This is a genomic window from Affinirhizobium straminoryzae (assembly GCF_007004135.1).
Classification (GTDB): domain Bacteria; phylum Pseudomonadota; class Alphaproteobacteria; order Rhizobiales; family Rhizobiaceae; genus Neorhizobium; species Neorhizobium straminoryzae.
In genome coordinates this window covers 1-56655 of the sequence record NZ_VJMG01000001.1, presented here as the reverse complement: position 1 = coordinate 56655, position 56655 = coordinate 1, and the positions used below count along the sequence as shown (strand labels likewise).

Below are 56655 nucleotides of genomic sequence, written 5' to 3'. Positions count from 1 at the left end.
GTTGGAGGAGCCCATGGCAAACTCGTCCATGTTGAGCTTGCCCAGCATCACGGCGCCTTCGGCCCAGAGCTTGTCCGTGACCGTCGATTCGTAGTTCGGCTTGAAGCCGTCGAGAATGTGGCTGCAGGCCTGCGTGTGCACGCCCTCGGTGGCAAACAAGTCCTTCACGCCGAGCGGAATGCCTTCCAGCGCACCGCCCTTGCCCTCGGCAAGACGGGCATCGGAGGCCTTGGCCATGGCAAGCGCCTTTTCAGGCGTGACGGCCACATAGGCGTTCAGGGCACCGTTGGCGGCCTCGATGGCCTTGAGATAGCTTTCGGTCAGGTCGAGCGCGGAAATCTCGCGGGACTTCAGTTTGTCACGGGCGGCGGCAATGGTGAGGCTTGTCAGGTCGGTCATGATCATCTCGTTCGGGTGCAGCGGAAACAGGTCGGAGCGGCAGCGGAAGCCCGCTTACTCGACGACCTTCGGCACGAGGAAGAAATTCTGGTCGGTCGCCGGGGCATTGGCCACCACAGCGGCGGCCTTGTCGCCATCGGTCACGGCATCCGCACGACGGCGCATGGTGATCGGCGTGACCGAGGTCATAGGCTCGACACCGGAGACGTTCACTTCCGACAGTTGTTCGACAAAGCCGAGGATGCCGTTCAGTTCACCCATCATCCGCCCGGCCTCCTCATCGGTAACGGCAATACGGGACAGGCGCGCGACGCGCTTCACGGTGGCAAGGTCGACGGACATGATCTCTCTCCGGCTTTGGGATTTCCCTCCCGCTATAATGGCCGCGTCCCGGCTTCGCAACGGGTTTGGCAGGCACATGGCGCCTTATCGGAACGACGCCGCTCCCTGCAACGCCGCCCATGCTGGCCGCAGCATGCGACCTTTACGTCTTATTCGTCCTGGCAATGCTGACGATGGCGCCCTGATCGGCCACGATGGCGCGGAAGATCGCCTCCACCGCACCATAGCCTGCGGCCGGAACTACCCACTGCTTCAGCACCAGCGTCCGGGTGATGGTGAGGCTGCCGCCGGCATTTTCGTAATGCGCGTCATAGCTTCCGGTTTCATTCGTGACATGCACGTCGGCCGGCACCGTCGTGAAGTTTTGGCCTGCCGGCGCTGTCAGCGTCAGGCGCCAGTTCAGCGTCTTCGGACCGAAAAAGGCGCCAAAACGCCTCGGCTTGCTGCTGCCAAGATAGCTCTGCGGCGAGGGATTGGGCGAGAAATCCGGCATGGCGGGCAGAACGAAACCGGCAGGCTTCACCGCCTGCGGCGCGCGCCAGGTCATTGAAAAACTGAAGGGAGTTTCGAGATCATCCGGCTTCGTCACCTGAAGATTGCCAGTCGCCGGCTGGGGCAGATGGGCGGCCGCGTTCCTCATCACAGTAATCTGCTGCTTGTCCGTCGACAGCTCGCGACGCAGGTAAACACCGAGCATGGGCGTCATCGACACGCGCGCCGTGCCAGACAGTGACCCGTCCTCGGCAATGGCAATCGTCCCGGTGGTGGAGAACTGTGCGTCCTGCGGCTTCAACGACGGTATTCGTCGCATCACCGGTGTTGCCGTCGCATGCAGGGCCGGCTTGCCAACCAGGCCATAATCCAGCACGCCGAAGGGCGTGAACGTGTCGGTCGGGTTGGCGTAGAGATCGAACTCCGGCAGGTAGATGATCATGTGGTTGAAGGCACCGGTTTCCGGCGCCGGCCAGTCCAGCTGGGCTTCCGACCACTTGACGATTACCGGTTCGGACGCAATGCCCTTCGCCTTCAGCAGCGCCTGCAGCAGAACCACCTGATCCTTGCAGTCGCCGTATCCGGCTGCCAGCACGGCGGATGCCGGATGCGGGATATAGCCGGCCTCGTCGCTGAGATCGACAGCGAGATAGCGGATATGGCCTCCGACCCAGTTGTAAAGCGCACGCGCGGCCGCGAGTCCGGTCTGGCTGCCCGCCACCTGATCCGCCAGCGCCTGGATTTCCGGCGTCACCGCATCCTTGCCATCGGCGAGGGCGTGATAACGCCGGCCGAGATCCGCATAGTCCTTGAGCGTCGACAGCGTGAACAGCGGCACGATGTCGTCGAGCGGCGGCATGTGCACCTCCTGGTCTTCCGGCGAGACATTGCGCAGATGCGCCTCCGCCTCGATGAAGCGGCGGTCCTCCAGGCTCTCGTCGCGAACCACCGTAAAGCCGTTGCGCGCGCCGATTGACAGCGGCTTGTCCTTCGACACGTGCACAGCCACGTAAAAATCGCCGGTGCGGACCGGCGACAGATAGAAGCTGGTGTTGAAGCCGGTGGCCTCAAAAGCCCGGACCGTCTTTCGCTCTACCCGCAGATGCACCTTGGCACCAACGGTGATCTGCGGCAGCACGATGGTCGCCGTCATCGTCGAGACAAAACCCGGTGCCGAACTGGCAGCGTGGCTGGGGCGCACCATCACGCTCTCTGGCGCCACGTTCAGGCGCACGCCATCCGTCGTGTCGACCCATCCCTGCAAAAGCTTGAAGGTCTGATGCTCGGGATCAAAGACATAGGACACCTGCCCGGCACCGGCGATGTCCCCGGTGCGCTGTATGGTCCGGTCAAGGGTTTCAGTGAAGGTACCGGTGTCGTCGTCGTTGACCTCCACCTCGTCGTGAAAAACGATCTCGGCATCGGAGGCAAACGGATCAAGAGGAGACTCCGCCGCGACGGCGGCATGCGTCGATACGATCACGCTCAGCAAGATAAGGGAGGCATAGCGGCGCACATCAACAATCCTTCGACCATCTGGAGGTCCCGTGGATTGATGGCAGTCAACCGTACTTTTTTGTGGCGGGGAACCGGCGAAGATTGCCTAGATCCGAAGCTGCCGGCATCGCCCGCGCGGCAGGGCTGCGGCTCGCGAGCGAGCCGCAGCCGTAAGGCGAACGATCAGAAGCTGAGCACCGTTCCGACCTTGGGCGTCTCGACCCGCGTCTTCAGGCCGTCCATTCCCTTCACGAAGGTCTCGGGGGTCTGGTCGATGATCGGGAAGGTGCCATAGTGGCAGGGGATGGCATGCTTGAAATCGAAGAAGCGCTGGCAGGCCAAGGCCGCCACGGCACCGCCCATGGTGAAGCGGTCGCCGATCGGCACCAGCCCGATATCCGGCTGGTGCAATTCGTTGATCAGGCCCATATCGGTAAAAATGTCGGTATCGCCCATATGCAGCAGCGAGGGCTCATCATCGAAATGCAGCATCAGGCCGTTGGCACTGCCGAGCGAATGGGACACACCGTCCTCGGTGATCTGCGCGGAGGAATGCAGCGCCTGGGTGAAGGTGGCGGTAAAGCCGCCGAGGTTTACCGTGCCGCCGGTATTGCCCATCTCGATCTTCTTGACGCCCTTGGCAGCCAGCCAGGCGGCAAGATCGGCATTGGCAAGCACCACGGCGCCGGTCTCGTTGGCCAGCGCGACGGTGTCGCCCACATGATCGCCATGGCCGTGGGTCAGGAGAATATGGGTGATGCCTTCGGCCACCGCCTTGCGATCCTGATCCGCAAAAGACGGATTGTAGCTCAGGAAGGGGTCGATCAGGATTTTGGCGCCGGCAGTTTCAATCCGGAAGGCCGCGTGGCCAAGCCAGGTGATCTTCATGGAAAATCTCCTTGTTTCCTCGATAAATTGATGTGATGGCTCGGCTGGACCGAGCGGTGACGGTTTGCTCTGACATTGCGGCTCTACGCCGAACCGCTGGCTGCGGATCTCAGCCTGCTGCATGGGTTAGCATATCGGCGGCAGGCCGATACATCGAAGTTATCGTGAAGACGAAGAGTGGCAAGAGGAAGCGTGCATGGCATCGTTGACGATCGAGGAACTGGCGGCCACGCTTCAACCGGGCCAGGCCATTGCGGGCCTCGACCTCGGCACCAAGACGATCGGCATTGCGATGTCGGATCTCGGTCGTCGCTTCGCCTCGCCACGCCCGGTGCTCAAGCGGGTAAAATTCACCCAGGATGCCGAACAGTTGCTGGCCTTTGCCGACAGAGAAAAGGTCGCGGCCTTCGTCATCGGGCTGCCGATGAATATGGATGGTTCCGCCGGCCCCCGTGTTCAGGCCACGCGCGCCTTTGTGCGCAGCATGGGGGAAAAGACGCAGATCCCTTTCGTCTTCTGGGATGAGCGGCTGTCGACGGTGGCCGCCGAACGGGCATTGCTGGAAATGGACGTATCGCGGGCCAAGCGCAAGGAGCGCATCGATTCGGCCGCCGCGAGCTTCATCCTTCAGGGCGCGCTGGACAGGCTCTCGTCGCTGGCTGCCAGCCGCGGCACAGAGGCCTGACGCGCCCGCCACCAGCCGGCAATGGCGCGCCGCTTGCGAAACAGCACGATGGAAAGAACGATCAGGCTGTCGAAGGCGATCGCGCGTGCCACCATCGGCGGCAGGTCCTGCGGCGGAATGCCGAGGATATTGCCGTAGATCTGGAACACCAGATCATGCGTCTTGCGCGTCAGCATGAAGAAGCCGAAGCTCATGTCGTAGTAGGATAGGCCGTACCACAGACCGAGCAGCGCCACGGGACCGGCCCACAGAATCAGAAACCATTTCATGCGGGCGCTCCTTGCGGCAGCCGGCGGTCGAGGAGCAGAAGCAGCCATCGCAGCAACGCCATGCCGGACAGCACCAGCGCCGGCACGGCAATGTTCAGCGCCAGCACCGAAAAGAACGCAAGTGCCGCGACGAGCAACGCAAAACTATTGGGGCTATATCCCGACACCGGCGCCTCATGCGTGGTTAAGAAATCGTTAACGCACATTAGGGGTCACGACCGCACGCGCAACGAAAACCCCGCGATATGGTTAATCGCGGGGTGAAAAGGCCGGGATAACAGGGCTTGGCGATGTCTGGCTCAGGTCGCTGCCGGATAGAGCAGATCGACGATATAGGAGGCATCGAAGCGCGAATCGAGCATGCCATAGGTGGTGCGCCATCCGCCGGCGAGACGCGTCTCGAGGAAGGCATCGGCAATCTTGCCGGCCCCAAGCCGGAACAGTTCGGCGGCACCGGCCGCCAGCGCAAGCTGCTCGACCAGCAGGCGCGACGCGCCCTCGTCGCGTTCCGCCAGTGCCATGGCGGCGCGCAGCACGTCGGTGGTCTTGCGTCCGCTCGGCCCGAGATCCCGCTCGATGCCGCCCAGCACCAGATCGAACAGATCGCGGCCGCGATCCATCACGCGCAGCACGTCGAGCGCCATCACGTTGCCGGAGCCTTCCCAGATCGCATTGACCGGCGCTTCGCGATAATGGCGCGCCAGCGGCCGTTCCTCGACATAGCCATTGCCGCCCAGGCATTCCATCGCCTCGTAGATCAAAGAGGGCGCGATCTTGCAGACCCAGTATTTGATGACCGGCGTCATGACGCGGGCATAGGCCGCATCGGTCGGGTTGCTGCCCGCCTTGTCGAAGGCTTCCGCCAGGCGGTAGGCGAGCGCGGTGGCGGCCGCGACATCGAGCGCCATGTCGGCCAGCACGCGCGTCATCAGCGGCTGGTCGATGAGGTTCTTGCCGAACACGCTGCGGCCGCGGCAATGATGCACGGCCTCCGCCAGCGAGGCGCGCATGATGCCGGCAGAGGCCAGCGCGCAGTCAAGCCTGGTCAGCGTCACCATGTCGAGAATGGTGCGGATGCCGCCGCCCGCTTCGCCAAGCAGGTAACCGAAGGCATCGGTGAACTCCACCTCGGCGGAGGCATTGGAGCGGTTGCCGAGCTTGTCCTTGAGCCGCTGGAACTGCAGACCGTTGGCGGTGCCATCCTCCAGCAGGCGCGGGACGAGGAAGCAGCCGATCCCCTCATTGGTGCGCGCCAGCATGACGAAGGCATCGCTCATCGGCGCCGACATGAACCATTTGTGGCCGGACAGCCGATAGACCCCCTCGCCCACCCGTTCGGCAGTGGAGCGGTTGGCCCGCACATCCGTGCCGCCCTGCTTCTCCGTCATGCCCATGCCGATGGTGATCGCACTCTTCTGCATCGCCGGACGGTTAGACGAATCATATTTGCGCGACAGAACGCGCGGCGCCCATTCCTTGTGAACGCGCGGTGATGCCATCATCGCCGCCACCGAGGCGCTGGTCATAGTCAGCGGGCAGAGATGCCCGCACTCCAGCTGGGCACTGAGATAGAAGCGGGCGGCGCGCGCCCGGTGCTGGGCGTTGCGCGATTCGGCAGCATTTTCCCAGATCGAGGAATTGAGGCCGGTCGACATGGAGCGGCGCATCAGCGCATGCCAGGCGGGATGGTATTCCACCAGATCCTGCCGCTCGCCGCGCGGGCCATGCGTCTTCAGCTTCGGCGGATTTTCGTTCGCCATCCGCGCCAGTTCCTGCGCCTCCGGCGAGGTGACGTAACGGCCGAGCGCGTCGAATTCCTCGCGCACAGCTCGGTGCAGCCCCGCCGTCAGATCCACCATCAGCGGATCGGTGCGGTAGGCGTTGATACCGGACCAGAGGCTTGGCTGGTTCAGCTCGGTAAGGGTGTCTTCGGTCCGGGTCATCTGATTCATAGGGTGCTTCTAAACGAATTCTCGGGAAATTGCATGCGCAACGGATCGTCTGGTCCTCTGCTCCGCTTGCCCCTCCCGCGCTCAGTCTCTATAGACCGCGGAAAACCAGCGGAGGACAATTTCGTGGTCTTCTTTCCCCACCGCCATCTCCTCGGAATCAAGGGCCTGACCGAGCAGGACATAACCTTCCTTCTCGACAAGGCAGACGAGGCGGTCAAGATCAGCCGGCAAAGAGAAAAGAAAACCTCGACGCTGCGCGGACTGACCCAGATCAATCTCTTTTTCGAAGCCTCGACCCGAACGCAATCCTCTTTCGAACTCGCGGGCAAGCGTCTTGGCGCCGATGTGATGAACATGTCGGTCGGAAACTCTTCGGTCAAGAAGGGCGAGACGCTGATCGACACCGCCATGACGCTGAATGCCATGCGGCCGGACGTTCTGGTGGTGCGCCACTCATCGGCCGGTGCGGCAGCGCTTCTCGCGCAAAAGGTCGGCTGCTCGGTCGTCAATGCCGGCGATGGCCAGCACGAGCATCCCACACAGGCGCTCCTCGATGCGCTGACGATCCGCCGCGCCAAGGGCAAGCTGGCGCGCATCATCGTCGCGATCTGCGGTGACGTGCTGCATTCGCGCGTCGCCCGCTCCAACATCCTGCTTCTGAACGCCATGGGTGCCAGGGTGCGTGTTGTCGCGCCCTCCACGCTTCTGCCGTCGGGTATCGCCCAGATGGGCGTGGAAGTCTTCCACTCGATGGAAGAGGGTCTGAAGGACGCCGATGTGGTGATGATGCTGCGCCTGCAGCGCGAGCGCATGGCCGGCTCCTTCGTGCCCTCTGTGCGCGAATACTTCCACTTCTACGGCCTCGACGCCGAAAAGCTGAAGGCGGCCAAAGAGGATGCGCTCGTCATGCATCCCGGTCCGATGAACCGCGGCGTGGAAATCGCCTCGGAAGTGGCCGACGGCCCGCAGAGCGTGATCGAAAGCCAGGTGGAAATGGGGGTTGCCGTGCGTATGGCGGTGATGGAAGCCCTGCTCGTCTCGCAGAACCAGGGACCGAGAAGCGAAGGAATGGGAGCATGAGGAAGCCGCTTGTCCTGACCGATGTCCGCATCATCGACCCGTCCCGCCGTCTTGATGAAACCGGCACGATCATCGTCGGCGCCGATGGCATGATCCTCGCGGCCGGCGCGGCGGCCCGCAACCAGGGTGTGCCTGAGGGTGCAGAGGTGAGGGATTGCCGCGGCCTTGTGGCCACCCCCGGCCTCGTCGATGCGCATGTCTTCATCGGCGAACCGGGCGCGGAACACCGCGAGACCATCGAATCGGCCAGCCGCGCCGCGGCCGCCGGCGGCGTCACCAGCGTTATCATGATGCCGGACACCGATCCTGTATTGGACGACATCGCACTGATCGAATTCGTCAAGAAGACGGCGCGCGACAAGGCCCTGGTCAACGTCCATCCGGCAGCGGCGCTGACGCGGGGCCTGAAGGGCGAGGAAATGACCGAGATCGGCATGCTGAAGGCGGCCGGTGCGGTGGCCTTCACGCAAGGCCGCCACACGCTTGCCGACACGCAGGTGCTGCGCCGCGCCATGACCTATGCCCGCGAATTCGGTGCGGTCGTATCGCTGGAAGCCCGCGATCCCTACCTTGCCGTCAACGGCGTGATGAACGAGGGCCTGTTTGCCAGCTGGCTCGGCCTCTCCGGCGCGCCGCGCGAGGCGGAACTGATCCCGCTTGAGCGCGACCTGCGCATCGCAGGCCTGACCGGCGCGCGCTACCATGCGGCAAAAATTTCCGTGCCGGAATCGGCGGAGGCGATCCGCACGGCGCGCGCCCGCGGCGCGAAGGCCACAGCGGCGATCTCGATCAATCACCTGTCGCTCAACGAGAACGACATCGGCGAATACCGTACCTTCTTCAAGCTGTCGCCCCCCCTCAGAACCGAAGACGACCGCCAGGCCATGGTCGATGCGCTGGCCGATGGCACGATCGATATCATCGTCTCCTCGCATGACCCGCAGGATGTCGATACCAAGCGCCTGCCCTTCGCCGATGCGGCCGATGGGGCGATCGGGCTCGAGACCATGCTGTCGGCGGCCCTTCGCCTCCACCATGCCGACCGCGTGCCGCTGATGCGCCTGATCGATGCCCTCTCGACCCGCCCGGCCCAAATCTTCGGCCTGGACGCCGGCACGTTGAAGCCCGGCGCACGCGCCGATATCGCGCTGATCGATCTCGACGAGCCCTGGCTGGTGTCGAAGGAGAAGATCGTCTCGCGCTCGAAGAACACCCCCTTTGACGAGGCCCGTTTCAGCGGCCGCGCCGTTGCGACCTATGTCGGCGGCCGTCTCGTCCATTCGCTCTGAGGAGAATTGCGCATGACCGACCTCTTCACCTGGGAGATCTCGCTCTCGACAGCACTGTTGGCGCTCGCCCTCGGCTACCTGCTCGGCTCGATTCCCTTCGGCCTGCTGCTGACCAAGGCAGCCGGCCTCGGCGATATCCGCTCGATCGGCTCCGGCAATATCGGCGCCACCAACGTGCTGCGCACCGGCAACAAGAAACTCGCCGCCGCAACCCTGCTGCTCGATGCCTTCAAGGCCACCGCCGGCGCCCTGCTGGCCGGCGCGCTGTGGGGGCCGGAAGCGGCGATCCTCGGCGGCTTTGCGGCCTTCATCGGCCACCTCTTTCCTGTCTGGCTCGGTTTCAAGGGTGGCAAGGGTGTGGCAACCTATATCGGCACGCTGCTCGGCGTGGCGCCGGCCATGGTGCTGGTCTTTGCCTTCGTCTGGCTGACAGTCGCCAAGCTCAGCCGCTACTCGTCGCTGTCCGCTCTGGTTGCAACGCTTGTCATTCCGGTTGCATTGTGGATAGTAGGCGAACAGAAGATCGCCCTCGTCATGGCGGTGATGACCGTGATCTCCTACTGGAAGCACAAGGCAAACATCGAGCGGCTGATCAACGGTACCGAAAGCAGGATCGGCCAGAAGGGCTAATAGGCATGGCATCCGACGGCGCAAGACGACCTGGAATTGCGCTGACGGACAAACAGAGGATCGCCTGGCTGCGGCTGATCCGCAGCGACAATGTCGGCCCCTCGACCTTTCGCGATCTCATAAACCATTTCGGCTCGGCAGAGGCCGCCCTGCAGGCCCTGCCGGAGCTTTCGCGCCGCGGCGGCGCATCCCGCAGCATCCGCATCGCCTCCGTGGACGAGGCCGAGCGGGAACTGGAGCGCGCTCGTCGCTTCGGCGCCCGCCTCGTCGGGATCGGCGAGCCGGACTATCCGCCGGCCCTTCGCCAGATCGATGGCGCCCCGCCGCTCCTCGCCATGAAGGGCGATGCTTCCGTGGCAGCCTCACCCTCCGTCGGCATCGTCGGCTCGCGCAATGCCTCGATCAGCGGCGCCAAATTTGCGGCGATGCTGGCCCGCGATTGCGGCCGCGCTGGCTATAGCATCACCTCGGGCCTTGCGCGCGGCATCGATACCGCCGCCCACCGGGCAAGCCTGGAAACCGGGACGATCGCCGTGCTGGCGGGCGGGCTCGACCAGCCCTATCCGCCAGAGAACGTGCCGCTGCTGGACGAGATCACCGGTGGTCATGGCCTGTCAGTCAGCGAAATGCCGTTTGGCTGGGAACCGCGAGCCCGCGACTTTCCCCGCCGCAACCGGCTGATTGCCGGCATCTCGCTTGGCGTGGTCGTGGTGGAGGCAGCGGCACGCTCCGGTTCACTGATCACAGCCCGCCTCGCCGGTGATTTCGGCCGACTGGTCTTTGCCGTACCCGGCTCCCCGCTCGATCCGCGCTGCGAGGGCACCAACGGGTTGCTGAAGCAGGGCGCGACCGTAACGACCAGCGCCGGCGACGTGCTGGAAGCGCTGGCGCCGCTCAGCCAGCTCGAACTCCTGGCGAACCGGGTGATCGACGAACCCGGCGCCGAACGATCGACAGACCAGATGATGCCGCCCGACGACAGCGACCGGCAGCGCATCGCCGGCGCGCTGGGGCCGACGCCCGTCGAAATCGACGACATCATACGCCACACCGGGCTGCCTGCCTCCACGGTCTACCTGGTGCTGCTAGAGCTCGATCTGGCCGGCCGCCTACACCGGCATGTCGGGGGACTTGTCTCCCTGTCGATGGTCGATTGAGCGGCGCCGACGACCGGACTGCAGGTCGTTGGCTTCCACATAGGCCATCTCGATCAGATAGCAGAGCATCTCCGCTCCCTGCCGATCGGCCACAACCCGCAACTCGGCCAGCATCTGGCAGATGTAGGCGATGGTTTCGTCACTGTCATTCCGTCCTGTTCTGCCGCGACTGTTAGTCATTGTTCCACTCACGATGCGCCAAAAATTCTCTCTATGCGTGCAATATATGCGACATGCTCGCAAATCTACACACACCATTAAAAATTGCAACCAATCATTAATCTTCCTTTGGTTGCAATCATCGGTCGAGAAAATGCGGCCACCCTCTTGACCGCAGGCAAAAGGCCCTCCATGTCGGGAGGTCAGTTTCCCGGCACGGGTTTCCCGGCGAACACCCACCATACGCCGTTTCAGAGAACAGAGATGAATGTTGTAGTTGTAGAATCTCCTGCCAAGGCCAAGACGATCAACAAATATCTTGGCTCCGGCTACAAGGTTCTCGCTTCCTTTGGCCACGTGCGCGACCTGCCGGCCAAGGACGGCTCGGTGCTGCCCGACCAGGACTTCGAAATGTCCTGGGAGGTCGACAGCGCCTCGGCCAAGCGCATGAAAGACATTGCCGATGCCGTCAAGGGCTCGGACGGCCTCTTTCTCGCAACCGACCCGGATCGCGAGGGGGAAGCCATTTCCTGGCACGTGCTGGATCTTTTGAAGAAGAAGCGGGTGATCGGCGACAAGCCGGTGAAGCGCGTGGTCTTCAATGCGATCACCAAGAAGGCGGTGCTGGATGCCATGGCCAACCCGCGCGACATCGATATCGCGCTGGTCGACGCCTATCTTGCCCGTCGCGCGCTGGATTATCTCGTCGGCTTCAACCTGTCACCTGTGCTGTGGCGCAAGCTGCCGGGCGCCCGCTCGGCCGGCCGCGTGCAGTCCGTCGCGCTCCGCCTGGTCTGCGATCGCGAGAGCGAAATCGAACGCTTCGTTCCGGAAGAATACTGGAACATCTCGGCGCTCCTCAAGACGCCGCGTGGCGACCAGTTCGAAGCAAAGCTGGTCTCGGCCGACGGAAAGCGCCTGCCGCCGCGCGGGGTCAAGAACGGCGAGGATGCCGGCCGCCTGAAGGCGCTTCTCGAAGGTGCCGCCTATACGGTCGAGTCCGTCGAGGCAAAGCCCGTCAAGCGCAATCCGGGCCCGCCCTTTACAACCTCGACCCTGCAGCAGGCCGCCTCTTCCAATCTCGGCTTTTCGGCATCGCGCACCATGCAGGTGGCGCAGAAGCTCTATGAAGGTGTCGATATCGGCGGCGAAACCGTCGGTCTCATCACCTATATGCGTACCGATGGCGTGCAGATGGCACCGGAAGCAATCGACGCAGCCCGCCGTGCCATCGGTGACCAGTTCGGCGAACGCTACCTGCCGGAAAAGGCACGCTTCTATTCCACCAAGGCCAAGAACGCCCAGGAAGCCCACGAAGCCATCCGCCCGACCGATTTCAGTCGTTCGCCGGACAAGGTGCGCCGTTTCCTCGACAGCGATCAGCTGCGCCTCTATGAACTGGTCTGGAAGCGCGGCATTGCCAGCCAGATGGCCTCCGCCGAGATGGAACGGACGACGGTGGAGATCGCCGCCGCCCATGGTTCGGATCGCGCAGGCCTGCGCGCCGTCGGTTCCGTGATCCGCTTCGACGGCTTCCTGGCAGCCTACATGGACCACCGCGAGGAGGGCGAAGGCGGAGAGGACGACGAGGACGGCCGCCTGCCGGAAATCAATGCGCGCGAAAAGCTGGACAAGGACAAGGTGAATGCGAGCCAGCATTTCACCGAGCCGCCGCCGCGCTATTCCGAAGCCTCTCTCATCAAGAAGATGGAAGAACTCGGCATCGGCCGCCCCTCCACCTATGCCGCGACGCTGAAGACGCTGAGCGACCGCGAATACATCGTCGTCGAGAAGCGCAAGCTGATCCCGCATTCGAAGGGACGCCTTGTCACGGCCTTCCTCGAGAACTTCTTCACGAAGTATGTGGAATATGATTTCACGGCCGATCTCGAGGAGAAGCTCGACCGCATTTCAGCCGGCGAACTCAACTGGAAGCAGGTTCTGCGCGATTTCTGGCAGGATTTCTTCGCCCAGATCGAAGACACCAAGGAACTGCGCGTCACCAACGTGCTGGATGCGCTGAACGAGGCGCTCGCGCCACTCGTTTTCCCCAAGCGGGAGGATGGCAGCGATCCACGCATCTGTCAGGTGTGCGGCACCGGCAACCTGTCGCTGAAGCTCGGCAAATACGGCGCATTTGTCGGCTGTTCCAACTATCCGGAATGCAACTACACGCGTCAGCTGTCGTCCGACGGTGCGGAAGCGGAAGCCGCAACGCTCAACGAACCGAAGGCGCTCGGCAGCGATCCGATGACCGGCGAGGAACTGACGCTGCGCTCCGGCCGCTTCGGCCCCTATATCCAGCGCGGGGATGGCAAGGAGTCCAAGCGCGCCTCGCTGCCGCGCGGCTGGAAGCCCGAGGATATCGACCACGAGAAGGCGCTGGCGCTGATCAACCTGCCGCGCGATGTGGGCCAGCATCCGGAGACGGCCAAGATGATTTCCGCCGGCATCGGCCGCTACGGACCCTTCCTGCTGCATGACGGCACCTATGCCAATCTGGAAAGTGTCGAGGACGTGTTCTCGATCGGCCTCAACCGTGCCGTCACCGTTCTCGCGGAAAAGCAGAGCAAGGGTGGCGGGCGCGCCCGCACGGGCACCGCAGCGCTCAAGGAGCTCGGCAACCATCCGGATGGCGGCGCCATCACCGTGCGGGAAGGTCGCTATGGCCCTTACGTCAACTGGGGCAAGGTGAATGCCACCCTGCCGAAAGGCAAGGATCCGCAGAGCGTGACGGTGGAGGAGGCGCTTGCGCTTCTCACCGAAAGAGCCGGCAAGACGCCTGCCGCCAAGGGCAAGGCGGCCAAGGCCGCCCCGAAGACCAAGGCAGCCGCCTCCGATGAGGAGACGGCAAAGCCGAAGAAAAAGGCCCCCGCCAAGGCAAAGGCCCCGGTCAAGCCGAAGGCCGCGACCAAGACGAAGAAGACGGACACGTGAGCAAGACACCGCGCGAAGCCAAGCCCTCTCAACCCTTGAGCCGCAAGGCTGCCCTTCGCGCGGAACTGGCCGCATCCGGTGACAGGTCGATCATCGTGCAGGGCGTGGTTCCCCCGCGCGAGGTACTGCTGGAATTCATTGCCGACAATCCCGACCGCGCCACCAAGCGGGAAATCGCCAAGGCCTTCGGCCTGAAGGGCGACACACGCGTGGAGTTGAAGGATGTTCTGCGCGACCTTGAAGACGAGGGCCTTCTGCAGAAGAGCCGCAAGGCGCTGACGCGGCCGGGTGCGCTACCGCCGATGACGGTGCTCGACATCACCAGCCGCGGCAAGGACGGCGAACTCATCGCACGGCCGGCCGAATGGCTGGACGACCAGGGCGTGGCGCCGGCGGTGCTGATCCGCCAGTCCTCCGACAACCGCAGCAAGGCGAAAACGCCCACCGCAGGCCTTGGCGACCGGGTGCTTGCCAAGATCTTCCCCAACAAGGATCGCAAAGGCCCGGCCTATACGGCGCGTGTCGTGAAAATCATCGACAAGCACCGCAATGCTGCGCTTGGCGTCATCCGCATGATGCCGGAAGGCGGTGCACGCCTGTTGCCGATCGACCGGCGCGGCGAGGAAATGCAGATCGCGCTCAGCGATCTCGGCGAGGCAAAGGATGGCGATCTGATCGAGGCCGATGTGCTGCGCGGCAACCGTTTTGGCCTCACGCGGGCGAAGGTTCTGACGGTAGTCGGCTCGGTTGCCTCGGAAAAGGCGATCTCGATGATCGCCATCTATTCGCATGGCATCCCGCATATCTTCCCGAAACCGGTGATGGACGAGGCGGAAGAAGCGCGCCCCGCCAGTATGGCGAAACGCGAGGACTGGCGCCACGTGCCGCTCGTGACCATCGATCCCGCAGACGCCAAGGACCATGACGACGCGGTCTATGCCGAACCGGACCCCTCCCCGGACAATCCGGACGGCGTGATCGTCACGGTCGCCATTGCCGATGTGTCCTGGTATGTGCGCACCGGCGCGCCGCTCGACCGAGAGGCGCTGAAGCGCGGCAATTCCGTCTATTTCCCCGACCGCGTCGTTCCCATGTTGCCGGAACGGATCTCCAACAATCTCTGCTCGCTGCGCGAAGGCGAGGACCGGCCGGCGCTTGCCGTGCGCATGGTGTTTTCCAAGGACGGCCGCAAGGCGAGCCACACCTTCCACCGCATCATGATGAAGAGCGCGGCAAAACTCTCCTACCAGCAGGCGCAGGCTGCGATCGACGGCAAGCCGGACGACAAGACCGGCCCGCTGCTGGAGCCGATCCTGAAGCCGCTGTGGCACGCCTATGCGGTGATGAAGCGCGGTCGCGACCGTCGCCAGCCGCTCGAACTCGACATGCCCGAGCGCAAGATTCTGCTGAAGTCCGACGGCACGGTCGACAAGGTCATCATTCCTGAACGCCTCGATGCCCACAAGCTGATCGAGGAAATGATGATCCAGGCCAATGTCTGCGCGGCAGAAACGCTGGAAAAGAAGCGCCAGCCGCTGATCTACCGCGTCCATGATGCGCCCTCGCTCGCCAAGCAGGAGGTGCTGCGGGAGTTCCTGGCGACACTCGGCATCTCCATGGCCAAGGGCGGCCAGATGCGTGCCAATTCCTTCAACGGGATTCTGGCGCGCGCCGAGGACACGCCGCACCAGGTGATGGTCAACGAAATGGTGCTGCGCAGCCAGAGCCAGGCCGTCTACAGCCCGGAAAACATCGGCCATTTCGGCCTCAACCTGATGAAATACGCGCATTTCACCTCGCCGATCCGCCGCTATGCCGACCTCATCGTGCATCGCGCGCTGGTAGGCTCGCTCGGCCTTGGCGAAGGCGGCATCACGCCGGAGGAAGAGGCACAACTCGACGACATCGCGGCGGAAATCTCCACCTTCGAACGTCGCGCGATGGCGGCCGAGCGTGATACGATCAACCGCCTGATCGCCCATCATCTGGCTGAACGGGTGGGCCAGGAATTCGAGGGGCGCGTTTCCGGCGTCACCAAGGCGGGACTTTTTGTCACGCTTCCAACCTATGGCGCCGACGGTTTCGTGCCCATATCTACCATTGGTAATGATTACTTCCACTATGACGAAAGCCGGCAGGCGCTGATCGGCGACAAGACCGGCCTCGGTTATCAGCTTGGTGACGCAGTGGATGTTAGACTGGCAGAAGCTATCCCTCTTGCCGGCGCTCTCCGTTTCGAGATGCTGAGCGAGGGCCAGAAGATGGGCGCGGCGACCCGTTCCTTCCACAAGTCGGGACGGCGTGCAGCGCGCAAACCCGGAACCCGCCCGCCACGGCGCGGCCGCTAGGAGAAAAGCGATGACAGTGTCGAGCGATCACGCCCATGCCCCGGCTCACCCCATCCGGTATGGCGGCGCCGATCGCCCGGAGCGCCCGCTCGGCCAGTCCATCCTGCGCGGTCTGAAATGCACCTGCCCGAACTGCGGCAGCGGCCGCCTGTTCAAGAGCTTCCTGAAGCCGGTCGACCGCTGTGCGGCCTGTGGCGAGGAAATGTTTCACCACCGCGCCGATGACCTTCCGCCCTATCTGGTCATCTTCGTGATCGGTCACGTCACGGTCGGCGGCTTCATGATGACCGACATGGTGTGGCACCTGTCGATGTGGACGCATCTCGCCATCTGGACCCCCATCACCATCCTGACGGCGCTCGCCTCCATGCAGCCCATCAAGGGCGGCGTGATCGGCCTGCAATGGGCGCTGAGAATGCATGGCTTCGGCAATGAGGACGAGAGCATCGATCCCGGCCGCGGCGGCCACGGCGCATGATCGGACCGACGGCATGACCCGCACGTCCCGCGCATCGGCGCAGGCTGCCATGTCCACCGTGGCCGCCCCGGCTGCCGCGAGACTGCGTCCGCGTGCCTCCGCCTCGCTGATCCTGATCGACCGCAGCGGCGCAAGCCATCGCATCCTTGTCGGCCGGCGCGGCAGCGCCCACGTCTTCATGCCGGATCTCTATGTGGTGCCCGGCGGCCGGCGCGATCCACGCGACCATGCCCTGCCCTTCGCCCAGGACCTGCATCCTCTGGTGCTCGACCGGCTCAAGCAGAACGGTCGCCGCCCCCTTTCCGAGGCAAGCGCCCGCGCACTGGCCCTTGCAGCCGCCCGCGAGCTTTGCGAGGAAACGGGTCTGCACCTTTCCACCATGCCGGATATGGCACCGGACCTCTCCTGCCTGCGCTATATCGCGCGCGCGGTGACGCCGCCCGGTGCGTCGCGCCGCTTCGACAATCGCTTTTTCGCCGCCTTTACCGATGAAGCCGGCATCGAGGCGCAGCACCCGACGGAAAGTGCCGAGCTGTCCGACCTGCACTGGCTGTCTCTCGACGCGCTGGAGGCGGTCAAAATGCCGGAGATCGTCCTCGCCGTGCTCGATGACTTAAAAAAATCACTTGAGTCGAACCGTTCTTTGCCGTTTGGAAGCGATGTATGGGTGTACACCAATCGTAACGGCATGTTTCTGCGTCATCGGCTGTAAAGAAAAATGGATTCCTACACGAAGGATCGTAAGATGTCCCAATCGACGGGCGGCAATATGGGCCACCCCGAAGAAATCCATTGGCCGTCGCTGGTCGCTGCCATTTCTGCCATCAGTGCAGTCGGCATTGCCATCGGCCTCGGCCTGCCTCTGCTCAGCATCATTCTGGAAAAGCGCGGCATCTCGTCGACCCTGATCGGCCTCAACTCAGCCATGGCCGGCGTTGCCGCCATGATCGCGGCGCCGATCAGCACCCGGCTTGCCCATGATTTCGGCGTGGCCCGCACCATGCTGTGGGCGGTCCTGATCTCCGCTGTGAGCGCGCTCGGCTTTTATTATGCGGAAGCCTTCTGGATGTGGTTTCCGCTTCGCCTGACCTTCCACGGCGCCACCACGACGCTGTTCATTCTCTCGGAGTTCTGGATCAATGCCGCAGCCCCTCCGCGCCGCCGCGGGCTGGTGCTCGGCATCTATGCCACTGTGCTGGCCGTCGGCTTTGCCATCGGCCCCCTGATCTTCTCGGCGATCGGCAGCGAGGGCATCCTGCCCTTCATCATCGGCGCCTGCGCCATTCTCGTTGCCTTCGTGCCGATCTACATTGCCCGTGGCGAAAGCCCGGTGCTGGAAGAAAAGCCGCAGAAGCACTTCATGCGCTATGTCTTCCTGGTGCCCACCGCGACGGCTGCCGTCTTCGTCTTCGGCGCCGTGGAAGCCGGCGGCCTGTCGCTCTTTCCGGTCTATGCCAATCGCTCAGGCCTGCCGGAAGCGAATGCCGCGCTGCTGCTGACGGTGATGGGTATCGGCAACATGGTGTTCCAGATCCCGTTCGGCATGATTTCCGACCGGTTGAAGGACCGTCGCCCGATGCTGTTCCTGATGGCGATTGCCGGCCTGATGGGGGCGCTGGCTCTGCCCTTCCTCATCCATCACTGGTGGCTGATGGCCGGTCTGCTGCTCGTCTGGGGCGGCTGCGTCTCCGGTCTTTACACGGTTGGCCTTGCCCATCTCGGTTCGCGACTCACCGGATCGGACCTTGTTGCCGCCAACGCAGCCTTCGTCTTCTGTTATGCCGTTGGCACCGTGACCGGTCCGCAGGCGATCGGTGCGGCCATCGACATCAGTGGAAACAACGGCTTTGCCTGGGCTCTGGCAGGCTTCTTCGGGCTTTATGTGCTGATATCCATCTGCCGACTGCTTTTCGGCAGAGAACGGGCTTGACTTTTCGGGCGCGATTTGTAGTTTCGCGCCAGATTTCGCCGTGGACCGCTCAGGCGTCCGCGGCTTGATTTTTATTCAGAGGCAGGAAGACCATGGCGAAAGCTACGACCATCAAAATCAAGCTGCTGTCGACGGCCGATACCGGTTTCTTCTACGTCACGACGAAGAACAGCCGTACGATGACGGACAAGATGACCAAGACCAAGTATGACCCGGTCGTCAAGAAGCACGTTGAGTTCAAGGAAACCAAGATCAAGTAAGCTTGATCAGTTTCTTCTCTTCAAAAAGGCGCGGCGCTCCGGCTCCGCGCCTTTTTCATTGTCGGCATCCAGCGGCAGGACCTGCCGTGATATGGCGGCGTCCGTTGCCCCCGCGACCAGCACGACGGCATGATATCGCCGGCCCCTTTCCGCCGCACCTGAATGAATAGAACAGACACGGGCACCTTCGCCGCGAGATCACGGGTCTTCGCGTAAGGCCCAAGCACGATGCACTGTCAGACGATGGCTATGATCAGTATTGGCGGGGAAATAGCTTAAGGGGGCCGGTCGGCGCGCAAGCGGCACGAGGAACCGCGTGATATGCGAACCGACCGACCGACCCCACGACCCAGGAGATGCGGCGGACCTGAGCATCATGGGGTATCTGAGTTCCCGAAGGGAACAAGCTGCCTTGGTGCTAAACTTGCGTAATTTAGAACGAAAATCAACCTATTCTTAACCTGCACACATTTTTCCCCAGGACATGGTTAAAAACAGGGCGCCGATTGCTATATCCACTGGGAATTAAGGCAAGTAATATTGCACACCAACTTTGCGACGAGTCAATCCGGCAAAAGCTGAGTGTTTTTTGGACAATGTGCCGCAAAGCAAGACGCTTTGTGAATCAGGCTTTTGTCAAAGCCATACGAAATTTCGGATAGTGCAGTGTAATTTCCAGGCTTCGTCTAACTTTTGGCAAAGCTTGCCGGCCGCCGAACGGGGGCAGGCGTGAGAGCAGTTCTATCGGTTTTTTCAATAAAAGCGCGAATCATCATGCTGCAGAGGCGACGACTCGGTTTCGTCCTGCGAGCTTTGCGGCGTAGAGCGCGCGATCGGCCTGCTTGAGCAAATGTTCGGGCGTATCGATACCGCTGGCGTTGCTGGCAATTCCAATGGAGGCGGTGATCGACAGCCGCTGCGTCCCCTGATTCAGGACGAAGGGCTCCCCTTCGATGATGGCGCGCAGTCGCTCGGCGATGGCGGCAGCCGCCGCCGCATCGGTATCCGGCATGACCACGACGAATTCCTCGCCACCGTAACGGCAGGCAAGATCCGCCCCCCGCACGGTGGAGCGGATGCGGCGGGCAAATTCGCGCAACACCTCATCACCTGCATCGTGACCATAGGTATCGTTGACCTGCTTGAAGCGGTCGATATCGGTCATGCAGACGGAGAGCGGCCGCATGCGGCTGGCTGCACGGTTGAACAGCGTCTTCAGGTGACTGTCGAGAGAGCGACGGTTGCTGAGGCCTGTCAGCCCGTCTGTCACGGCAAGCTCGATGGTCTGGCTGAGGCTCGCCCGCAGGCGATCGTTGTAGCGCTTGCGCTTGATCTGGGTCAGCGTTCGGGCGACCAGTTCATTCGGATCGACCGGACGCATGATGTAGTCGTTGACGCCGAGGTCCAGCGCGCGGATCACCATGTCCTCGTCACCCGTATCGGTCACCAGCAGCAGCGGCAGGAAGCGGGTGCGCTCCAGCAGCCGAAGCTGCGCACACAGCCGCAGAGGATCGTATTCGTCGCCCGCCGCATTGACGATCACGAGATCGACCGGGCTCTCCGCCGCCTGAAACAGTGCAGCCTGGGGGTCCGACAGGGCATCCACCTCCGCAACCGGCTTCAGCGTCCGGACAATGCGCTCCTGCGAGGCGGCACGGTTGTCGACCAGAAGCACCCTCCCCGGCCCGTCCATCAGATCCAGGCGGAAGGCATCGTCGACACCGATCTTGCGGGCGGTCTCGGCACGGATACGCAATTCGTCGCTCAGCGTCTTCAGCCGCACGAGGCTTTTCACGCGCGAGACGAGCTGCAGATCATTCACGGGCTTGGTCAGAAAATCGTCGGCACCGGCCTTGAGCCCCTGTACGCGGTCGGCCGGCTGATCGAGCGCGGTCACCATGACGACGGGGATATGGGCCGACTGCGGATCGGCCTTCAGCCGCGCACAGACCTCGAATCCATCCATGCCGGGCATCATGACGTCGAGAAGGATGATATCGACGGGGGTGCTGGCGACGATGTCGAGCGCTTGGGGACCGCTTGAGGCGGACAGCACCTCGAAATATTCGGCAATCAGCCTGGCTTCCAGCAACGTCACATTGGCCGGAACATCGTCAACAACCAGGATCCGTGCCGTCATTACCCTTGTCCCGCGTCAGGCATCACCAAGATAGGTCTTGATGGTCTCGATAAACTTCGGCACGGAAATCGGCTTGGAAACGTAGGCCTCGCAACCGCCCTGGCGAATGCGCTCCTCATCTCCCTTCATCGCAAAGGCGGTAACGGCGATGACCGGGATGACGTGCAACTCGTCATCTTCCTTCAGCCATTTCGTCACCTCCAGCCCAGAAACCTCCGGCAGCTGGATGTCCATCAGGATGAGGTCCGGCTTGTGCTTGCGGGCAAGATCTAGCGCTTCCATGCCATTGCGCGTCTGGATCGTTGCATAACCCGAGGCCTCGATCAGGTCGCGGAAGAGCTTCATGTTGAGCTCGTTGTCTTCGACAATCATGACCCTCTTGGGCATAACATCATCCCCAAATCCTGCCTTGCAAGCGTATCCTTTGAAGATAAGCTCGCCTGCGGCCGATTCCATTCATTCGGTTCAAACAGTCTAAAGCCATAAGGTTGAAGAAAAGGTAATTTGTTGCAGCATGTCGCGCGGGATCGGAAAAACATCATCGCTTGCCTCGGCGGAAGAAACGGCAACCGCGATTCTGCAATGGCTTGCGGAGGAACCGGACATGCTCGGTCGTTTTCTGTCCCTGTCGGGCGTGCAGGTGGAACAGCTGCGCGGTGCGATCGGCGATCCCGGCTTTCTCGCCGGCATGATCGACTTCGTGATGGGGCATGAGCCGACCCTGATGGCATTTTGTGCCGCGCGGGACTGGAAGCCGGAGGCCGTGGTGGCCGCCTGGCACCACTATTCGGGGCCGGGCCTCGATTCGGGAGACCACGGATGAGCGAGATCGTTGACCTCGCGCATGTCCGCCTCGGCGACCGGCCGCTCGCCGTCTGCGATGTCGATGACGTCGTGCTCGAATTCCTGCACCCCTTCGAGCGGTTTCTCGACAGTCTCGGCCACCGGCTCCTTCCCCGCTCCTACCGGCTGCATGGCAATATCGTCTCCGCGCGCGACGAGGTGCCGGTGGACGACGCGCTGGTCAGCCAGCTGGTGCTCGACTTCTTCGAGGCGCAGGAGGACTGGCAGACACCGTTTGGCGATGCGGTTTCCACCCTGAAACGGATTGGCGAAAGCGCCGACGTGGTGTTCCTTACCGCCATGCCACCGCGCTACACGCTGATGCGCCGCCGCCTGCTCGACCGGCTGGACCTCACCTTCCCGCTGCTCGCCACCGAAAGCCCGAAGGGGCCGGTGGTGCGTCAGATGCATGGGGCACGCCCGCTGCCGCTCGCCTTCATCGACGACATGGCGCACAATCACGTCTCGGTGGCCGAAAGCGTGCCGCAGTGCCTTCTCGTCCATCTGATGCCGGAAAGCGAGATGCATCGCCATGCGCCGAAGCCCGGCCCGCATGTGGTACAGGCCCGCGACTGGCGCGATGCCGAAGCGCATCTGCTGAAGCATTTTTCCAACCACTGACGTCTGGGACTTTTTGTCTGCGTCACGACGTCCACAGTTGCGCAGGCCGTCGCCACGCGCACCCCTTGTGCAGCATTGGCAAGGGGATTAAGGTCGCCATGTTCAACCTTTGTTCCGGACATGACGCAGCCTTTTGCCCTCGATCCCGGCTTTTGTCGCGACTGCCTGACCGGGCAACCGGACGGAAGGCGGCGGTGCCGTGCCTGCGGCAGCCCGCGCCTCGTCTACCACCCGGAACTCTATGATCTCACCATCGCCCATATCGATTGCGATGCCTTCTACGCCTCCGTCGAGAAGCGCGACAATCCGGAACTGGCCGACAAGCCGGTGATCATCGGCGGCGGCAAGCGCGGCGTCGTCTCGACGGCCTGCTACATCGCACGCATCAGCGGGGTGCGCTCGGCCATGCCGATGTTCAAGGCGCTGGAGGCCTGTCCCGATGCCGTGGTCATTCCCCCGAACATGGAGAAATATGCGACAGTCGGCCGGCAGGTGCGCACGCTCTTCCAGGAACTGACGCCGCTCGTCCAGCCGCTGTCCATCGACGAGGCCTTCCTCGATCTCTCCGGCACCGAACGGCTGCACCACGATCCGCCGGCGCGTATCCTGGCAAGGCTGGTGCGGCGCGTGGAAAGCGAAATCGGCATCACGCTCTCGGTCGGCCTGTCCTACTGCAAGTTCCTCGCCAAGGTGGCGTCCGACCTGCAGAAGCCGCGCGGCTTTTCGGTGATTGGCCGGGAGGAAGCGGTGGCATTCCTCGCGCCGCGCCCGGTCACCACCATCTGGGGCGTCGGAAAGGCGTTTGCGGCGACGCTGGAAGCGGATGGCATCCGCACCATCGGCCAGCTGCAGACCATGGCGGAAAGCGATCTGATGCGCCGATATGGCACCATGGGGCAGCGCCTGTTCCGGCTGGCGCGCGGCATCGATGACCGTACGGTGCATCCCAACGAACCGGCGAAAAGTGTTTCCGCCGAAACCACCTTCTTCGAGGATATCGCGCGCTACGAGGATCTGGTGCCGGTGCTGCGGCGCCTTTCCGAAAAGGTCTCCAGCCGCCTCAAGAAGCAGCAGGTCGCCGGTGAGACGGTGGTGCTGAAGCTGAAGACCGCCGATTTCCGCAGCCGTACCCGCAACCGGCGGCTGGAGGATCCGACCCAGCTCGCCGACCGCATTTTCCGCACCGGCCTGTCGCTGCTGGAACGGGAAACCGACGGCACGAAATTCCGCCTGATCGGCATCGGCGTGACCGATCTCACCGACCCGGATCGGGCCGACCCGCCCGATCTCGTCGACCGGCAGGCCGGTCGCCGGGCGGCCGCCGAGGCGGCCATGGACAAGCTGCGCGACAAGTTCGGCAAGGCCTCCGTGGAAACCGGCTACACATTTGGCGCACGCAAGCCGTAGCGGGTAACTTCCGGCTCGCGGCGGGCCGGACGGAAGCGGCCCGGCGATGGTCGAGCACGAGCGATCGCACTCTCCCTCCGCTTCGCTGTCGGCGTCGGGACGCGGGCTGCAATGCGCGGCCTTTGCCTTTCGTGAAACACGGAACGGGATGAGGCGGGCGCAGGAAACCCTTCCTTAAACATGATCCTTTATCATGGTTCTTTCCCGAAATGTGTCTGCCGTGCCATGCCCCCTCTCCTCCTTGCCCGCCTGCTGCTTCTTGCCACTGTCGCCCTGCCCTCGGTGGCGGGCGCCGCTGATGCGCGAACGCTGCAGATCGTCGTATCCCGCCAGACCCAGTCGCTGGCCGTCTATGAGGATGGCGCGGTGGTGGCAACCTCGCGTGTTTCCACCGGCAAGGCCGGCCATGAGACGCCGACCGGCATCTTTTCGGTGCTGCAGAAGGCGCGGCACCACAAGTCGAACATCTATTCCGACGCACCGATGCCCTGGATGCAGCGCCTCACCTGGTCCGGCATTGCGCTGCACGAATCGAGCAGCGTCCCCGACTATCCGGCCTCGCATGGCTGCGTGCGGCTGCCGGCGGCGTTTGCCCGGACGCTGTACGGCATGACGGGGCTCGGCATGCATGTGGTGATCTCCGATGCGCCGGTCGCCCCGCAACCGATCCAGCATGCCACCCTGTTCCAGCCGCCGCGCAGCGCGCCGCCGCAGCCGCTGCTGTCCGATGCCCCGGAGCGTCATGCCGCGGTGACGCCGGACGGCGTTGCGGTGGACGTGGCGCTGAATGCGCCGCAGGCCTCCATCCCGGCCACAGCCCCGGGCACTGTCCCCGCCTCGGCCACCGTGACGCTGGGTGGACCGCCGATCCGCATCCTCATCACGCGGCGCACCGACCGCGACCGGATGGCCGATCTGCAGGCCATGCTGACGGATCTCGGTTTCGATGCCGGTGCCGCCGATGGCATCCTTGGTCCCGCAACGCGTCAGGCGATCGCCGGCTACAAACGCTGGAAAGGCCTGCCGCAGAAGGGGCCCCTGGTCACTCCGGCACTCATTTCAGCGCTCTATGACTCGGCCGGACGCGACATGCCGCCGGCCGGCCAGCTCCTTGTCCGGCAGAATTTTGAGGACGTGCTGTCGGAACCGGTCGCCTTCGACGCGCCGCAGATGGCGCTCGGCACGCATTTCCTGACCGCCGTGCGGGTCGATGCGGCAAGCGGTTCCGCCTCCTGGCAGGGGCTGTCGCTGCCGAACGACCTCTCCTCGGAGGAGCGCCAGCGTCTCGGTATCACCCAAGGGGCGCTGGAGGGCCCGCAGGCGCTTTCGGCCGTGCTCGACCGCATCCACGTGCCCGCAGACCTTGCGGCGCGCATCGGCGCGCTGCTGACCGCTGGCGCGTCGCTCACCATCACCGATACCGGCACCGAAAAGGAAACCACGAAGGGCACGGATTTCATCACGCTGACCCATCGCGGCCACAGCGCGCTGGAGTTCTGATCCCTTAACGAGGGCAGCAAGAAACGCCGCCCGTCCAAGCCTCAGACCAGTTCCACGTCCAGAACGCCGGGTGCGGCGCGCAGAGCCGCGGCGATCTCCGGCGAGAGGCGGAATTTCTCCGTCAGTTCCACCTCGATTTCCCGCCTGCCGTCATCCTTGATGACGATGAAGGAGACGAGGCCGTCGCCCCGGGCATTCAGATGCCGGGCAACCGTTTTCAGCGGACCGGAATCGCGCACATAGACCCGCAGCGCCTTCTGCATCTGCACCGATTTTTCTTCCAGCGACTGGACCGTCTGGATGCGAAGGCCGATGCCTTCCGGCCGCTCGTCGGCCTGCACGGTGATCACCAGCGATTTGCCTGGCTCCAGAAGGTCACGGTACTGGTTGAGCGCCTCGGAAAACAGGATCGCCTCGAACTGGCCGGTCGCATCCGAGAAGGTGACGATGCCCATCTTGTTGCCGGTGCGCGTCTTGCGCTCCTGCCTGGCCGTCACGGTTCCCGCCAGACGCCCGGCCGAGGCGCCGGCTTTCACGGCGGCGGAAAACTCGGCAAAATTCTGCACACGCATCTTGGCCAGCACATCCTTGTAGGTATCGAGCGGATGGGCCGAGAGATAGAAGCCGAGCACCTGATATTCGCGCATCAGCTTTTCCGATGCGGTCCAGGGGTCGAAGGAGGGCAGGATCAGCTTTTCAGGTCCGGCCGCAGACGAGGAGCCGAACATGTCGTGCTGGCCGCTCGTCTTGCCTTCGGCGGCGCGCTGCGCATAGCCGATGATGCGGTCGAGGCCCGTCACCAGTTCGGCGCGGTCCTTGCCGAAGCAATCGAAGGCACCGGCATAGATCAGGCTTTCCAGCACGCGGCGGTTCACCTGCTTGGGATCGATGCGCAGGCAGAAATCCTCGATGCTGGCAAAGGGCGTGTCGCCGCGCACCGAAACGATATGCTCCACCGCCGATTCGCCGACGCCCTTGATGGCGGCCAGCGAATAGAAAATGCAGTTCTCGCCGGTCTCGAACTTGCGGAACGAGGTCTGGATCGATGGCGGCACCACCTTGATGCCGAGGCGCGACGCATCCTGCCGGAAATCGTTCAGCTTCTCGGTATTGGCCATGTCGTAGGTCATCGACGCGGCGAGGAACTCGACCGGATAATGCGCCTTCATATAGGCCGTCTGGTAGGAGACGATGGCGTAAGCCGCGGCGTGGCTCTTGTTGAAGCCGTAATTGGCGAACTTTGCCAGAAGATCGAAGATCAGGTCGGCCTGCGGCTTGGACACGCCGTTCTTGATCGCGCCATCCACGAAACGGGCGCGCTGCTTGTCCATCTCCTCCTTGATCTTCTTGCCCATGGCACGGCGCAGAAGATCGGCTTCGCCGAGCGAATAGCCGGACAGGACCTGCGCGATCTGCATGACCTGTTCCTGGTAGACGATGACGCCCTGCGTTTCCTTCAGGAGGTAATCGATCTTCGGATGGATCGATTCGATCTCTTCCTCGCCATGCTTGCGGGCATTGTAGACCGGGATGTTTTCCATCGGGCCCGGGCGATAAAGCGCCACCAGCGCGATGATATCCTCGATGCAGTCCGGCTTCATGCCGAGCAGCGCCTTGCGCATGCCGACACTTTCCACCTGGAACACGCCGATGGTTTCGCCGCGCGAGAGCATCTCGTAGGTCTTGGTGTCATCGAGCGGGATCTTTGCGAGATCCACATGGATATCGCGCTTGGCGACGAAATCCACCGCCGTCTTCAGAACCGTCAGGGTCTTCAGGCCGAGGAAGTCGAACTTCACGAGACCAGCCTGTTCCACCCACTTCATGTTGAACTGGGTGACCGGCATGTCGGAGCGCGGATCGCGGTACATCGGCACAAGCTTCGACAGCGGCCGGTCGCCGATCACGATGCCGGCGGCATGCGTCGAGGCGTGGCGGTAAAGCCCCTCGATCTTCTGGGCGATATCGAGCAGGCGGGCGACGACGGGTTCCTTCTCCGCCTCCTCCTGCAGCTTCGGCTCCTCCTCGATCGCCTTGGAGAGAGGCGTGGGATTGGCCGGATTGTTCGGCACCAGCTTGCAGATCTTGTCGACCTGGCCATAGGGCATTTCCAGCACGCGGCCGACGTCGCGCAGCGCCGCACGCGCCTGCAGCGAACCGAAAGTGATGATCTGCGCCACCTGCTCGCGGCCGTATTTCTGCTGCACGTAGCGGATCACCTCTTCGCGGCGATCCTGGCAGAAGTCGATGTCGAAGTCCGGCATCGAGACGCGTTCCGGGTTGAGGAAGCGCTCGAACAGCAGCGAGAAGCGCAAGGGATCGACGTCGGTGATGGTCAGCGCATAGGCGACCAGCGAGCCGGCACCGGAACCGCGGCCGGGGCCAACCGGAATATCCTGCGTCTTCGCCCATTTGATGAAGTCCGACACGATCAGGAAGTAGCCGGGGAACTTCATGCGCTCGATGACCGACAGCTCGAAATCCAGCCGCTCGCGGTAATCCTGTTCGGTATAGCCGGCCGCCATGCCGAGTGCGGCCAGTCGCTGTTCCAGACCTTCCACCGACTGGCGGCGCAGTTCCGCCGATTCGGCACGCTCGGCCTCCTCCGCATCCTCCGTCGCGCCGGTGAAGCGCGGCAGGATGGGTTTGCGCGTCTTCAGGATGAAGGAGCAGCGCCGCGCGATCTCGACGGTGTTGTCCAGCGCCTCCGGCAGATCGGCAAACAGCTTTGCCATGTCCGCCCGGCTCTTCAGATAATGATCCGGCGTCAGGCGGAAACGGCTGTCATCGGACACGATCGCGTTGTGCGCCACCGCCATCAGCGCGTCATGCGCGTCATATTCGCCTTTCGAGGGGAAGAAGGCCTCGTTGGTGGCAACCAGCGGCAGGTCGTGGCGGTAGGCAAGCTCGATCAGCCGGCGTTCGTGGCGCCGGTCGTAGCGGCCATGCCGCTGCAACTCGACATAAAGCCGGTCGCCGAACACCGCCTTCAGCCGGAGAAGACGCTGCTCCGCCTGGGCCGCATGGCCTTCCTTCAGCAGCGGATCGATCGGCCCGGAGGCAAAGCCGGTGAGCGCGATGATGCCATCCGCGCCCCCCTCTTCCAGCCAGGACATGGCGATGTGCACCGCCTGATGACTGCCTTCACCGCCGAGATAGGCACGGCTGACGAGATCCACCAGCCGCTCGTAGCCCACCGCATTGGTGGCAAGCAGCACGAGCGCCGGCAGCTTGGCGAGACCGTTCTGGTTGCCGCGCTTTTCCTCGCCCTGATCCTCCATGTCGATGGCCATCTGGCAGCCGATGATCGGCTGGATGCCTTCATCCATGGCCTTCTGGGAAAATTCCAGGGCGACGAACAGATTGTTGGTATCGGTAATGGCAATCGCCGGCTGACCATCCGAGGCGGCCTTGCCGAGGATCTTCTTGAGCGGCAGCGCCCCTTCCAGCAGGGAGTAGGCGGAATGAACCCTCAGGTGGACGAAGTGCGGATCTGCCTCCGTCTGATCGCCCGAAACCGCCGTGTCATTTCCATCTGCCATGTCGCCGCCATCCGATTCAGAGGCAGCCATTGTCCGGTCTCGGAGGGGTGAAGTCCAGCCGAAGCTTTCCGCATCACCTTAAAATGTGGGGACACCGCCCGGCCCCATGGCCATGAGGTAAACGCAGACGCAGACGAGAAAGGTCATCATGGAGGCAAAAGCAGCCACATCGCGGAGGTAGTCAGTCATCAGCGCTCTCCTTTTCCGTTATGTTTCTACTTTGTTCCAAATATGTTCACCCGTCAACAAAAAGAACGAAGGCGGAACAAACTTGTTTAACCGGAGGTAAATGGAGGTCGTTTTGCCCGCTTTCCACAGGGACCCGAATTCTCTCCGCTGCCGGCCGATGCGCCGTGCGCAGCCGCCATTCTTCACGCGGCCGGTTTCGACCCGTGCTGTGACGCTGCATTCGGCCGGGGCGCTGAAAGCTGCCTCGTCGGGTAGTTTATATGTGACACCTCTCAGCGCCCCGTTCGGTTGTTTGTGCCCGCCGGTCGGTCCCTCTGTCTGAAAGGCCTGTGGTGCCGTTTGCCATCGCCGTTCCCGTCATCCTTCCCGTGCGGGACGGATGCGGGCGGACAACGGGCGATGCGGCCCCTGCCGGCCTTCCCCATGTGTGCCACATAAGGCACGCCCGACGCGCAGCTGGGAGCGTTGAAGGACAAGGCGCAGACGTCCGACGCGCCTTGTCCTCCACCCGGTCGCCGGAGGGGGACCCTGTTGACGGACCCGGCTCAGGCGGTTTTGCGTCTCACCCGCCTGCCCCGAACCGGCCCCGCATCGCCGGCACGCCTGCCGGTGTATCCGCTGCGGGACGAGGCGATTGTAGGCATGGATTTTGGGGGTGGGGAAATTGCGAGGGTGTTTTTTTTTGCCGGAGGCTTGGAGGCTTTGTGCGGAGGCCTGTCGGAAAGCGTGTCCAATCAATGGGTTAGGGATCTGTCGTTGGACGTTCGCGGATGGGGCTACCCCCCTCTGTCCTGCCGGACATCTCCCCCTCAAGGGGGGAGATCGGCAGAACGGTCGGCCGCTCGCAGGACAGAGAGCTCGGAGCGGTTTCTTCGATTGCGACGGTCATGGGGCGGGAAGCCGGCGCAGCGATGCGGCCTCCCCTCCGTGGGGCGATTACCCCCGCAGGGCAGAGGGGCTGGCGGGGGAAGCACGGGGTCATGGATCCTCGGGTCAAGCCCAAGGATGACGGTCTCTGTGGAGCTGCGGGTGACGCAAGAGACGCCGCTGTCTGCTACAGTGTTCATGCTCGGATGATACGCGGGCACCGCCCTTGGAACATACCGAAGACAAGCCTGATGCTCCTGTTCGCGCGGCAGCGGCGCCAGGCCGCCCTCGCTGCTCCTCCTCGATGCCTCGCCGGCGCTAGGGCTGCACCATGCCGGGCGGGGTCAACACATGCACCAGCAGGAAGCCCGCCATGCCGAGCGCGAGCATCAGGAGGATGATGTCCGTGGCGCGCAGGACGAGCGGCGGACGGCGGGCGGGCGCGGCGGGCAGCGGGCGCGCATGGCCTTTGCGTATGCGGCGCATCAGTCGGACCTCCGCAGCAGCGGGCGGCGAAGCAGGTCGGGCGGCACGCCATCGACGATCTCGCCCTCGATGTCGAGGCTTTGCTGCTCCGGCAGGCAGCAGACGGAACAGGGCGCACCATCGCTTTCATACATCGCCGCATGCACGGCAGACGCCCGGTCGGCAAAGATGCCGCCGACGGTGCCGCGCCCGTCGCAGACCAGCCAGCGGCCGCGTTTGTCCCGGCCGATCCACAGGCGCACGGAGGGATAACCGAGACGGTACGGAAGCTTCACCCGCATGGCAGCCTCCCTCACAGCACGGCAAAGCCGGTCATGCCGGCGAGAAGCAGAGCAATAAGGCCGAACAGACCGGACAGGCGCAACGCCACGGCAAAATCCGGCTGGGACCGCGCGAGGGGTGGAAGCCCCCTTGCCCGCTGATCCCGCGCCCCGGAGAAGGATGAGCGGGCCATGCCCGCAAACCGGCTTATCATTGAACGAACTCCCCTGAACATGCCGTTGCCAGCAACGACATCACCAATGCCGCAAGGTTAGGCCGATGCAGATCAGGTTTCGATTGGGGAGCGTGCCCGCGGGCATCAGGAAAACATCAGGACGGAGCGGCGGCCAGTGGGCAGTGGGCAGTGGGCAGTGGGCAGTGGAAGGCTCGCATTGCAGTCTGGCAGGCGGTGTTTTCCGGTGCGACAGGCCGATTTCCGAGGCAAGACAGACGGGTGGCAGAGGGCACACGCATCGGGGAGGCCAGTGCTTTGCGTTCCGGGGCGGAGGGCCGGCCGAAGACAGTCAGGCGCGGACATCATCCAGCCGTTTACATCCGCCGGCGCCTCGCCTACTGGAACCCGGCACATCACAGGCGGAAGGCACACCCATGCTGATCAAGCAGAGCGACTATCACCGGATCTACAAGGTCATCCACAGCCTGCTTGTGGCGCAGAAGGCCGATCCCGCCACCGCCTCGATGTATTTTGCGAGCTTCGGCGCCTTCATCCTGAAGCATCACTTCAAGCTGCAGGCGGTGCCGAAGGGCGGGCTGGCGGCCTATAATCTGGGTGGCACCATCGTGCTGTTTGCCGATCACCGCGACGACGGCTATGTGACCGGCGCGGGCGAAACCTTCCACTGCTGGGTGGAAGCAGAGGGTTTCGTCCTCGACTTCATGGCGCCGGCCTTTCCGCAGGCGGTGAAGACGGCCGAGGTGCCGGCCCGCATGTTCCAGAAGCCGGTCAGCGCCATGGCCGCCTCGATCAACGATCTCGGGCAATCCGGCGACTTCTTCCTTCATGCCGAGCCGGAAGCGATGGCCCGGCGCTTTGCCGACTGGCGGGGCCAGGGCCTGATCGGCGACCTTGCCAGCATTGCCAGCCAGTGGTTCCGCAAGGCGCCGAAGCAGATGCAGCCGGCGCTCTCGCTGCGCGACCCGGCGGGCGCCGAGCGCGCCATTCCGCTCTCCGGCAATGCGTTGTCCGGCAGCTGGTAGGCGGAGATTTCGCGGGGCGAGCAAGGCCCCCTCATCCGTCCTTCGGGCACCTTCTCCCCACAGGGGAGAAGGGAGAAGCCACAACCGTGGCAGTCTTGGGAAAAGCGGTAGGCTTAACGAAGAATCCCCTCCCCCCTCGGGGAGAGGGTTAGGGTGGGGGAGCCCCGCGAACGCCTTCAGCAGACTGCATGGAGGCCCCTGCCCCGAGATCCATCCATCACGAAAGCCGGGGCGCGAAAGAATCAGAACTCGCGGATCTTGCCGCCCTCGATCGTGACACGGCGGTCCATGCGATCGGCGAGATCGTGGTTGTGGGTTGCGATCAGCGCCGCAAGCCCGGACTGGCGGACCAGGGCCTCCAGCGCCTCGAATACATAGGATGCGGTTTCCGGATCGAGATTGCCGGTCGGTTCGTCGGCGAGAAGCAGGAGCGGCGCATTGGCAACGGCACGCGCAATGGCCACGCGCTGCTGTTCGCCGCCGGAAAGCTCGGCCGGACGATGACCGGCACGGTGGCCGATGCGCATGTAATCCAGCAGTTGCGCGGCGCGCTCGGCAGCTTCCTTCTTGGGAAGGCCGGCGATCATCTGCGGCATCATGATGTTTTCGAGCGCCGAAAACTCCGGCAGCAGATGATGGAACTGGTAGACGAAGCCGATATCGGTGCGGCGAATGGCAGTGCGGCGCTCGTCGGGCAGGCCGTTGCTCGGCTCGCCATTGATGTAGATCTCGCCGGCATCGGGATGTTCCAGCAGGCCTGCAAGATGCAGGAGCGTCGACTTGCCGGTGCCGGAGGGCGCCACGAGCGCAACGACCTCGCCGGAATTCAGCTCGAAATTGGCACCCTTCAGGATCGACAGCACCGTATCGCCCTGGCCGTAATGGCGGTCGACACCGGTGAGTTTCAAGACGGTTTTGCGGGGCATGGGCTGTACGCAGTCCTATTCGTAACGCAGCGCCTGCACCGGATCGAGCCGGGAGGCCCGCCAGGCCGGAAAGATGGTCGCGAGGAAGGACAGCGTCAGCGCCATCACGACGACCGACACGGTTTCACCAAAGCTCATCTCCGCCGGCAGCTGGCTGAGGAAATAAAGCTCCGGGTCGAACAGCACCGTGCCCGAAACCCAGGAGAAGAACTGGCGGATCGATTCGATGTTGAGACAGACGACGACGCCGAGAGCCACGCCGGCAATGGTGCCGACAATGCCGATGGCAGCCCCCGTCATGAAGAAGATGCGCATGATCGAGCCGGAGGACGCTCCCATGGTCCGCAGGATGGCGATGTCGCTGCCCTTGTCCTTCACCAGCATGATGAGGCCGGAGATGATGTTGAGCGCCGCAACGAGCACGATCAGGGTCAGGATCATGAACATCACGTTGCGCTCCACCTGCAGGGCGGAGAAGAAGGTCTGGTTGCGCTGGCGCCAGTCGGTGATGAAGATCTGCCGGCCGGCCGCCGCCTCGATCTTCGGCCGCAATTGGTCGACGAGATCGGGATTGGCGAGGAACAGCTCGATCGACTGCACGATGCCGTCGGCATTGAAATAGGCCTGCGCCTCGGCAAGCGGCATGTAGATGATCGAGGCATCATATTCCGACATGCCGATCTCGAAGATGCCGGAGATCGTGTAGGACTTCACCCGCGGGCTGACCCCCATCGGCGTGACATCGCCTTCCGGCGAGACCAGCGTGATGCGGTCGCCGGCGCCGAGCCCGAGCGAGGCCGCCAGCCGCGAGCCGACGAGAACGCCGTCGCCGGTCGCAAAGCCGGTGAGATTGCCGGAGCGGATATTGCCGGAGACGGCCTTCAGCTTTTCCAGATCCTCGGCGCGGATGCCGCGCACCAGCGCCCCGGAGCCGGCGCTCTGCTTGCCGGAGGCAAGCGCCTGGCCCTCCACCAGCGGCAACGCCATGGTGACGCCGGGCACGGCGGAAAATTTCTGCGCGAGCTGCGCATAATCGTTGAGCGGCTGATCGACCGGCTGGATGATCATGTGGCCGTTGATGCCGAGGATGCGGGAGATCAGCTCGGTGCGGAACCCGTTCATCACCGCCATGACGATGATGAGGGTGGCAACACCCAGCATGATGCCGACGAAGGAGAAGCCGGCGATGACGGAGATGAAGGCCTCCTTGCGGCGCGAGTGCAGGTAGCGCCAGGCCACCATGCGCTCGAACACCGAAAAGGCACGGGCGGAAGGCACCGCGTCCTGCTGTTGCGTCGTAACCTTCGCAGCCTTCGCCATCGTCTCTCCCTGTGCCCGCCGCCTGCGCGGCGGGGCTTGTCCGTCGTCTTTACGCCGAAGCCGTCAGACGGTTCAGCGCCGCTTCCACCGTCATGGTTTCGCGGGCGCCCGTCTTGCGGTCCTTCACTTCCACTTCGCCGGTGGCCGCAGAGCGCGGACCGACAATCATCTGCACCGGCACGCCGATCAGGTCGGCGGTTGCGAACTTCGTGCCGGCACGATCGTCCGTGTCGTCGTAGAGCACGTCCTTGCCGGCCTTGGTGAGGCCCGCATAGAGGCTGTCGCAAACGCGGTCGCAGGCTTCATCACCGGCCTTCATGGTGATGACCATCGCATCGAAGGGGGCAACCGAGGCAGGCCAGATGATTCCATTCTCGTCATGCGATGCTTCGATGATGGCGGGAACAAGGCGCGTCGGGCCGATGCCGTAGGATCCCATGTGGACAAGATGCTCCTTGCCATCAGGCCCCTGCACCTTGGCGCCCATCGGCTCGGAATATTTCGTGCCGAAATAGAAGATGTGGCCGACCTCGATGCCACGCGCCGAGAGACGATCGGCATCGGGAATAGCGGTGAAGGCTGCCTCGTCATGCATTTCCGAGGTTGCGGCATAGACCGAGGTCCATTTGTCGAAGATCGCCTGCAGGCCGGCGACATCGTCGAAATCGGTGTTTTCCGAGGGGATCTCGAACTCGGTGAAACTCCTGTGGGAAAACACTTCCGATTCGCCCGTATCGGCCAGAATGATGAATTCATGGCTGTGATTGCCGCCGATCGGGCCGGTATCGGCGCGCATCGGGATGGCGCGCACGCCGAGCCGGGCAAAGGTGCGCAGATAGGCCACGAACATCTTGTTGTAGGAATGCAGCGCGCCTTCCTTGGTGAGATCGAACGAGTAGGCGTCCTTCATCAGGAATTCGCGCGAACGCATGGTGCCGAAGCGCGGACGGATCTCGTCGCGGAACTTCAGCTGGATGTGGTAGAGGTTGAGCGGCAGGTTCTTGTAGGACTTCACCGAGGCGCGGAAGATGTCGGTGATCATTTCCTCGTTGGTCGGGCCATAGAGCATCGGGCGCTCCTGGCGGTCCTTGATGCGCAGCATTTCCTTGCCGTAGTCGTCATAACGACCGCTTTCCTGCCACAGCTCGGCCGATTGCAGCGTCGGCATCGACAGTTCGATGGCGCCGGCGCGGTTCTGCTCCTCGCGAATGATCTTGTTGACCTTGTCGAGCACCCGCTTGCCGAGCGGCAGCCAGGAATAGATGCCCTGGCTCTGCTGGCGGATCATGCCCGCGCGCAGCATCAGGCGGTGGGAGACGATTTCCGCTTCCTTGGGATTTTCCTTGAGGATCGGCATGAAATAGCGGGACAGGCGCATCGCGGTTTCCGGGTTCTGTGCGGCCGTTGCCAACATGGCGGGAATCGGCCGGTGAAGGGCTGATATAGGGCTGGCTTCATAGCCTTTTCAGGGCCGCAAGGAAACCCGCAACCGCCGGTCGCCCACATGCCAGACGCAAGGCACGGGCGGACGAAAGGACAGCCGCATGCCGCATTCCGGAAGGCTCCGCCCCTGTTCACTGATGCAGACCCGGCAATGGTTCGGGTGCCGGACGAAGCACCCGCCCGCCCCGATTGCGCCATGTTTGTGACAAGCCCGATCTCTTTTCCGTCAACAGGAAAATTTTTACGGAAGTGTAGCAAAACTGCCAAATTTGATGGTGACAAGGCCCAAATGTTAAGCTAGTTTCGGCTCAGAAAAGAGGCAGGGAGTTCAAATTTCTGCCATTCGCGGTCAAGTCTTGGGAGGATCAGATCTTAGGCGCGCTCGCTCGCAGCCCCGGCAACGGTTAAAGGATCACGCGACACTTGAAACAAGGCTGCAAAGCCTTGTTTTTTTTTGATTCTCCGACACCCGAGCGAGCAATCGGTCAGCCCTTTTCAGGCCTCGGAAAGCCGCCCTTCCGGCGGCTCAATCGTGGCCGAAATCCGGCACGATCCGCGGCAGATTTCCGAGGCTGAGGCCGTAGCGGACGGCCAGCCAGTACCAGATGCCGTAAAGCGTCGCGGAGATTACGGTTGTCAGCAAAACCACCCGTCCGCCGCGAAAATGCACCGGCGCGCTCGCCTCCGTGCCAAGCACCACGTCATTCTCGTCCGCCTGCGTACGCAGCCCGAAGGGCAGCAGCGCAATGAAGGTGATCCACCAGACGATGAAGTAGGAGGCGAAGGTCAACATCAACGACATGCGGGCAAACTCCTCTTCCCCCGTGCGGCGCGATACCCGTCAGGCATCGGCGGCATTCATTTTCGTCCGGGACATCTTCGTCCGGGACCTCGTCCGGATCCGGACAGGTGACCGCAGTTCTCCATCCCAGGACGCATCACTCTATCTGCTCCGGCGCGATCGCAGAAGGCCGCACCCGAGGACGCAGTGTCACACCTGCTCGAGTTCCACCAGGGTGCCGTTGAAATCCTTCGGATGCAGGAACAGCACCGGCTTGCCATGCGCGCCGGTCTTCGGCTCGCCATCGCCGAGCACGCGGGCACCGGCCCCCTTCAGCCGGTCACGGGCGGCAAGGATGTCCTCCACCTCGTAGCAGACGTGATGCATGCCGCCGGCCGGGTTCTTGGCGAGGAAGGCTGCGATCGGCGAAGCGTCGCCGAGCGGCTCCAGAAGCTCCACCTTGGTGTTGGCAAGCTCGACGAAGACCACGGTGACGCCATGCTCGGGCAGCGCCTGCGCCTGCGAGACGCGGGCGCCGAGCGTATCGCGATAGGTCGCGGTGGCGGCCACAAGATCCGGCACCGCGATGGCGATATGGTTGACACGTCCGAGCATGCTACTCCTCCCTCAGATCCACCCTCTGTCCGTCGCCTCCCCAGACCCCGGCCTTACACCTTGCTGACGAACACCGTCACCACGGGCTTCTTGCCCCAGGCGGCATTGGCAGCGGCCCGCACGGCACGACGCACCGATTCCTGCAGGGCACCCAGATCCTTGCGGCGGCTGCGCGGAATGCTTTCCACGGCCCCCAGCACGGCGTCATAGAGCGTATCGGCCATGTCTTCGCCCTCTTCGTCATAATCCGGCAGGCCATAGGGCACCACGTCGGGATCGGCGAGGAAATCGAAGCGCTGGTCGAGCAGGATGTTGACCGCGACATGGCCAACATAGGCGAGCTTCTTGCGTTCGGAAATTCCCACTTCGTCGATATCGCCGATCAGCTTGCCGTCCTTGAAGATGCGCCCATGCGGCACATCCTCGACCACAGCAACCTCACCGGGCGCCAGACGCAGCATGTTGCCGTTACGGACCCGGGGAACAATCGGGATACCTGCCGCCGTCGCCAGCTCCGCCTGCGCCGTCAGATGCGCGGCCTCGCCATGCACCGGCACCAGTACTTCGGGACGGATCCACTCATACATCTTCTGCAACTCGTTGCGGCGCGGATGGCCGGACACGTGCACCAGCGCCTGACCGTCGGTGACGATCTTCACGCCCTGGTCGATCAGGCCGTTCATGATCTCCAGAATGGCCTTCTCGTTGCCGGGAATGGCACGCGAGGAAAAGACGACGATATCGCCGGCGGCGAGCGCCACATGGCGCATCTCGTCGCGGGCAAGCTTGGCCAGCGCCGCGCGCGGTTCGCCCTGGCTGCCGGTGAGGATCACCACCACCTTGTCGCGCGGGATATAGCCATATTCATCCTCGGCGATGAAGGGCTTGATGCCTTCCATCAGGCCGACATCGCGCGCCACGTTGCAGACGCGCTTCAGCGAGCTGCCGAGCAGCAGAACATCGCGGCCCGCAGCCTCGGCGGCCTGTGCGATGGAGCGGATGCGGCCGACATTGGAGGAGAAGGTGGTGATGGCCACGCGCCCTTCCGCCTGCTCGATGACCTTCCGCAGGCCTTCGGACACTTCCTGTTCGGAGGGCGACACACCCTCGCGCATGGCATTGGTGCTGTCGCACATCAACGCCAGAACGCCCTCGTCGCCGATGGCGCGGAAGCGGTTCTCGTCGGTCAGGGGCCCGAGCGAGGGATCGGCATCGATCTTCCAGTCACCGGTATGCACGACATTGCCGAGCGGCGTGCGGATGACGAGCGACATCGGCTCGGGGATGGAATGGTTGACCCCGACCGCCTCGATCTCGAAGGGACCGACGGTGATACGGTCGCCGGCCTTGAAGATGGTGATCGGGATTTCGGCGCGGGTGCCTTCATATTCCCGCTTGGCTTCCAGCATGCCTGCAGTAAAGGGCGAGGCATAGACCGGAACGTTGAGGCCCGGCCACAAATCGTTCAGCGCGCCATAATGGTCTTCATGCGCATGGGTGATGATGATCCCCTTCAGGCGATCACGCTCACGGGCCAGGAAGCGGATATCCGGCAGCACGAGATCGGCGCCCGGCAGGTCAGGCCCGGCAAAGGTGACGCCGCAATCGACCATGATCCACTGGCGCTTCGCCGCAGGCCCGTAGCCATAGAGGGCGAGATTCATACCGATCTCACCGACCCCGCCCAGCGGCAGAAATACCAGTTCGTCCTGTTTTGCCATTCACATACTCATTTCGGTTCAAAGGAATTCGGGCTTCGCCCAGGGCCGGATGTCAGAGGAAGAAGACATCGCCGGCGGCGATCGGCATGGTGCCGTGTTGTGTATCGAGTAGCAGAAGTCCCCGATCATCGATACCGGCAAAACGCCCGTCGATGGAGCGATCCGGCAGATTGACGCGGATCGGTTCGCCGATGCCACAGGCAACGGAGCGCCAGCGCTCGGTAATGGCGGCAACCGCCCGCCCCTCGTCCCACAGCACCAGCACCTCGGCCATTTCGCGATAGAGATGCGAGAACAGTTCCTCGGCGGAAATATCCGAGCCCTGCTCCTGCAGCGAGGTGACGCCGTAGGGGCCGTCCTCCGGGCGGAAGCGGATGTTGATGCCGATACCGGCAACCAGCGCACGGCGCCCCTGCGCAAGCCCCTCGCCTTCCAGCAGGATGCCGCAGGACTTCTTGCGGCCGATCAGCACATCGTTCGGCCACTTGATCTCCAGCGCCTCGGCACCCGGCGGCAGAACGGAGCGCAGCGCGCCATGCACGGCAAGCGCCACGGCGAGCGGCAGCGAACCGAGCCGTTCGGGCGGGGCGGGATCGATCAGAAGAAGGGAAGCGTAGAGATTGCCGGGCTCCGAGGCCCAGCTGCGCCCGCGACGGCCGCGGCCGGCCGTCTGGCGGGTGGCGGTGACCCAGAGATTGCCCGGGTCACCCTGCCTGGCGCGCGCCAGGCATTCGGTGTTCGTGGAGCCGACCTCGCCCAGCGCCTGATGGCGGAAGGCGTCGAGGGAGTAGCGCCCCCCTCGCGCGATCCTGCTCAAAAGAAGGCCTTGGCGGCGGCTTCCGCCGCGCTGCCGACCGGGCCGCCGAACAGCACATAGGCCGTGACGAACAGGCCGGACAGGCCGAAGACGAGACGCAGTTCGCCGGAGATGCGACCGAATTCACCGGTTGCCGCGTCGAACCACATCACCTTGATGACGCGCAGGTAGTAATAGGCACCCACGACCGAGGCGACAACGCCGATGATGGCCAGCGCATAGAGCTTGGCCTCGATGGCCGGCAGGATGACGAACCACTTGGCCCAGAAGCCTGCGAAAGGCGGGATGCCGGCCAGCGAGAACATCAGGGCCGTCATGACGAGCGCCATGAAGGGGTTGGTGGAGGACAGACCGGCGAGATCCTCGATGTTTTCCACCGCACCGCCATCCTTGCGGCGCATGGCCATGATGCAGGCAAAGGTGCCGAGCGTCATCACCATGTAGATCAGCATGTAAAGCGCGACGCCCGACACGCCGGACTGCGAACCGGAGGCAAGGCCGACCAGCGCATAGCCCATGTGACCGATCGAGGAATAGGCCATCAGTCGCTTGATGTTCTTCTGGCCGATGGCGGCGAAGGAACCGAGCAGCATCGAAGCGATCGAGATGAACACAACCACCTGCTGCCAGTCGGCGAAGACAGGCATGAAGGCTTCCGTCACGACGCGGACGAAAACGGCCATGGCGGCAACCTTCGGACCGGAGGCGAAGAAGGCGGTGACCGGGGTCGGTGCGCCCTCATAGACATCCGGCGTCCACATGTGGAACGGCACGGCCGAAATCTTGAACGCCAGGCCGGCAAGGATGAAGACGAGGCCGAAGACGACGCCGAGCGAGCGGGTTTCCGCCGTCAGCACCTGGGCGATGTTGTCGAGGCCGGTATTGCCGGTGAAGCCGTAGATCAGCGACATGCCGTAGAGCAGCATGCCGGATGACAGCGCGCCAAGCACGAAGTACTTCAGGCCCGCTTCCGTGGAGCGCAGGCTGTCACGGTTGATGGCGGCGACGACATAGAGCGCAAGCGACATCAGCTCGAGGCCGAGATAGAGCGCGATCAGGTCGTTGGCCGAGATCAGCAGCATCATGCCGAGCGTGGCGAGCAGCAGCAGGACCGGAAATTCGAAACGGTCCAGCTGTTCGGAACGCGCATTGCCGACCGTCATGACCATGGCGGTGATCGAGCCGACCAGCGCGATCACCTTCATGAAGCGGCTGAACGGATCGAGGATGAAGGCACCGCCCCAGGCTTCGCCCTGGACGGGAACGAGGACCAGCCACAGGCCGGCGGCGATCATGATCGCCACGGCCAGCCCGGTGACCGTCGGAGCCGACCGGTCGCCCGAGAAAACGCCGATCATCAAGAGCGCCAGCGCGCCGATCGCCAGGATCAGCTCGGGCGTCGAGATCTGCAGGCTCGCGAGGAGGATTTCAGCAGTCATGTCCAATCGTGTCCCGTATCAGTGCACCAGGAGTGCCAGTTTCCCGGCTGCCTGAAGGGCAGCGGAGTAGTTATTGACCAGCAAGTCTACGGAAGCGGCGGTCGCATCGAAGACCGGGGCCGGATAGACGCCGAAGAAGATGGTCAGGATGACCAGCGGATAGAGCACGATCTTCTCGCGGGTGCTGAGGTCGAGGAGGCTTTTCAGGCTTTCCTTTTCCAGCGCACCGAAGATGACCCGGCGATAAAGCCAGAGCGCATAAGATGCCGAGAGGATCACGCCCGTGGCGGCAAACAGGGCCACCCAGGTGTTGACGCGGAACACGCCGATGATCGTCAGGAACTCGCCGATGAAGCCGGAGGTGCCGGGCAGACCGACATTGGCCATGGTGAAGATCATGAAGGCCACGGCATATTTCGGCATGTTGTTGACGAGGCCGCCATAGGCCGCGATCTCGCGGGTGTGGAGACGGTCGTAGATCACGCCGACGCAGAGGAAGAGCGCGCCCGAAACGATGCCATGCGACAGCATCTGGAAGATTGCGCCCTGCACGCCCTGCTGGTTGGCGGCGAAGATGCCCATGGTGACGTAACCCATGTGGGCGACGGAGGAATAGGCGATCAGCTTCTTGATGTCGTCCTGCATCATCGCGACCAGCGAGGTGTAGATGATGGCGAGCACCGACAGGGTGAAGACGAAGGGCGCGAAGTAATCCGAGGCGAGCGGGAACATCGCAAGCGAGAAGCGGATGAACCCGTAGCCGCCGAGCTTCAGCATGACGCCGGCCAGGATGACCGAGCCCGCCGTCGGCGCCTGCACGTGCGCATCCGGAAGCCAGGTGTGGACCGGCCACATCGGCATCTTGACCGCGAAGGAGGCGAAGAAGGCAAGCCACAGCCAGGTCTGAAGACCGGCCGGGAAGCCGTATTTCAGCAGCGCCGTGATATCCGTCGTGCCGGCCTGCCAGTACATGGCCATGATGGCGACCATCATCAGCACAGAGCCAAGCAGCGTGTAGAGGAAGAACTTGTAGGAGGCGTAGACGCGATCCTTGCCGCCCCAGACGCCGATGATGATGAACATCGGCACGAGCGTGGCTTCGAAGAAGACGTAGAAGAGAACGATGTCGAGCGAGACGAAGACACCGATCATGACGACTTCCAGGAGCAGGAAGGCGATCATGTATTCCTTCAGGCGCTTCTCGACCGAATCCCAGCTGGCGAGCACGCAGAAGGGCATCAGGAAGGTCGTCAGGATCACGAAGAGCATGGAGATGCCGTCGACGCCCAGGTGATAGGCGATGCCGGTGTTCATCCATTCATGCTTTTCCACCATCTGGAAGCCGGGATTCGCATTGTCGAACCCGATCCAGATGAACAGCGACACCACGAAGGTGAAGACCGTCGTCAGCAGCGACACGTTCAGGATATTCCGGCGGCCGAAGGGGCCGTCCTCCCGCGTGAGCAGCAGAAGAACAACACCGACCAGCGGCAGGAAGGTGACCGTGGAAAGAATCGGCCAATCGGTCATCAGAAGGAACTCCCGAGCATCATCCAGGTGACGAGGGCTGCGATGCCGATCAGCATCGCAAACGCATAGTGATAGAGGTAGCCGGACTGCAGGCGCACGACACCGCGCGTGATGTCCGAGACGCGGGCGGCAATGCCGTTCGGGCCATAGGCGTCGATGACGGCGACGTCACCCTTCTTCCACAGGAACCGGCCAAGTGCCTTGGCGGAGCGGACGAAGAGGAAGTCGTAGAGCTCGTCGAAATACCACTTGTTGAGCAGGAACTGGTAGAGAACCCGGTGGTTTTCGGCGAGACGCTTCGGCGTCGACGGCGACTTGATGTACATGTACCAGGCCGTCACCAGACCGGTGATCATGGCGATGAACGGGCTCCACTTCACGAGCAGCGGCACGTGATGGAATTCGTGCAGGATCTCGTTGTGCTCGGAGGTGAAGAGCGCGCCCTTCCAGAACTCCTGATACTCCTCGCCGAAGAAATGGCCTTCGAAGACGACACCGGCAAACACGGCGCCGACAGTCAGGAAGGCGAGCGGCAGCAGCATCACCATCGGCGATTCATGCACGTGATGCATGACATCCGACGAGGCCCGCGGCTTGCCGAAGAAGGTGAGGAAGGCGAGACGCCAGGAGTAGAAGCTCGTGAAGAGAGCCGCAACGACCAGCAGGGTGAAGGCGAAGCCCGAAACCGCCGAGTGCGAGGCATAGGCCGACTCGATGATCACGTCCTTGGAGAAGAAGCCGGCAAAGCCGAACATGGTGCCGGGAATACCGACGCCGGTCAGCGCCAGGTTGCCGATCGTCATCGCCCAGAAGGTATAGGGGATGTGCTTGCGAAGGCCGCCCATGTAGCGCATGTCCTGCTCGCCATCGACGGCATGGATGACCGAGCCGGCGCCAAGGAACAGGAGCGCCTTGAAGAAGGCGTGCGTGAAGAGGTGGAAGACGGCCGCGCCATAGGCGCCGACGCCGAGCGCCACGAACATGTAGCCGAGCTGCGAGCAGGTCGAATAGGCAATCACGCGCTTGATGTCGTTCTGCACCAGACCGACGGTCGCGGCGAAGAAGGCGGTGATGGCACCGATGATCGTCACGAAGGTCAGCGCATCCGGCGACAGTTCGAAGAGCGGCGACATGCGGGCAACGAGAAAGACGCCGGCGGTGACCATGGTTGCGGCGTGAATGAGGGCCGAAACCGGGGTCGGGCCTTCCATGGCATCCGGCAGCCAGGTGTGCAGCAGGAACTGTGCCGACTTACCCATGGCGCCCATGAACAAGAGCAGGCAGACGCCGGTGATCGCATGCGCCTTGTCGAGATGCAGGCCGAACAGGTTGATCACAGCCTGATGCGCATCGGCAGCGCCCTCCGCCGGCAGATAGGTCTGGGCAGTAGCGAAGATGGTGTCGAAGTTGATCGAGCCGAACAGGACGAAGACGCCGGAAATGCCGAGCACGAAGCCGAAGTCGCCGACGCGGTTGACGATGAAGGCCTTCATCGCGGCCGCCGAGGCAGACGGCTTCTTGAACCAGAAGCCGATCAGCAGGTAGGAGGCAAGACCCACCCCTTCCCAGCCGAAGAACATCTGCGCCAGGTTGTCGGAGGTCACCAGCATCAGCATGGCGAAGGTGAACAACGACAGATAGGCGAAGAAGCGCGGCCGATGCGGGTCGTGATGCATGTAGCCGATCGAATAGAGGTGAACGAGGCAGGAGACCGAGTTCACCACGACGAACATCACCGAGGTGAGCGTGTCGATGCGGAAGGCCCATTCGAAATCGAGGCCGCCGGACTGGACCCAGCGCAGCACGCTGACCTTGATCACTTCATGACCTTCGGCGTGGCCGAGCGCCACGTTGAAGAAGACCACCCAGGACAGGACGGCCGCGACGACCATCAGGCCCGTGGTGACGTATTCGGATGCCTTGGCCCCGATCGAACGACCAAACAGGCCGGCGATCAGGAAGCCGATCAGGGGAAGAAAGACGATAGCCTTGTAGATCATGACCTGATCAGCCCTTCATCATGTTGATGTCTTCGACCGCGATGGAGCCGCGGTTGCGGTAGAAGACCACCAGAATTGCAAGACCGATCGCGGCTTCCGCCGCCGCGACGGTGAGGATGAACAGCGCAAAGACCTGACCGACGATGTCATTCAAGAAGTGCGAGAACGCCACCATGTTCAGGTTGACCGACAGCAGGATAAGCTCGATCGACATCAGGATGATGATGACGTTCTTCCGGTTCAGGAAGATGCCGAATACGCCGAGGGTGAAAAGAATGGCGCTGACGGTCAGGTAATGAGAAAGTCCGATTTCCATATTCGCTGTTCCTTGATCGCGCTCAGATGCCCTGACCGGGCTTGACCTTGACCACCTCGACAGCCGTTGCCGGCGTGCGGGCGACCTGCCTGGAAATGTCCTGGCGCTTGATGTTCTGCCGGTGACGCAGCGTCAGCACGATCGCGCCGATCATGGCCACGAGGAGGACGAGACCTGCCACCTGGAAGAAGTAGACGTAATTCGTATAGAGCAGATCGCCGAGCGCCGCCGTGTTGGTGCGGGTCGCAGGCGACGGGATCGGCGTGGTGATCGACTGCGCGGCCTGCGGCGTGATCACGCTGCCGCCGATGACGACGATCAGCTCTGCGGCGAGGATCAGACCGACCAGCGCCCCCATCGGCGCATTCTGCATGAAGCCGGAGCGCAGTTCGGCGAAATCGATGTCGAGCATCATCACGACGAAGAGGAAGAGAACCGCCACGGCGCCGATATAGACGACGAGCAGGATCATCGCGAGGAATTCAGCCCCGGTCAGCAGGAACATGCCCGCCGCGTTGAAGAACACCAGGATCAGGAACAGAACCGAGTGCACCGGGTTCCTGGCCGAGATGACCATGAACGCAGACGCCACCGCGACGAAGGCGAACAAATAGAAGAAAACAGCCTGCAAACCCATAGTGGTGCCTTTTCGTCTTCCCCGGCGGGGCCCTGCCCCTCACCGTCAAAACCCGGCGGTCGGTTTCACCGGCCAGGTGTCATGCTTGTGGTCGATCCGGCACCAGGGCGGTGCCGGCAGTGTCTTTCGATCAGCGGTACGGCGCGTCGATGGCGATGTTGCGCGCGATTTCGCGTTCCCAGCGGTCGCCATTGTCGAGCAGGCGCTGCTTGTCGAAGTAAAGCTCCTCGCGGGTCTCCGTGGAGAACTCGAAGTTCGGGCCTTCCACGATGGCATCGACCGGGCATGCTTCCTGGCAGAAGCCGCAATAGATGCACTTCACCATGTCGATGTCGTAGCGCACCGTGCGGCGGGTGCCGTCATTGCGGCGCGGGCCGGCCTCGATGGTGATGGCCTGGGCAGGACAGATGGCTTCGCACAGCTTGCAGGCAATGCAGCGCTCCTCCCCGTTCGGGTAGCGTCGCAGCGCATGTTCGCCACGGAAGCGCGGGCTGACCGGACCCTTTTCGAAGGGATAGTTGATCGTGGCCTTCTGCTTGAAGAAGTAGCGCATCGACAGGAAGAAAGCCGAGACGAACTCCTTCAGGAACAGCGAACTGACGGACTGTGCCAGACTTGCCATTGTTATTCTCCAGGTGAAGCCGGGTGGCGGCGCCGATCAGGCGCCGGCCGTCAGCTTGACAACGAATGCAGTGACGATGACCAGGACGAGCGACATCGGCAGGAAAACCTTCCAGCCCAGCCGCATCAGCTGGTCATAGCGGTAGCGCGGAACGAAGGCCTTCACCATGGCGAACATGAAGAAGACAAACATGCCCTTCAGGATGAACCAGATGATGCCCGGAACCCAGTTGAGAACCGCGATATCGAGCGGCGGCAGCCAGCCACCGAGGAACAGGATGGTGGTGAGCGCGCACATCAGGACGATGGCAGCATACTCGCCGAGCATGAACATCATGTACGGGGTGGAGCCGTATTCCACCATGAAGCCGGCGACCAGTTCCGATTCCGCTTCCGGAAGATCGAAGGGCGGACGGTTGGTTTCTGCCAGCGCCGAGATGAAGAAGATCACCATGGCCGGGAAGAGGACGAGCCAGTTCCAGTCGAGGAAGGAACTCGGCAGGCCGATCATGGTGCCGATGCCATGGTTCTGGCCAGCGACGATATCCGTGAGGTTCAGCGAGCCGACCGTCAAAAGCACGGTGACGATGATGAGGCCCATGGAAACTTCATAGGACACCATCTGTGCCGCCGAGCGCAGGGCGCCGAGGAATGGATATTTCGAGTTCGAAGCCCAGCCGCCCATGATGATGCCATAGACCTCGAGCGAGGAGATGGCGAACACATAGAGGATGCCGACATTGATGTTGGCGATCACCCAGTTCTGGTTGACCGGGATGACGGCCCAGGTGGCGAGCGCCAGCGTGACCGAGACGAGCGGCGCCAGCAGGAACACGCCCTTGTTGGAGCCCGCCGGAATGATCGGCTCCTTGAAGACGAACTTCAGAAGGTCGGCGAAGGACTGGAACAGACCCCAGGGACCGACGACGTTCGGGCCGCGGCGCAGCTGCACGGCAGCCCAGATCTTGCGGTCGGCCAGCAGGATATAGGCAATGAAGACCAGAAGGCAGACCAGCAGCAACAGGGACTGACCGATCATCACGATCGCCGGCCAGAGATAGGTCAAGAAAAAGGAGTCCATGTCAAATCAGCCTTTACTCAGCCGCAGCCTTGAAATTGTTGCGGGCCAGCGCCGAACACTCGGCCATCACGGCCGAAGCGCGTGCGATCGGGTTCGTCAGATAGAAGTCTTTGATCGGGGACGCAAACCCGGACTTTCCGAGGCTCACCGGATTTTTGGCAAGCGTTGCAATATCGTCCGCTGCACCGGCAGCGATTTCGTCCAGCTCGGCGAAATGCGGATAGGCGGCATAAAGCCTGGCGCGCAGCTGCGACAGCGAATCGAAGGGCAGCTTCTTGCCGAGCACGTCGGAGAGTGCACGCAGGATCGCCCATTCCTCGCGGGCTTCGCCCGGCGCAAAGCCGGCACGGTTGCCCATCTGGACACGGCCTTCCAGGTTGACCCAGGTGCCCGACTTCTCGGTATAGGCCGCACCCGGCAGGATGACGTCGGCATGGTGGGCGCCGGCATCGCCGTGGCTGCCGATATAGACGGTGAACTTGGCGTGCTTGGAGCCAAATTCCATTTCGTCTGCGCCGAGCAGGAACAGAACGTCCATGGCGCGCAGCATGGTGGCGGCATTGGCACCGTTCGGGCCCGGCACGAAGCCGAGATCGAGGCCGCCGACGCGCGAGGCTGCGGTGTGCAGCACGCCAAAGCCGTTCCACCCGTCGGCAACGGCGCCGACGGAAACGGCGAGGTTGGCGGCTGCGGCGAGAACGCTTGCCCCGTCATCACGGGTGACGGCACCCGAACCGACGATGATCAGCGGCTTCTTGGCGTTGCGGAGCTTTTCGACGAAACCGTTCGAACCATTGACCAGATCGGTCAGCGTATCGGTGCCGGCGCCGAGATAGTCGTAGGCATAGCGCAGTTCGGCGGCTTCGCCGATCACGCCGATCGGGAAGTTGCCACGGCGCCACCGCTTGCGAATGCGGGCGTTCAGCACGGCGGCTTCAAAGCGCGGAATGGCGCCGATCAGCAGCAGCGCATCGGCCTCTTCGATGCCCTGGATGGTGGAATTCAGGATGTAGCTGGCGCGACCGAGGGAGGGATCGAACTTCGCGCCATCCTGGCGGCAGTCCAGGTTCTGCGAACCGAGCGCGGTCAGCAGTTCCTTCAGCGCATACATTTCCTCGACGGAAGCCATGTCGCCGGCAATCGCGCCGATCTTGTCGCCCTTGGTGGCGGCAACGGCGGTCTTGATCGCGGCAAAGGCTTCACCCCAGCTTGCCGGCTGCAGGCGGCCGTCGCGGCGCACATAGGGGCGATCCAGACGCTGAGTCTTCAGGCCATCCCAGATGAAGCGGGTCTTGTCGGAGATCCACTCCTCGTTCACGGCCTCGTTGACGCGCGGCATGATGCGCATGACTTCGCGGCCCCGCGTATCGACGCGGATCGCCGAACCCACGGCATCCATCACGTCGATCGATTCGGTCTTTCCGAGTTCCCACGGACGGGCGGTGAAGGCAAAGGGCTTGGAGGTCAGCGCGCCGACCGGGCAGAGGTCGATCACGTTGCCCTGCAGTTCCGACGTCATCGCCTGTTCGAGATAGGTGGTGATCTCGGCATCCTCGCCGCGGCCGATCAGGCCCAGTTCGGAAATGCCGCCCACTTCCGTCGTGAAGCGGACGCAGCGCGTGCAGTGGATGCAGCGGTTCATCACCGTCTTGACGAGCGGGCCGATATACTTGTCTTCGACGGCGCGCTTGTTTTCCGTGTAACGGGAGGCGTCCATGCCAAACGCCATGGCCTGGTCCTGCAGGTCGCACTCGCCGCCCTGGTCGCAGATCGGGCAATCCAGCGGGTGGTTGATCAGCAGGAATTCCATCACGCCTTCGCGGGCCTTCTTGACCATCGGCGTGTTGGTGAACACTTCCGGCAGCTCGCCGTTCGGGCCACCGCGGATGTCGCGCACGCCCATGGCGCAGGAGGCCGCCGGCTTCGGCGGGCCGCCCTTCACCTCGATCAGACACATGCGGCAGTTTCCGGCCACCGACAGGCGTTCATGGAAACAGAAGCGCGGAACTTCGGCACCAGCTTCCTCGCACGCCTGCAACAGCGTGAAGTGATCCGGAACCTCGATCTCTTTGCCGTCAACCTTGAGCTTAACCATCGTCACTTACGTCCTGTTTCCAGTCCCCTGCCCTCTTGCGAAGAGAAGCCGGCGACACATTCCGTCACCGCAGCAGCGCCTTGGCCTGCGCGATCCAATCATCCTTGGCAATGCGGCCGTCGAGCCCCAGCTCCCGGTCGAAATGCTCCACGTCCTTCTCCGTCCAAGCGGCGATGGCGGCATAATGCGCCACACCCATGCCGTTCAGCAGGTCTTCCAGCTTCGGGCCGATGCCCGAGATCTTCTTCAGGTCATCCGCCTTCGCCTTGCGGGCGGCAGGCTTCGATGCCTTTGCCTTCGCAGCCGGCGCCTTCACCGGCTCCGCCACCGAGGGTGCAACCTTGCTGCGCCTGGTCGCGGCCTTGGCCGTCGCCTTCTCGGCAGGCTCGGCCGCCTTGCGGACCGGCTTGGGCGTGGCGGCCTTCGGCGTCACGACCGGCGCTTCGGCTGCGGCCACGACCGTGGCAGCCGGGGCCGATTCGGTCTTCACCTCAGGAACCGCGCTCCTGGCTTCGGCATCCTTGACTTCCGCCCCCTTCGGCTCGGCCGGCTGCGGCGCCGTATCCCTTGCGTCGGCCCGCCCAACCGCCTCCATCGAGGCCTGCATCAGGCCGAGAAAGGCGGTGGCGAACTGTGTGCCGATCGCGACACTGGCCGCCGTTGCAGCAGCCATCACTGCGACCGGATTGGCCAAAGTGCCTGCGGGAACTTCATCGGCAAAGGGCAGCGTGAAGCCGAGCGACGACGCCGGCCCCTGCTTTTCCCGATCCTTGCCGTTTGTCCCGTCCGCCATTCGTGCTTACTCCGCAGCCACCAGAACAGCGCCGTCCCTGGTCGCATTGGCCGTGTACTGGTCGATGCGCGCTTCGATTTCCGGGCGGAAGTTGCGGATCAGGCCCTGGATCGGCCAGGCAGCCGCATCACCCAGCGCGCAGATCGTGTGCCCCTCGATCTGCTTGGAGACCTGGAACAGCATGTCGATTTCGCGCTTCTGCGCCTTGCCCTGCACCATGCGCTCGAGAACGCGCATCATCCAGCCGGTGCCTTCGCGGCAGGGCGTGCACTGGCCGCAGCTCTCGTGCTTGAAGAAGGCGGCAATGCGCCAGATCGCCTTGATGATGTCGGTCGACTTGTCCATCACGATCATGCCGCCGGTGCCGAACGACGACTTCACGTCGCGCATGCCGTCGAAGTCCATGATCGCATCCTTCATGTCCTCGCCCTTGACGACCGGACAGGAAGCGCCGCCGGGGATGACGGCAAGCAGATTGTCCCAGCCGCCGCGGATGCCGCCGCAGTGATGCTCGATGATCTCGCGGAACGTCAGGCCCATCTGCTCCTCGAAGGTGCAGGGCTTGTTGACGTGACCGGAAACCATGAACAGCTTGGTGCCGACATTGTTCGGACGACCGAAGGAGGAGAACCAGGAGGCGCCGCGACGCAGGATGGTCGGGGCAACCGCAATCGATTCGACGTTGTTGACCGTGGTCGGGCAGCCGTAGAGACCCATATTTGCCGGGAACGGCGGCTTGAGGCGCGGCTGGCCCTTCTTGCCTTCGAGGCTTTCGAGCAGCGCGGTTTCCTCGCCGCAGATATAGGCGCCGGCGCCGTGATGGACGTAGACGTCGAAATCCCAGCCGGTCTTGGCGTTGCGGCCGAGCAGGCCCGCGTCATAGCATTCGTCGATTGCCGCCTGCAGCGCCTCGCGCTCGCGCATGTATTCGCCGCGCACGTAGATATAGGCGGTGTGGGCGCCCATGGCGAAACCGGCGATCACGCAGCCTTCGATCAGCGTATGCGGATCGTGGCGCATGATCTCGCGGTCCTTGCAGGTGCCGGGCTCCGACTCGTCGGCATTGACGACGAGGTAATGCGGACGGCCATCCGATTCCTTCGGCATGAAGGACCACTTGAGGCCCGTGGGGAAGCCGGCGCCGCCGCGACCGCGCAGACCGGATGCCTTCATCTCGTTGATGATCCAGTCGCGGCCCTTTTCGATGATCTCTTTGGTGCCGTCCCAGTGGCCACGGCTCATCGCGCCCTTCAGCGACTTGTCCTTGAGGCCGTAGATGTTGGTAAAGATGCGATCCTGATCTTTCAACATGATCTATTCCACCAGTCCGCGGCCACTTCCGGCCGGCTTGTCAAATGCGTGATGCGCCCGGTCTGCCGGGTGCGGCCCGGGGGAAGAAGGCGTCCCGCCCCTTCCCCGGATCTGCTTACTTCTTCGTGCCGTCGTTGGTCTCGGCGGCCTTGGCATTGGCTTCCGCCGCCGCCGGTGCCGTCGCCGGCGTCTTCACGGCCGGGTTCGTCTCTGCGGCGGTATCCTTCGGGCGCGCGGCATCGCCGGGCGGAACCGACACGGCCTCTTCGGCCGGCTTCGGATCCAGATTGGTGCGCACAGGCTTGATGTCGTCGAGCAGCGTCACCGGGCCACCTTCCGGCGCCGAGGTGTGGCGGTCGATCTGCGGGCCGGTCTTGACCTCTGCGCCCTTGCCTGCCTCGAACGCGTCGATGATCTCTTCCAGACGCTCGGGCGTCAGGTCCTCATAGGCATCCTTGAAGATGATCACCATCGGCGCGTTGACGCAGGCGCCCTGACATTCGACCTCTTCCCATGACAGCGTGCCGCTTTCGTTGCGCTCCAGGGGCTCGTGATGGATCTTGCGCTTGCAGACATCCATCAGCGCCTCGGAACCACGCAGCATGCAGGGCGTTGTGCCGCAGACCTGGATATGGGCCTTCGTGCCGATCGGCTTCAGCTGGAACTGGGTGTAGAAGGTCGCCACCTCCAGCACGCGGATATAGGGCATCGCGAGCTTCTGCGCGATGAACTCGATCGCCGCGCGGGTGACCCACCCATCCTGCTCCTGCGCACGCATGAGCAGAGGGATGACCGCCGATTGCTGGCGACCCTCGGGATATTTCCGGATCGTCGCCTCCGCCCATGCGGCGTTATCCGCAGTGAAGGCAAAGGCTGCCGGCTGGAACTGATCTTCGGCTAGTCGACGAACGGACATTCTTTCTCACGCCTTATCAATTGACAGATCCGCACCGCGTCTTCGTGACACTCACGAATTCACAGGCATAAGCTGACGTGCCCTTCTGCAGGAAAACGATGAGCTTCGTTCCATTGGGCACGGCCGCCTTGATTTCATACTCCCTGGAGAGCAGATGCGCCATGGTCTCCGATGCTCCACCGCCTTGCGTACTCGGCTCGGAGGTCTGCGCCAGCGCAGGACCCGAAACGAGCAGACCGCCAAGAAGGAGGAGCGTTCGGCCCATCAGCGGTCCACCTCTCCGAACACGATATCGATCGAGCCGAGGATGGCCGAGACGTCCGCCAGCTGGTGGCCGCGGCACAGGAAATCCATGGCCTGCAGATGCGCATAACCCGGGGCGCGGATCTTGCAGCGATACGGCTTGTTGGTGCCGTCGCCGACGAGATAGACGCCGAATTCGCCCTTCGGCGCCTCGACGGCGGCGTAGACCTCGCCTTCCGGCACGTGGAAGCCTTCGGTGTAGAGCTTGAAGTGATGGATCAGCGCTTCCATCGACCGCTTCATCTCGCCGCGCTTCGGCGGAACGATCTTGCCGTCGATCGACGACACCGGACCGGTCTTGGCGTCGGACAGCAGGCGATTGACGCACTGCTTCATGATCTTCACCGCTTCGCGCATCTCGAACATGCGGATCAGGTAGCGATCGTAGCAGTCGCCGTTCTTGCCGATCATGATGTCGAAATCGAGATCCGCATAGCACTCGTAGGGCTGCGACTTGCGCAGGTCCCACTTGGCGCCCGAACCGCGCACCATCACGCCCGAAAAGCCCCAGGCCCAGGCATCTTCCAGCTTCACCACGCCGATATCGACGTTGCGCTGCTTGAAGATACGGTTGTCAGTGATTAGCGCATCGATGTCATCGAGCGCGTTCGGGAAGGCATCGCACCACTTGCCGATATCTTCCACCAGCTCGACCGGCAGGTCCTGATGGACGCCGCCCGGACGGAAATAGGCAGCGTGCATGCGCGAGCCGGAGGCGCGCTCATAAAACACCATCAGCTTCTCGCGCTCCTCGAAGCCCCAGAGCGGCGGCGTCAGCGCGCCGACGTCCATGGCCTGCGTGGTGACGTTCAGCAGATGCGAGAGGATGCGGCCGATTTCCGAATAGAGAACGCGGATCAGCTGGCCACGGATCGGAACCGTGATGCCGAGCAGCTTTTCGACCGCCAGACAGTAGGCGTGCTCCTGGTTCATCGGCGCGACGTAATCGAGCCGGTCGAAATAGGGCAGAGCCTGCAGATAGGTCTTGCTCTCGATCAGCTTCTCGGTGCCGCGATGCAGAAGCCCGATATGCGGGTCCACGCGCTCGACGATCTCGCCGTCCAGCTCAAGAACAAGCCGCAACACGCCGTGAGCCGCAGGATGCTGCGGCCCGAAGTTGATGTTGAAATTGCGGACGTTATGTTCAGTCATTGGCGCGCTCCGCGCTGGTGATTAGCGAATAGCGAATAGCGAATAGTAGGTCTATACCGCTCATGTCTTCTCCTGCAGGCTTCTGATCAGCGCACGCATCATCCGGCCGATTTCATCGCATTGCTCCATCAAGCTTTGAAACGGCTGCTGCGGGAGAATATCGACCCTCCGCGCAATGATCATGTGCGTTTCCAACTCCTTCAGCGACCCTTGAGCAATCCTCAGAAACTGCACGAAGCTTCCGGTATTTTCCCGACCATGCCCTTCCGCGATATTGGCGGCGACCGATGCCGCCGCACGTCGTATCTGGGCTGTCAGTCCGCAAGCCTCGCTCTTTGGAAAGCTCTCGGTGCAGCGGTAGCATTCAACCGCCAGATCAATGGCTTGCTGCCACACCTTGAGATCCTTGTAAGAGCTGATCGTCTGCCTAATCCTTTCGTTGTGGCGACAACTATTCGCTATTCGCTACTCGCTATTCGCCCTAAAACCCAATCAAGCCTTGGCCTTCTCATCCCCCGGCAGCACATAGTCCGTGCCTTCCCAGGGGCTCAGGAAATCGAAGCTGCGGAACTCCTGGCGCAGTTCAACGGGCTCGTAGACGACGCGCTTGGCGCTGTCGTCGTAGCGAACCTCGACGAAACCGGTGGTCGGGAAATCCTTGCGGAGCGGATGACCTTCGAAGCCGTAATCCGTCAGGATGCGGCGCAGGTCCGGATGGCCGGTGAAGAGGATGCCGTAGAGGTCCCAGGCTTCACGCTCGAACCAGTCGGCGCCCGGGAAGATGCCCGTGAGCGAGGGAACCGGCACGTCCTCGGCGGTTTCCACCTTCAGGCGGATGCGCATGTTCTGACGTGGCGACATCAGGTGATAGACCACGTCGAAGCGACGCTCGCGCTTGGGCCAGTCGACACCACAGACATCGATCAGGTTGACGAAACCGGACTGCACGTCGTCGCGCAGGAAGGTGACGAGCGAAAGCAGCTTGTCGGCTTCCACCGTCAGCGTCAGCTCGCCGAAGGCCACCTTGGCTTCGACAAACAGACCCGGCCGTGCCTCGGCCAGGTAGGCGGCAAATTCGTTCAGGGCTTCATTCATGTCAGGTCCTCGCCCTCAGCGCTCGATCGTACCGGTCCGGCGGATCTTCTTCTGCAGCAGAAGGACCCCGTACAGCAGGGCCTCTGCCGTGGGGGGACAGCCCGGAACGTAGATATCGACAGGTACGACGCGGTCGCAGCCGCGGACCACCGAGTAGGAATAGTGATAATAGCCGCCGCCATTGGCGCAGGAGCCCATGGAGATGACGTAGCGCGGCTCGGGCATCTGGTCATAGACCTTGCGCAGCGCCGGCGCCATCTTGTTGGTCAGCGTGCCGGCCACGATCATCACGTCGGACTGGCGCGGGCTGGCGCGCGGCGCAAAGCCGAAGCGCTCGACGTCGTAGCGCGGCATGGACAGCTGCATCATTTCCACGGCGCAGCAGGCGAGACCAAAGGTCATCCACATCAGCGAGCCGGTGCGCGCCCAGTTGATGAGCTCATCGGTTGAGGTCACCAGAAACCCCTTGTCGGCGAGCTCATTGTTGATCTCGCCGAAGAAAGCGTCGTCGCTGCCGATGGGCTTGCCCGTGTTGGGATCGATGATCCCCTTGGGCTGCGGCGCAACGAGGGTGGACGAAGGATCGATCACTCCCATTCGAGTGCTCCTTTCTTCCATTCATAGATGAAGCCGATGGTGAGAACGCCGAGGAACACCATCATGGACCAGAAGCCGAACCAGCCGATCGCGCCGAAGGACACGGCCCAGGGGAACAGGAAGGCGACTTCGAGGTCGAAGATGATGAAGAGGATCGACACCAGGTAGAAGCGAATGTCGAACTTCATGCGCGCGTCGTCGAAGGCGTTAAAGCCGCACTCGTATGCCGAGAGCTTTTCCGAATCGGGCGCCTTGTAGGCAACGGCGAACGGCGCAATCAGAAGCGCCAGGCCGATCACGAGGGAGATTCCGATGAAAATCGCGATCGGGACATAGGAACTGAGAAGTTCAGTCATGGTATTCGATCCCTGCTTGCCAAGCGGTGCCCGGGGCGGCACGTGAGCGAATGCGCGGCAAGCGAACGTGCATTGCAACAAGCCGTGACTAGCGCAGGCCGCATCCCGGCGCAAGACCTTTGAGCGCCACATCCAGCACCAAAATGACACAAAGTGCCGCGGCCGGTCGTTGTTGATTCAGACTCGGCTCGAAGAGGCCGAAAGAAGGGACCTTCCGCATGAGACAGGCCCGAAAAGATGATTTCTCACATCACGTTAAAGTCCGGCGAGAAGACCGCCCGGACCGGAGAGACACCCGCGGCAGAGCGCGGCGCTGTCTCACCCGCCAGAGCAGAGATAGGACCGCGCCAAACCGAACGCAATAGGGTCTCGGCATTTATATGAGCATACCCTCAAATGCGAGAGTCTGCCATATTTCCGTGACTTGGCACTGAACCGGCACCGGGTCCCCGGCACCGTGACGCACCCCCGCAACACACAGCGACCATCACGGAAAAATGACTGCTGAGCCGAACGCATGTTAAGCTGAGGCACCCACCCGATACGACCGACAATCGGCGTCGCCGTGCGACACCCAACCGGCACGGCCCTGCGCAGCACGCGTGCAGGACAGCGCGCAACGACGGGTGGACGCACCCCCGCCGTGCGCTCGACGCAGGCAACCATCGGACACGAGCCCCCCCCTTTCCACCGCATCAGTTGGGTGAAGCCCCGAGCGCCTCATGCTGCAACGCAGCAGAACGAGCAGAGCCCCGCCAGCGACACGACGACAAACAATGGGCAGAGGTCCGCAACCGCTGCAGGATCAGCGCGCGATAAAAAACGCCATCTCCCCGCAACGGACGCATGCGGCGAACCGGCGTGAACCCGGAGCGCGACGACGGAGGCAAGGAGGAGGAAAAAGAATGGCGCGAGTGACGGGGC

53 protein-coding genes and 1 pseudogene (1 of these 54 only partly in view) are annotated in these 56655 nt (G+C 63.1%); 16 read left to right on the top strand and 38 right to left on the bottom strand.

The genetic code is table 11. The features are described 5' to 3' along the window. From gatA to FNA46_RS00250, 4 genes are all read right to left on the bottom strand, one after another. Window positions 1-399: the start of an Asp-tRNA(Asn)/Glu-tRNA(Gln) amidotransferase subunit GatA gene (gene gatA, locus FNA46_RS00265; RefSeq protein ID WP_142880333.1), read on the bottom strand. Its footprint begins 1083 nt before the window's first position; the window shows 399 of its 1482 coding nt (coding positions 1-399); the start codon lies at window positions 397-399; the stop codon falls past the left edge of the window. Between the two features lie 54 nt (window positions 400-453). Then, window positions 454-741: an Asp-tRNA(Asn)/Glu-tRNA(Gln) amidotransferase subunit GatC gene (gatC, locus tag FNA46_RS00260; RefSeq protein WP_142880332.1), complete on the bottom strand. Its 288-nt coding sequence runs from the start codon at window positions 739-741 to the stop codon at window positions 454-456. Between the two features lie 142 nt (window positions 742-883). After that, window positions 884-2749 (bottom strand): DUF3857 domain-containing protein, encoded by a 1866-nt coding sequence (locus tag FNA46_RS00255; protein WP_142880331.1) that lies wholly within the window; start codon window positions 2747-2749, stop codon window positions 884-886. Between the two features lie 164 nt (window positions 2750-2913). Beyond that, on the bottom strand, window positions 2914-3618 hold the full coding sequence (locus FNA46_RS00250) for a metal-dependent hydrolase (RefSeq protein ID WP_142880330.1): 705 nt from the start codon (window positions 3616-3618) through the stop codon (window positions 2914-2916). A 196-nt stretch (window positions 3619-3814) separates the two neighbouring features. Between FNA46_RS00250 and ruvX the strand changes: the two genes are divergently transcribed. After that, entirely contained in the window at window positions 3815-4303 is a 489-nt protein-coding gene (gene ruvX, locus FNA46_RS00245; RefSeq protein WP_142880329.1) for a Holliday junction resolvase RuvX, read from the top strand. On the opposite strand, the gene FNA46_RS00240 is transcribed toward ruvX, so the two are convergent. The 3 genes from FNA46_RS00240 to FNA46_RS00235 form a co-directional block, all read right to left on the bottom strand. Continuing rightward, on the bottom strand, window positions 4246-4572 hold the full coding sequence (locus tag FNA46_RS00240) for a DUF6105 family protein (protein ID WP_142880328.1): 327 nt from the start codon (window positions 4570-4572) through the stop codon (window positions 4246-4248). The two genes, ruvX and FNA46_RS00240, sit on opposite strands and share 58 nt — an antisense overlap. Continuing rightward, window positions 4569-4739, bottom strand: a complete 171-nt coding sequence (locus FNA46_RS25865; protein ID WP_185969673.1) for a hypothetical protein — start codon at window positions 4737-4739, stop codon at window positions 4569-4571. The genes FNA46_RS00240 and FNA46_RS25865 overlap by 4 nt, the downstream gene beginning before the upstream one ends. A gap of 132 nt (window positions 4740-4871) precedes the next feature. Continuing rightward, entirely contained in the window at window positions 4872-6524 is a 1653-nt protein-coding gene (locus tag FNA46_RS00235; protein ID WP_142880327.1) for an acyl-CoA dehydrogenase family protein, read from the bottom strand. 123 nt (window positions 6525-6647) lie between these two features. On the opposite strand from FNA46_RS00235, the gene FNA46_RS00230 reads away from it, so the two are divergent. The 4 genes from FNA46_RS00230 to dprA are packed head-to-tail and all read left to right on the top strand — an operon-like array spanning window position 6648 to window position 10680. Then, window positions 6648-7604, top strand: a complete 957-nt coding sequence (locus FNA46_RS00230) for an aspartate carbamoyltransferase catalytic subunit (RefSeq protein ID WP_142880326.1) — start codon at window positions 6648-6650, stop codon at window positions 7602-7604. Next, a complete protein-coding gene (locus tag FNA46_RS00225) occupies window positions 7601-8893 on the top strand; it encodes a dihydroorotase (protein WP_142880325.1) in 1293 nt (430 codons plus the stop codon). Before FNA46_RS00230 ends, FNA46_RS00225 begins: the two co-directional genes overlap by 4 nt. 12 nt (window positions 8894-8905) lie before the next feature. Beyond that, window positions 8906-9523, top strand: coding sequence for a glycerol-3-phosphate 1-O-acyltransferase PlsY (gene plsY, locus FNA46_RS00220; RefSeq protein WP_142880324.1), 618 nt, complete (start codon window positions 8906-8908; stop codon window positions 9521-9523). A gap of 5 nt (window positions 9524-9528) precedes the next feature. Beyond that, window positions 9529-10680, top strand: coding sequence for a DNA-processing protein DprA (gene dprA / locus FNA46_RS00215; protein WP_142880323.1), 1152 nt, complete (start codon window positions 9529-9531; stop codon window positions 10678-10680). Here the strand turns inward: dprA and FNA46_RS00210 are convergent. Next, a complete protein-coding gene (locus FNA46_RS00210; RefSeq protein WP_142880322.1) occupies window positions 10633-10860 on the bottom strand; it encodes a hypothetical protein in 228 nt (75 codons plus the stop codon). The two genes, dprA and FNA46_RS00210, sit on opposite strands and share 48 nt — an antisense overlap. 243 nt (window positions 10861-11103) lie before the next feature. On the opposite strand from FNA46_RS00210, the gene topA reads away from it, so the two are divergent. The 6 genes from topA (at window position 11104) to rpmG (ending at window position 18792) form a co-directional block, all read left to right on the top strand. After that, entirely contained in the window at window positions 11104-13776 is a 2673-nt protein-coding gene (gene topA / locus FNA46_RS00205) for a type I DNA topoisomerase (RefSeq protein ID WP_142880321.1), read from the top strand. 65 nt (window positions 13777-13841) lie between these two features. Next, window positions 13842-16124 (top strand): ribonuclease R, encoded by a 2283-nt coding sequence (gene rnr, locus FNA46_RS00200; RefSeq protein ID WP_425468643.1) that lies wholly within the window; start codon window positions 13842-13844, stop codon window positions 16122-16124. A 10-nt stretch (window positions 16125-16134) separates the two neighbouring features. After that, window positions 16135-16602, top strand: coding sequence for a DUF983 domain-containing protein (locus FNA46_RS00195; RefSeq protein ID WP_142880320.1), 468 nt, complete (start codon window positions 16135-16137; stop codon window positions 16600-16602). A 13-nt stretch (window positions 16603-16615) separates the two neighbouring features. Continuing rightward, a complete protein-coding gene (locus FNA46_RS00190; protein ID WP_246102729.1) occupies window positions 16616-17314 on the top strand; it encodes an NUDIX domain-containing protein in 699 nt (232 codons plus the stop codon). 33 nt (window positions 17315-17347) lie between these two features. Further along, window positions 17348-18532, top strand: coding sequence for an MFS transporter (locus tag FNA46_RS00185; RefSeq protein ID WP_142880319.1), 1185 nt, complete (start codon window positions 17348-17350; stop codon window positions 18530-18532). Between the two features lie 92 nt (window positions 18533-18624). Then, a complete protein-coding gene (rpmG, locus tag FNA46_RS00180; RefSeq protein WP_023512792.1) occupies window positions 18625-18792 on the top strand; it encodes a 50S ribosomal protein L33 in 168 nt (55 codons plus the stop codon). 772 nt (window positions 18793-19564) lie between these two features. Here rpmG and FNA46_RS00175 read toward each other — a convergent pair. Further along, on the bottom strand, window positions 19565-20932 hold the full coding sequence (locus FNA46_RS00175) for a PleD family two-component system response regulator (protein ID WP_142880318.1): 1368 nt from the start codon (window positions 20930-20932) through the stop codon (window positions 19565-19567). A 15-nt stretch (window positions 20933-20947) separates the two neighbouring features. Further along, the gene (locus FNA46_RS00170) at window positions 20948-21319 is read right to left on the bottom strand and encodes a response regulator (RefSeq protein WP_142880317.1); all 372 of its coding nucleotides are present in this window, start codon (window positions 21317-21319) and stop codon (window positions 20948-20950) included. Between the two features lie 127 nt (window positions 21320-21446). Here FNA46_RS00170 and FNA46_RS00165 point away from each other — a divergent pair, with 127 nt between their 5' ends. From FNA46_RS00165 to FNA46_RS00150, 4 genes are all read left to right on the top strand, one after another. Next, on the top strand, window positions 21447-21755 hold the full coding sequence (locus FNA46_RS00165) for a DUF3572 domain-containing protein (RefSeq protein WP_142880316.1): 309 nt from the start codon (window positions 21447-21449) through the stop codon (window positions 21753-21755). After that, window positions 21752-22396, top strand: coding sequence for a hypothetical protein (locus FNA46_RS00160; RefSeq protein WP_142880315.1), 645 nt, complete (start codon window positions 21752-21754; stop codon window positions 22394-22396). Before FNA46_RS00165 ends, FNA46_RS00160 begins: the two co-directional genes overlap by 4 nt. A 120-nt stretch (window positions 22397-22516) precedes the next feature. Then, on the top strand, window positions 22517-23803 hold the full coding sequence (locus tag FNA46_RS00155) for a DNA polymerase IV (protein ID WP_142880314.1): 1287 nt from the start codon (window positions 22517-22519) through the stop codon (window positions 23801-23803). 225 nt (window positions 23804-24028) lie between these two features. After that, window positions 24029-25303, top strand: a complete 1275-nt coding sequence (locus FNA46_RS00150; protein WP_142880313.1) for a L,D-transpeptidase family protein — start codon at window positions 24029-24031, stop codon at window positions 25301-25303. A 41-nt stretch (window positions 25304-25344) separates the two neighbouring features. On the opposite strand, the gene dnaE is transcribed toward FNA46_RS00150, so the two are convergent. From dnaE to FNA46_RS00130, 4 genes are all read right to left on the bottom strand, one after another. Next, window positions 25345-28845, bottom strand: a complete 3501-nt coding sequence (gene dnaE, locus FNA46_RS00145) for a DNA polymerase III subunit alpha (RefSeq protein ID WP_142880312.1) — start codon at window positions 28843-28845, stop codon at window positions 25345-25347. A 1374-nt stretch (window positions 28846-30219) separates the two neighbouring features. Beyond that, window positions 30220-30387, bottom strand: a complete 168-nt coding sequence (locus FNA46_RS25860; protein ID WP_185969671.1) for a hypothetical protein — start codon at window positions 30385-30387, stop codon at window positions 30220-30222. Next, entirely contained in the window at window positions 30387-30668 is a 282-nt protein-coding gene (locus FNA46_RS00135) for a hypothetical protein (RefSeq protein WP_142880311.1), read from the bottom strand. Before FNA46_RS00135 ends, FNA46_RS25860 begins: the two co-directional genes overlap by 1 nt. 11 nt (window positions 30669-30679) lie before the next feature. Next, a complete protein-coding gene (locus FNA46_RS00130) occupies window positions 30680-30862 on the bottom strand; it encodes a hypothetical protein (RefSeq protein ID WP_142880310.1) in 183 nt (60 codons plus the stop codon). Window positions 30863-31257: 395 nt separating this feature from the next. Here FNA46_RS00130 and FNA46_RS00125 point away from each other — a divergent pair, with 395 nt between their 5' ends. Next, window positions 31258-31866 (top strand): DUF2026 family protein, encoded by a 609-nt coding sequence (locus FNA46_RS00125; protein WP_142880309.1) that lies wholly within the window; start codon window positions 31258-31260, stop codon window positions 31864-31866. A 242-nt stretch (window positions 31867-32108) separates the two neighbouring features. Here the strand turns inward: FNA46_RS00125 and FNA46_RS00120 are convergent, their stop codons facing one another. From FNA46_RS00120 to FNA46_RS00005, 24 genes and pseudogenes are all read right to left on the bottom strand, one after another. Further along, window positions 32109-32792: an ABC transporter ATP-binding protein gene (locus FNA46_RS00120; RefSeq protein WP_142880308.1), complete on the bottom strand. Its 684-nt coding sequence runs from the start codon at window positions 32790-32792 to the stop codon at window positions 32109-32111. 15 nt (window positions 32793-32807) lie between these two features. Further along, window positions 32808-34112, bottom strand: coding sequence for a lipoprotein-releasing ABC transporter permease subunit (locus FNA46_RS00115; protein WP_142880307.1), 1305 nt, complete (start codon window positions 34110-34112; stop codon window positions 32808-32810). A gap of 49 nt (window positions 34113-34161) precedes the next feature. Further along, window positions 34162-35490 (bottom strand): proline--tRNA ligase, encoded by a 1329-nt coding sequence (gene proS, locus FNA46_RS00110; protein WP_142880354.1) that lies wholly within the window; start codon window positions 35488-35490, stop codon window positions 34162-34164. Window positions 35491-36081: 591 nt separating this feature from the next. Further along, a complete protein-coding gene (locus tag FNA46_RS00105; protein WP_142880306.1) occupies window positions 36082-36357 on the bottom strand; it encodes a DUF1467 family protein in 276 nt (91 codons plus the stop codon). 189 nt (window positions 36358-36546) lie between these two features. Continuing rightward, window positions 36547-36951 carry a methylmalonyl-CoA epimerase gene (gene mce / locus FNA46_RS00100; RefSeq protein WP_142880305.1) on the bottom strand — a complete coding sequence of 135 codons (405 nt, stop codon included), beginning with the start codon at window positions 36949-36951 and terminating at the stop codon, window positions 36547-36549. 53 nt (window positions 36952-37004) lie between these two features. After that, window positions 37005-38672: a ribonuclease J gene (locus tag FNA46_RS00095; protein ID WP_142880304.1), complete on the bottom strand. Its 1668-nt coding sequence runs from the start codon at window positions 38670-38672 to the stop codon at window positions 37005-37007. 52 nt (window positions 38673-38724) lie between these two features. After that, window positions 38725-39480, bottom strand: a complete 756-nt coding sequence (locus FNA46_RS00090; protein ID WP_425468642.1) for a biotin--[acetyl-CoA-carboxylase] ligase — start codon at window positions 39478-39480, stop codon at window positions 38725-38727. Window positions 39481-39485: 5 nt separating this feature from the next. Then, window positions 39486-40928 (bottom strand): NADH-quinone oxidoreductase subunit NuoN, encoded by a 1443-nt coding sequence (gene nuoN, locus FNA46_RS00085; RefSeq protein WP_142880302.1) that lies wholly within the window; start codon window positions 40926-40928, stop codon window positions 39486-39488. An 18-nt stretch (window positions 40929-40946) separates the two neighbouring features. Beyond that, a complete protein-coding gene (locus tag FNA46_RS00080) occupies window positions 40947-42458 on the bottom strand; it encodes an NADH-quinone oxidoreductase subunit M (RefSeq protein ID WP_142880301.1) in 1512 nt (503 codons plus the stop codon). Then, entirely contained in the window at window positions 42458-44458 is a 2001-nt protein-coding gene (gene nuoL / locus FNA46_RS00075; protein WP_142880300.1) for an NADH-quinone oxidoreductase subunit L, read from the bottom strand. The genes FNA46_RS00080 and nuoL overlap by 1 nt, the downstream gene beginning before the upstream one ends. 7 nt (window positions 44459-44465) lie before the next feature. Beyond that, entirely contained in the window at window positions 44466-44774 is a 309-nt protein-coding gene (gene nuoK, locus FNA46_RS00070; protein WP_142880299.1) for an NADH-quinone oxidoreductase subunit NuoK, read from the bottom strand. 22 nt (window positions 44775-44796) lie between these two features. Then, window positions 44797-45411 (bottom strand): NADH-quinone oxidoreductase subunit J, encoded by a 615-nt coding sequence (locus tag FNA46_RS00065; RefSeq protein ID WP_142880298.1) that lies wholly within the window; start codon window positions 45409-45411, stop codon window positions 44797-44799. A gap of 130 nt (window positions 45412-45541) precedes the next feature. After that, window positions 45542-46033, bottom strand: coding sequence for an NADH-quinone oxidoreductase subunit NuoI (gene nuoI / locus FNA46_RS00060; protein WP_142880297.1), 492 nt, complete (start codon window positions 46031-46033; stop codon window positions 45542-45544). 36 nt (window positions 46034-46069) lie between these two features. Next, window positions 46070-47113 carry an NADH-quinone oxidoreductase subunit NuoH gene (gene nuoH / locus FNA46_RS00055; protein WP_142880296.1) on the bottom strand — a complete coding sequence of 348 codons (1044 nt, stop codon included), beginning with the start codon at window positions 47111-47113 and terminating at the stop codon, window positions 46070-46072. 13 nt (window positions 47114-47126) lie between these two features. Next, window positions 47127-49208 (bottom strand): NADH-quinone oxidoreductase subunit NuoG, encoded by a 2082-nt coding sequence (gene nuoG, locus FNA46_RS00050; protein ID WP_142880295.1) that lies wholly within the window; start codon window positions 49206-49208, stop codon window positions 47127-47129. 64 nt (window positions 49209-49272) lie between these two features. Beyond that, window positions 49273-50001, bottom strand: a complete 729-nt coding sequence (locus FNA46_RS00045) for a 5' DNA nuclease (RefSeq protein ID WP_142880294.1) — start codon at window positions 49999-50001, stop codon at window positions 49273-49275. A 6-nt stretch (window positions 50002-50007) separates the two neighbouring features. Beyond that, window positions 50008-51312: an NADH-quinone oxidoreductase subunit NuoF gene (gene nuoF, locus FNA46_RS00040; RefSeq protein WP_142880293.1), complete on the bottom strand. Its 1305-nt coding sequence runs from the start codon at window positions 51310-51312 to the stop codon at window positions 50008-50010. Between the two features lie 139 nt (window positions 51313-51451). Continuing rightward, a pseudogene (nuoE, locus tag FNA46_RS00035) lies at window positions 51452-52228 on the bottom strand (NADH-quinone oxidoreductase subunit NuoE); the annotation flags it as partial. A gap of 16 nt (window positions 52229-52244) precedes the next feature. Then, window positions 52245-52493, bottom strand: a complete 249-nt coding sequence (locus tag FNA46_RS00030) for a hypothetical protein (RefSeq protein ID WP_142880291.1) — start codon at window positions 52491-52493, stop codon at window positions 52245-52247. Further along, on the bottom strand, window positions 52493-53683 hold the full coding sequence (locus tag FNA46_RS00025; protein WP_142880290.1) for an NADH-quinone oxidoreductase subunit D: 1191 nt from the start codon (window positions 53681-53683) through the stop codon (window positions 52493-52495). The genes FNA46_RS00030 and FNA46_RS00025 overlap by 1 nt, the downstream gene beginning before the upstream one ends. A gap of 60 nt (window positions 53684-53743) precedes the next feature. Then, window positions 53744-54079 carry a four helix bundle protein gene (locus tag FNA46_RS00020; protein ID WP_246102726.1) on the bottom strand — a complete coding sequence of 112 codons (336 nt, stop codon included), beginning with the start codon at window positions 54077-54079 and terminating at the stop codon, window positions 53744-53746. Window positions 54080-54175: 96 nt separating this feature from the next. After that, window positions 54176-54778 carry an NADH-quinone oxidoreductase subunit C gene (locus FNA46_RS00015; RefSeq protein ID WP_142880288.1) on the bottom strand — a complete coding sequence of 201 codons (603 nt, stop codon included), beginning with the start codon at window positions 54776-54778 and terminating at the stop codon, window positions 54176-54178. 15 nt (window positions 54779-54793) lie between these two features. Next, window positions 54794-55375, bottom strand: a complete 582-nt coding sequence (locus FNA46_RS00010) for a NuoB/complex I 20 kDa subunit family protein (RefSeq protein WP_142880287.1) — start codon at window positions 55373-55375, stop codon at window positions 54794-54796. Then, on the bottom strand, window positions 55366-55731 hold the full coding sequence (locus FNA46_RS00005; protein ID WP_142880286.1) for an NADH-quinone oxidoreductase subunit A: 366 nt from the start codon (window positions 55729-55731) through the stop codon (window positions 55366-55368). The genes FNA46_RS00010 and FNA46_RS00005 overlap by 10 nt, the downstream gene beginning before the upstream one ends. Window positions 55732-56655 lie beyond the last annotated feature (924 nt).

Excerpts from the sequence above, each read along its gene's own strand:
- gatC (WP_142880332.1), bottom strand. The coding sequence starts at position 741 with ATGTCCGTCGACCTTGCCACCGTGAAGCGCGTCGCGCGCCTGTCCCGT.
- FNA46_RS00250 (WP_142880330.1), bottom strand. The coding sequence starts at position 3,618 with ATGAAGATCACCTGGCTTGGCCACGCGGCCTTCCGGATTGAAACTGCC.
- ruvX (WP_142880329.1), top strand. The coding sequence starts at position 3,815 with ATGGCATCGTTGACGATCGAGGAACTGGCGGCCACGCTTCAACCGGGC.
- FNA46_RS00240 (WP_142880328.1), bottom strand. The coding sequence starts at position 4,572 with ATGAAATGGTTTCTGATTCTGTGGGCCGGTCCCGTGGCGCTGCTCGGT.
- FNA46_RS00235 (WP_142880327.1), bottom strand. The coding sequence starts at position 6,524 with ATGAATCAGATGACCCGGACCGAAGACACCCTTACCGAGCTGAACCAG.
- FNA46_RS00225 (WP_142880325.1), top strand. The coding sequence starts at position 7,601 with ATGAGGAAGCCGCTTGTCCTGACCGATGTCCGCATCATCGACCCGTCC.
- plsY (WP_142880324.1), top strand. The coding sequence starts at position 8,906 with ATGACCGACCTCTTCACCTGGGAGATCTCGCTCTCGACAGCACTGTTG.
- dprA (WP_142880323.1), top strand. The coding sequence starts at position 9,529 with ATGGCATCCGACGGCGCAAGACGACCTGGAATTGCGCTGACGGACAAA.
- FNA46_RS00210 (WP_142880322.1), bottom strand. The coding sequence starts at position 10,860 with ATGACTAACAGTCGCGGCAGAACAGGACGGAATGACAGTGACGAAACC.
- topA (WP_142880321.1), top strand. The coding sequence starts at position 11,104 with ATGAATGTTGTAGTTGTAGAATCTCCTGCCAAGGCCAAGACGATCAAC.
- FNA46_RS00195 (WP_142880320.1), top strand. The coding sequence starts at position 16,135 with ATGACAGTGTCGAGCGATCACGCCCATGCCCCGGCTCACCCCATCCGG.
- FNA46_RS00190 (WP_246102729.1), top strand. The coding sequence starts at position 16,616 with ATGACCCGCACGTCCCGCGCATCGGCGCAGGCTGCCATGTCCACCGTG.
- FNA46_RS00185 (WP_142880319.1), top strand. The coding sequence starts at position 17,348 with ATGTCCCAATCGACGGGCGGCAATATGGGCCACCCCGAAGAAATCCAT.
- rpmG (WP_023512792.1), top strand. The coding sequence starts at position 18,625 with ATGGCGAAAGCTACGACCATCAAAATCAAGCTGCTGTCGACGGCCGAT.
- FNA46_RS00175 (WP_142880318.1), bottom strand. The coding sequence starts at position 20,932 with ATGACGGCACGGATCCTGGTTGTTGACGATGTTCCGGCCAATGTGACG.
- FNA46_RS00170 (WP_142880317.1), bottom strand. The coding sequence starts at position 21,319 with ATGCCCAAGAGGGTCATGATTGTCGAAGACAACGAGCTCAACATGAAG.
- FNA46_RS00165 (WP_142880316.1), top strand. The coding sequence starts at position 21,447 with ATGTCGCGCGGGATCGGAAAAACATCATCGCTTGCCTCGGCGGAAGAA.
- FNA46_RS00160 (WP_142880315.1), top strand. The coding sequence starts at position 21,752 with ATGAGCGAGATCGTTGACCTCGCGCATGTCCGCCTCGGCGACCGGCCG.
- FNA46_RS00155 (WP_142880314.1), top strand. The coding sequence starts at position 22,517 with ATGACGCAGCCTTTTGCCCTCGATCCCGGCTTTTGTCGCGACTGCCTG.
- FNA46_RS00150 (WP_142880313.1), top strand. The coding sequence starts at position 24,029 with ATGCCCCCTCTCCTCCTTGCCCGCCTGCTGCTTCTTGCCACTGTCGCC.
- dnaE (WP_142880312.1), bottom strand. The coding sequence starts at position 28,845 with ATGGCAGATGGAAATGACACGGCGGTTTCGGGCGATCAGACGGAGGCA.
- FNA46_RS25860 (WP_185969671.1), bottom strand. The coding sequence starts at position 30,387 with ATGCGCCGCATACGCAAAGGCCATGCGCGCCCGCTGCCCGCCGCGCCC.
- FNA46_RS00135 (WP_142880311.1), bottom strand. The coding sequence starts at position 30,668 with ATGCGGGTGAAGCTTCCGTACCGTCTCGGTTATCCCTCCGTGCGCCTG.
- FNA46_RS00130 (WP_142880310.1), bottom strand. The coding sequence starts at position 30,862 with ATGATAAGCCGGTTTGCGGGCATGGCCCGCTCATCCTTCTCCGGGGCG.
- FNA46_RS00125 (WP_142880309.1), top strand. The coding sequence starts at position 31,258 with ATGCTGATCAAGCAGAGCGACTATCACCGGATCTACAAGGTCATCCAC.
- FNA46_RS00120 (WP_142880308.1), bottom strand. The coding sequence starts at position 32,792 with ATGCCCCGCAAAACCGTCTTGAAACTCACCGGTGTCGACCGCCATTAC.
- FNA46_RS00115 (WP_142880307.1), bottom strand. The coding sequence starts at position 34,112 with ATGGCGAAGGCTGCGAAGGTTACGACGCAACAGCAGGACGCGGTGCCT.
- proS (WP_142880354.1), bottom strand. The coding sequence starts at position 35,490 with ATGCGCCTGTCCCGCTATTTCATGCCGATCCTCAAGGAAAATCCCAAG.
- FNA46_RS00105 (WP_142880306.1), bottom strand. The coding sequence starts at position 36,357 with ATGTCGTTGATGTTGACCTTCGCCTCCTACTTCATCGTCTGGTGGATC.
- mce (WP_142880305.1), bottom strand. The coding sequence starts at position 36,951 with ATGCTCGGACGTGTCAACCATATCGCCATCGCGGTGCCGGATCTTGTG.
- FNA46_RS00095 (WP_142880304.1), bottom strand. The coding sequence starts at position 38,672 with ATGGCAAAACAGGACGAACTGGTATTTCTGCCGCTGGGCGGGGTCGGT.
- nuoN (WP_142880302.1), bottom strand. The coding sequence starts at position 40,928 with ATGACTGCTGAAATCCTCCTCGCGAGCCTGCAGATCTCGACGCCCGAG.
- FNA46_RS00080 (WP_142880301.1), bottom strand. The coding sequence starts at position 42,458 with ATGACCGATTGGCCGATTCTTTCCACGGTCACCTTCCTGCCGCTGGTC.
- nuoL (WP_142880300.1), bottom strand. The coding sequence starts at position 44,458 with ATGATCTACAAGGCTATCGTCTTTCTTCCCCTGATCGGCTTCCTGATC.
- nuoK (WP_142880299.1), bottom strand. The coding sequence starts at position 44,774 with ATGGAAATCGGACTTTCTCATTACCTGACCGTCAGCGCCATTCTTTTC.
- FNA46_RS00065 (WP_142880298.1), bottom strand. The coding sequence starts at position 45,411 with ATGGGTTTGCAGGCTGTTTTCTTCTATTTGTTCGCCTTCGTCGCGGTG.
- nuoI (WP_142880297.1), bottom strand. The coding sequence starts at position 46,033 with ATGGCAAGTCTGGCACAGTCCGTCAGTTCGCTGTTCCTGAAGGAGTTC.
- nuoH (WP_142880296.1), bottom strand. The coding sequence starts at position 47,113 with ATGGACTCCTTTTTCTTGACCTATCTCTGGCCGGCGATCGTGATGATC.
- nuoG (WP_142880295.1), bottom strand. The coding sequence starts at position 49,208 with ATGGTTAAGCTCAAGGTTGACGGCAAAGAGATCGAGGTTCCGGATCAC.
- FNA46_RS00045 (WP_142880294.1), bottom strand. The coding sequence starts at position 50,001 with ATGGCGGACGGGACAAACGGCAAGGATCGGGAAAAGCAGGGGCCGGCG.
- nuoF (WP_142880293.1), bottom strand. The coding sequence starts at position 51,312 with ATGTTGAAAGATCAGGATCGCATCTTTACCAACATCTACGGCCTCAAG.
- FNA46_RS00030 (WP_142880291.1), bottom strand. The coding sequence starts at position 52,493 with ATGGGCCGAACGCTCCTCCTTCTTGGCGGTCTGCTCGTTTCGGGTCCT.
- FNA46_RS00025 (WP_142880290.1), bottom strand. The coding sequence starts at position 53,683 with ATGACTGAACATAACGTCCGCAATTTCAACATCAACTTCGGGCCGCAG.
- FNA46_RS00015 (WP_142880288.1), bottom strand. The coding sequence starts at position 54,778 with ATGAATGAAGCCCTGAACGAATTTGCCGCCTACCTGGCCGAGGCACGG.
- FNA46_RS00010 (WP_142880287.1), bottom strand. The coding sequence starts at position 55,375 with ATGGGAGTGATCGATCCTTCGTCCACCCTCGTTGCGCCGCAGCCCAAG.
- FNA46_RS00005 (WP_142880286.1), bottom strand. The coding sequence starts at position 55,731 with ATGACTGAACTTCTCAGTTCCTATGTCCCGATCGCGATTTTCATCGGA.